The 43,589-nt window shown below is 66.7% G+C and carries 54 protein-coding genes, 1 tRNA gene, 1 pseudogene and 1 riboswitch; of the genes and pseudogenes, 26 read left to right on the top strand and 30 right to left on the bottom strand.

Translation table 11 applies throughout. The features are described from left to right. Positions 1 to 61: 61 nt before the first annotated feature. Complete coding sequence (locus BST10_RS19030) at positions 62 to 1,981, bottom strand: DUF4011 domain-containing protein (protein WP_133054450.1); 1,920 nt, start codon at positions 1,979 to 1,981, stop codon at positions 62 to 64. 107 nt (positions 1,982 to 2,088) lie between these two features. After that, entirely contained in the window at positions 2,089 to 2,556 is a 468-nt protein-coding gene (locus BST10_RS19025) for a hypothetical protein (protein ID WP_083039931.1), read from the bottom strand. A gap of 507 nt (positions 2,557 to 3,063) precedes the next feature. Between BST10_RS19025 and BST10_RS19020 the strand changes: the two genes are divergently transcribed. Next, on the top strand, positions 3,064 to 3,843 hold the full coding sequence (locus tag BST10_RS19020; protein ID WP_083039928.1) for a chymotrypsin family serine protease: 780 nt from the start codon (positions 3,064 to 3,066) through the stop codon (positions 3,841 to 3,843). Positions 3,844 to 3,846: 3 nt separating this feature from the next. Here BST10_RS19020 and BST10_RS19015 read toward each other — a convergent pair whose 3' ends face one another. Next, positions 3,847 to 5,274, bottom strand: a complete 1,428-nt coding sequence (locus BST10_RS19015) for a protein adenylyltransferase SelO (protein ID WP_083039926.1) — start codon at positions 5,272 to 5,274, stop codon at positions 3,847 to 3,849. A 737-nt stretch (positions 5,275 to 6,011) separates the two neighbouring features. After that, a riboswitch (SAM riboswitch) is annotated at positions 6,012 to 6,125 on the bottom strand. Between the two features lie 81 nt (positions 6,126 to 6,206). Then, positions 6,207 to 6,623, bottom strand: coding sequence for a hypothetical protein (locus tag BST10_RS19005; protein ID WP_083039923.1), 417 nt, complete (start codon positions 6,621 to 6,623; stop codon positions 6,207 to 6,209). Between the two features lie 312 nt (positions 6,624 to 6,935). On the opposite strand from BST10_RS19005, the gene BST10_RS19000 reads away from it, so the two are divergent. Further along, positions 6,936 to 7,298: a DoxX family protein gene (locus tag BST10_RS19000; RefSeq protein ID WP_013827530.1), complete on the top strand. Its 363-nt coding sequence runs from the start codon at positions 6,936 to 6,938 to the stop codon at positions 7,296 to 7,298. A 15-nt stretch (positions 7,299 to 7,313) separates the two neighbouring features. On the opposite strand, the gene BST10_RS18995 is transcribed toward BST10_RS19000, so the two are convergent. Then, the gene (locus BST10_RS18995) at positions 7,314 to 8,090 is read right to left on the bottom strand and encodes a thioesterase family protein (protein ID WP_083039920.1); all 777 of its coding nucleotides are present in this window, start codon (positions 8,088 to 8,090) and stop codon (positions 7,314 to 7,316) included. Positions 8,091 to 8,131: 41 nt separating this feature from the next. Between BST10_RS18995 and BST10_RS18990 the strand changes: the two genes are divergently transcribed. Beyond that, positions 8,132 to 8,971, top strand: coding sequence for a class I SAM-dependent methyltransferase (locus BST10_RS18990; protein WP_083039917.1), 840 nt, complete (start codon positions 8,132 to 8,134; stop codon positions 8,969 to 8,971). A gap of 198 nt (positions 8,972 to 9,169) precedes the next feature. On the opposite strand, the gene BST10_RS18985 is transcribed toward BST10_RS18990, so the two are convergent. Then, positions 9,170 to 9,601, bottom strand: coding sequence for a type II toxin-antitoxin system VapC family toxin (locus BST10_RS18985; RefSeq protein WP_019736075.1), 432 nt, complete (start codon positions 9,599 to 9,601; stop codon positions 9,170 to 9,172). After that, positions 9,598 to 9,849 carry a ribbon-helix-helix domain-containing protein gene (locus BST10_RS18980; protein ID WP_019736076.1) on the bottom strand — a complete coding sequence of 84 codons (252 nt, stop codon included), beginning with the start codon at positions 9,847 to 9,849 and terminating at the stop codon, positions 9,598 to 9,600. The genes BST10_RS18985 and BST10_RS18980 overlap by 4 nt, the downstream gene beginning before the upstream one ends. Before the next feature lie 139 nt (positions 9,850 to 9,988). On the opposite strand from BST10_RS18980, the gene BST10_RS18975 reads away from it, so the two are divergent. From BST10_RS18975 to BST10_RS18935, 9 genes are all read left to right on the top strand, one after another. Further along, a complete protein-coding gene (locus tag BST10_RS18975) occupies positions 9,989 to 10,765 on the top strand; it encodes an acyl-CoA thioesterase (protein WP_170306911.1) in 777 nt (258 codons plus the stop codon). Between the two features lie 495 nt (positions 10,766 to 11,260). Next, positions 11,261 to 11,614 carry a hypothetical protein gene (locus BST10_RS18970; RefSeq protein ID WP_083039905.1) on the top strand — a complete coding sequence of 118 codons (354 nt, stop codon included), beginning with the start codon at positions 11,261 to 11,263 and terminating at the stop codon, positions 11,612 to 11,614. Beyond that, the gene (locus tag BST10_RS18965) at positions 11,611 to 11,913 is read left to right on the top strand and encodes a hypothetical protein (protein ID WP_083039902.1); all 303 of its coding nucleotides are present in this window, start codon (positions 11,611 to 11,613) and stop codon (positions 11,911 to 11,913) included. Before BST10_RS18970 ends, BST10_RS18965 begins: the two co-directional genes overlap by 4 nt. A 130-nt stretch (positions 11,914 to 12,043) precedes the next feature. Then, positions 12,044 to 13,324 carry a DUF4226 domain-containing protein gene (locus BST10_RS18960; RefSeq protein WP_083039910.1) on the top strand — a complete coding sequence of 427 codons (1,281 nt, stop codon included), beginning with the start codon at positions 12,044 to 12,046 and terminating at the stop codon, positions 13,322 to 13,324. Between the two features lie 19 nt (positions 13,325 to 13,343). Then, positions 13,344 to 13,697, top strand: coding sequence for a hypothetical protein (locus tag BST10_RS18955; RefSeq protein WP_083039905.1), 354 nt, complete (start codon positions 13,344 to 13,346; stop codon positions 13,695 to 13,697). Next, positions 13,694 to 13,996 (top strand): hypothetical protein, encoded by a 303-nt coding sequence (locus BST10_RS18950; protein WP_083039902.1) that lies wholly within the window; start codon positions 13,694 to 13,696, stop codon positions 13,994 to 13,996. The genes BST10_RS18955 and BST10_RS18950 overlap by 4 nt, the downstream gene beginning before the upstream one ends. A 130-nt stretch (positions 13,997 to 14,126) precedes the next feature. Then, positions 14,127 to 14,762 (top strand): DUF4226 domain-containing protein, encoded by a 636-nt coding sequence (locus tag BST10_RS18945; protein ID WP_083039898.1) that lies wholly within the window; start codon positions 14,127 to 14,129, stop codon positions 14,760 to 14,762. Positions 14,763 to 14,797: 35 nt separating this feature from the next. After that, a complete protein-coding gene (locus BST10_RS18940; RefSeq protein ID WP_019736080.1) occupies positions 14,798 to 15,091 on the top strand; it encodes a hypothetical protein in 294 nt (97 codons plus the stop codon). Between the two features lie 13 nt (positions 15,092 to 15,104). Further along, a complete protein-coding gene (locus tag BST10_RS18935; RefSeq protein ID WP_083039894.1) occupies positions 15,105 to 15,452 on the top strand; it encodes a hypothetical protein in 348 nt (115 codons plus the stop codon). Here BST10_RS18935 and BST10_RS18930 read toward each other — a convergent pair whose 3' ends face one another. Together BST10_RS18930 and BST10_RS18925 are read right to left on the bottom strand one after the other, a co-directional pair. Then, positions 15,453 to 16,232 (bottom strand): hypothetical protein, encoded by a 780-nt coding sequence (locus BST10_RS18930; RefSeq protein WP_083039891.1) that lies wholly within the window; start codon positions 16,230 to 16,232, stop codon positions 15,453 to 15,455. It abuts the gene before it with no gap. Between the two features lie 107 nt (positions 16,233 to 16,339). Continuing rightward, complete coding sequence (locus tag BST10_RS18925) at positions 16,340 to 16,543, bottom strand: hypothetical protein (protein ID WP_083039888.1); 204 nt, start codon at positions 16,541 to 16,543, stop codon at positions 16,340 to 16,342. A gap of 57 nt (positions 16,544 to 16,600) precedes the next feature. Between BST10_RS18925 and BST10_RS18920 the strand changes: the two genes are divergently transcribed. From BST10_RS18920 to BST10_RS18905, 4 genes are all read left to right on the top strand, one after another. Further along, on the top strand, positions 16,601 to 17,266 hold the full coding sequence (locus BST10_RS18920; protein ID WP_083039886.1) for an ankyrin repeat domain-containing protein: 666 nt from the start codon (positions 16,601 to 16,603) through the stop codon (positions 17,264 to 17,266). A 21-nt stretch (positions 17,267 to 17,287) separates the two neighbouring features. Continuing rightward, positions 17,288 to 18,163, top strand: a complete 876-nt coding sequence (locus BST10_RS18915) for an oxidoreductase (protein ID WP_083039884.1) — start codon at positions 17,288 to 17,290, stop codon at positions 18,161 to 18,163. 355 nt (positions 18,164 to 18,518) lie between these two features. Continuing rightward, a complete protein-coding gene (locus BST10_RS18910; RefSeq protein ID WP_083039942.1) occupies positions 18,519 to 20,885 on the top strand; it encodes a lysylphosphatidylglycerol synthase transmembrane domain-containing protein in 2,367 nt (788 codons plus the stop codon). Between the two features lie 4 nt (positions 20,886 to 20,889). Continuing rightward, positions 20,890 to 22,056 (top strand): FAD-binding domain, encoded by a 1,167-nt coding sequence (locus BST10_RS18905; protein ID WP_083039880.1) that lies wholly within the window; start codon positions 20,890 to 20,892, stop codon positions 22,054 to 22,056. A gap of 6 nt (positions 22,057 to 22,062) precedes the next feature. Here the strand turns inward: BST10_RS18905 and vapC are convergent, their stop codons facing one another. The 6 genes from vapC to BST10_RS18875 are packed head-to-tail and all read right to left on the bottom strand — an operon-like array spanning position 22,063 to position 26,144. Next, positions 22,063 to 22,467 carry a type II toxin-antitoxin system VapC family toxin gene (gene vapC / locus BST10_RS18900; protein ID WP_083039877.1) on the bottom strand — a complete coding sequence of 135 codons (405 nt, stop codon included), beginning with the start codon at positions 22,465 to 22,467 and terminating at the stop codon, positions 22,063 to 22,065. Next, on the bottom strand, positions 22,464 to 22,676 hold the full coding sequence (locus BST10_RS18895) for a type II toxin-antitoxin system VapB family antitoxin (protein ID WP_013827510.1): 213 nt from the start codon (positions 22,674 to 22,676) through the stop codon (positions 22,464 to 22,466). Before BST10_RS18895 ends, vapC begins: the two co-directional genes overlap by 4 nt. 23 nt (positions 22,677 to 22,699) lie before the next feature. Beyond that, entirely contained in the window at positions 22,700 to 23,779 is a 1,080-nt protein-coding gene (locus tag BST10_RS18890; protein ID WP_083039874.1) for a galactokinase, read from the bottom strand. Continuing rightward, a complete protein-coding gene (gene galT, locus BST10_RS18885; RefSeq protein ID WP_083039871.1) occupies positions 23,776 to 24,861 on the bottom strand; it encodes a galactose-1-phosphate uridylyltransferase in 1,086 nt (361 codons plus the stop codon). The genes BST10_RS18890 and galT overlap by 4 nt, the downstream gene beginning before the upstream one ends. After that, the gene (locus BST10_RS18880) at positions 24,858 to 25,334 is read right to left on the bottom strand and encodes a DUF309 domain-containing protein (protein WP_083039868.1); all 477 of its coding nucleotides are present in this window, start codon (positions 25,332 to 25,334) and stop codon (positions 24,858 to 24,860) included. The genes galT and BST10_RS18880 overlap by 4 nt, the downstream gene beginning before the upstream one ends. Before the next feature lie 21 nt (positions 25,335 to 25,355). Further along, complete coding sequence (locus BST10_RS18875; protein WP_083039865.1) at positions 25,356 to 26,144, bottom strand: class I SAM-dependent methyltransferase; 789 nt, start codon at positions 26,142 to 26,144, stop codon at positions 25,356 to 25,358. Between the two features lie 127 nt (positions 26,145 to 26,271). On the opposite strand from BST10_RS18875, the gene BST10_RS18870 reads away from it, so the two are divergent. From BST10_RS18870 to BST10_RS18860, 4 genes are all read left to right on the top strand, one after another. Then, entirely contained in the window at positions 26,272 to 27,795 is a 1,524-nt protein-coding gene (locus BST10_RS18870) for a serine/threonine-protein kinase (RefSeq protein WP_083039862.1), read from the top strand. A 45-nt stretch (positions 27,796 to 27,840) separates the two neighbouring features. Continuing rightward, complete coding sequence (locus BST10_RS18865; RefSeq protein WP_041316968.1) at positions 27,841 to 28,272, top strand: pyridoxamine 5'-phosphate oxidase family protein; 432 nt, start codon at positions 27,841 to 27,843, stop codon at positions 28,270 to 28,272. Positions 28,273 to 28,743: 471 nt separating this feature from the next. Next, positions 28,744 to 28,914 (top strand): hypothetical protein, encoded by a 171-nt coding sequence (locus BST10_RS23410; protein WP_163762284.1) that lies wholly within the window; start codon positions 28,744 to 28,746, stop codon positions 28,912 to 28,914. 37 nt (positions 28,915 to 28,951) lie between these two features. After that, positions 28,952 to 29,704: an EcsC family protein gene (locus BST10_RS18860; protein ID WP_232062544.1), complete on the top strand. Its 753-nt coding sequence runs from the start codon at positions 28,952 to 28,954 to the stop codon at positions 29,702 to 29,704. Positions 29,705 to 29,921: 217 nt separating this feature from the next. Here the strand turns inward: BST10_RS18860 and BST10_RS23405 are convergent. After that, positions 29,922 to 30,030 (bottom strand) — tRNA-OTHER (locus BST10_RS23405). Between the two features lie 99 nt (positions 30,031 to 30,129). Between BST10_RS23405 and BST10_RS18855 the strand changes: the two genes are divergently transcribed. From BST10_RS18855 to BST10_RS24215, 6 genes are all read left to right on the top strand, one after another. Next, positions 30,130 to 31,107 carry a hypothetical protein gene (locus tag BST10_RS18855; RefSeq protein ID WP_083039860.1) on the top strand — a complete coding sequence of 326 codons (978 nt, stop codon included), beginning with the start codon at positions 30,130 to 30,132 and terminating at the stop codon, positions 31,105 to 31,107. 15 nt (positions 31,108 to 31,122) lie between these two features. Continuing rightward, positions 31,123 to 31,755, top strand: a complete 633-nt coding sequence (locus BST10_RS24220; RefSeq protein WP_133054449.1) for a DUF732 domain-containing protein — start codon at positions 31,123 to 31,125, stop codon at positions 31,753 to 31,755. A 317-nt stretch (positions 31,756 to 32,072) separates the two neighbouring features. Continuing rightward, entirely contained in the window at positions 32,073 to 32,747 is a 675-nt protein-coding gene (locus tag BST10_RS18845; protein WP_133054448.1) for a hypothetical protein, read from the top strand. Next, positions 32,713 to 33,843 (top strand): XRE family transcriptional regulator, encoded by a 1,131-nt coding sequence (locus BST10_RS18840; protein ID WP_163762283.1) that lies wholly within the window; start codon positions 32,713 to 32,715, stop codon positions 33,841 to 33,843. The genes BST10_RS18845 and BST10_RS18840 overlap by 35 nt, the downstream gene beginning before the upstream one ends. Before the next feature lie 284 nt (positions 33,844 to 34,127). Next, positions 34,128 to 35,138 carry an LAPAL motif-containing putative phage structural protein gene (locus BST10_RS18830; RefSeq protein ID WP_083039937.1) on the top strand — a complete coding sequence of 337 codons (1,011 nt, stop codon included), beginning with the start codon at positions 34,128 to 34,130 and terminating at the stop codon, positions 35,136 to 35,138. A gap of 31 nt (positions 35,139 to 35,169) precedes the next feature. Further along, on the top strand, positions 35,170 to 35,301 hold the full coding sequence (locus BST10_RS24215; RefSeq protein WP_264079736.1) for a hypothetical protein: 132 nt from the start codon (positions 35,170 to 35,172) through the stop codon (positions 35,299 to 35,301). Here the strand turns inward: BST10_RS24215 and BST10_RS24365 are convergent. The 14 genes and pseudogenes from BST10_RS24365 to BST10_RS18760 form a co-directional block, all read right to left on the bottom strand. After that, positions 35,264 to 35,458 carry a DUF7427 family protein gene (locus tag BST10_RS24365; RefSeq protein WP_423226888.1) on the bottom strand — a complete coding sequence of 65 codons (195 nt, stop codon included), beginning with the start codon at positions 35,456 to 35,458 and terminating at the stop codon, positions 35,264 to 35,266. The two genes, BST10_RS24215 and BST10_RS24365, sit on opposite strands and share 38 nt — an antisense overlap. A 43-nt stretch (positions 35,459 to 35,501) precedes the next feature. Next, positions 35,502 to 36,044 carry a hypothetical protein gene (locus tag BST10_RS18820; protein WP_083039845.1) on the bottom strand — a complete coding sequence of 181 codons (543 nt, stop codon included), beginning with the start codon at positions 36,042 to 36,044 and terminating at the stop codon, positions 35,502 to 35,504. After that, a complete protein-coding gene (locus BST10_RS18815; RefSeq protein ID WP_083039843.1) occupies positions 36,037 to 36,459 on the bottom strand; it encodes a hypothetical protein in 423 nt (140 codons plus the stop codon). The genes BST10_RS18820 and BST10_RS18815 overlap by 8 nt, the downstream gene beginning before the upstream one ends. 3 nt (positions 36,460 to 36,462) lie before the next feature. Further along, entirely contained in the window at positions 36,463 to 36,771 is a 309-nt protein-coding gene (locus tag BST10_RS18810; protein WP_083039840.1) for a hypothetical protein, read from the bottom strand. Positions 36,772 to 36,836: 65 nt separating this feature from the next. Further along, complete coding sequence (locus tag BST10_RS23400) at positions 36,837 to 37,904, bottom strand: peptidoglycan-binding domain-containing protein (protein ID WP_083039838.1); 1,068 nt, start codon at positions 37,902 to 37,904, stop codon at positions 36,837 to 36,839. Further along, positions 37,904 to 38,611 (bottom strand): M15 family metallopeptidase, encoded by a 708-nt coding sequence (locus tag BST10_RS18800; protein WP_083039836.1) that lies wholly within the window; start codon positions 38,609 to 38,611, stop codon positions 37,904 to 37,906. Before BST10_RS18800 ends, BST10_RS23400 begins: the two co-directional genes overlap by 1 nt. Further along, positions 38,608 to 38,940: pseudogene (locus tag BST10_RS18795) on the bottom strand (C40 family peptidase); the annotation flags it as partial. The pseudogene BST10_RS18795 and the gene BST10_RS18800, both read right to left, overlap by 4 nt. Positions 38,941 to 39,116: 176 nt before the next feature. Then, positions 39,117 to 39,734, bottom strand: coding sequence for a hypothetical protein (locus BST10_RS18790; protein ID WP_083039832.1), 618 nt, complete (start codon positions 39,732 to 39,734; stop codon positions 39,117 to 39,119). A gap of 1 nt (position 39,735) precedes the next feature. Continuing rightward, positions 39,736 to 40,776, bottom strand: a complete 1,041-nt coding sequence (locus BST10_RS18785) for a hypothetical protein (protein WP_083039830.1) — start codon at positions 40,774 to 40,776, stop codon at positions 39,736 to 39,738. A 2-nt stretch (positions 40,777 to 40,778) separates the two neighbouring features. Further along, positions 40,779 to 41,483 (bottom strand): hypothetical protein, encoded by a 705-nt coding sequence (locus BST10_RS23575; protein ID WP_205277360.1) that lies wholly within the window; start codon positions 41,481 to 41,483, stop codon positions 40,779 to 40,781. A 14-nt stretch (positions 41,484 to 41,497) separates the two neighbouring features. After that, positions 41,498 to 41,785 carry a hypothetical protein gene (locus BST10_RS18775; RefSeq protein ID WP_133054447.1) on the bottom strand — a complete coding sequence of 96 codons (288 nt, stop codon included), beginning with the start codon at positions 41,783 to 41,785 and terminating at the stop codon, positions 41,498 to 41,500. Continuing rightward, positions 41,778 to 42,161 (bottom strand): LtfC-like domain-containing protein, encoded by a 384-nt coding sequence (locus BST10_RS18770; protein ID WP_083039824.1) that lies wholly within the window; start codon positions 42,159 to 42,161, stop codon positions 41,778 to 41,780. The genes BST10_RS18775 and BST10_RS18770 overlap by 8 nt, the downstream gene beginning before the upstream one ends. A 184-nt stretch (positions 42,162 to 42,345) precedes the next feature. After that, positions 42,346 to 43,029, bottom strand: a complete 684-nt coding sequence (locus BST10_RS18765) for a hypothetical protein (protein WP_083039822.1) — start codon at positions 43,027 to 43,029, stop codon at positions 42,346 to 42,348. Then, positions 43,026 to 43,589 (bottom strand): glycine-rich domain-containing protein (locus BST10_RS18760; RefSeq protein ID WP_479724661.1); only part of this gene is annotated, 564 nt, incomplete at its 5' end. The genes BST10_RS18760 and BST10_RS18765, both read right to left, overlap by 4 nt.

Raw genomic sequence — 43,589 nt, 5'->3', positions numbered from 1 at the left:
TACCTACGCGGAGAACCTTCTGACATGACTCCATCCTTCACAAGAAGTGGAGCCTCCGGACTCACCGGGGGGATTCAGTCCATGCAACGCCCCCGACCTTGACCACGGCCTCCTCCGCAACCCGCAAATGCGCAAGCTGACGCCCTAGATCGGCCCGCAGTGAATCCAGCGGCACCGTGCTTTCGGCGGTGAGCCACTGATCCATCACCCCGGCGGGGCGCGGGCCATGCTGGTGCTGGATAAGAGCCAGCAGCTGCGGCGCATCAGACGGTTTGGTGAGACAAAAAGCATCGACCAGCTCGGTGTTGAGCGCAACCGTGCTGCGCAACTCCTCAAGCGCGGACTTTGCGTGGTACAGGCGCACTTCCAAAGACTGGTCGTCAATGACTTCACGCCAAAGGAAGGAGTTTCCCTGCACCGCAGGCCGCCACGCGCGTACCAGTTTAGAGAGCGTTTCCTGGATTCCGACATAGTCAGCCTCTGACAAGCCAGTCGGATCTGTTTCGGGTACCGGCGCGATCGGCGCTGCAGCCAAATTCGCACACAACCCCAAAACCTTGTGTAGCGGCATGTTAAGCGGTTTGCGAACCTCATTCATCGCGGTCGCATATTGGTTGAGTTGGTCGCGACGGTCCCTCACGCCCAGCCGAGTGGCACCCGGCATCGCAACAGGAGGTTTCACGACGTTGTCGAGTGTGTTGAGTAGCTCGGTTGCCACTTCTTTGCGGTTCGCCTTGTGCGAGTGCAGTTCCAACAAGTATGAGCCGAGTCCAACCGAGGCAAGACGATTTCGCACGACCTCAAGGGCCGCCATCTTTTCCGATACGAATAGCACGGTTTTGCCCGCATGCAGGAGTGCGCCAATCATGTTCGCGATCGTCTGCGACTTGCCCGTGCCTGGTGGACCATCCATGACGAACGTCTTGCCTGCGAGAGCTGCAGCCACTGCCGCCCGCTGGGAAGAATCTGCGTCAAGTACGAGAGGCGTGAGTTCAGGAGGAGCAGCCCGGTCAATATCGGCGTCCTCAAGCCGATCAAACTGAAATGCTGCCGATTGCTGCGACGGATCGGATGTTGCCAGGGCTCGTACGATGGGGTGCTCGAGAATCCTGGCTTCGTTATCCAGAAGATCCCTGAACATGGCCTCCTTCGTGAAGGAGAATGTCGATAGGTATGTGGTCTCGCGTAGCGTCCATCCGGTGAAAGCGTCATGGTTTGCGAGCACAGACCGTATCGCGGTAAGCGTCTCTGAAACCGACAGGTTATCGATTTCCTCGATGGCGGGCAGGTCAATCCCGAATTCTTTCAACCGAAGCGCCAGCGCTGGATTCAGTACGGCGTCATCTTCACCGACCGTAATGAGTGGCGTTGACTTTGGCCCATTAGGAAGCAACTTCACCGGGACAAGGAGCAGCGGAGACACCATCTCCGTACCGTCTACGTCGCACCAATCTAGGATCCCGAACGCAAGGTAAAGTACCGACAGGCCTCTATCAATGAATTCCGCTGAAGCCTTTCGCATCAGGTTTCTGACCACCGCGGCGACTTCAGCATCTGGTCGAGGCGAATGGTAGAACTCGCCAGATGGTGAAGCCAAGGACTCCGGGGCAAGATCACCACGTATTGACTGCGCTTTCCCCGTTTGCAAGAGGTTGAGAGCTTGGTCTGGAGGTGGTGCGTCAATTAGCAGCGACGAGGTCTTCGAGGCACGAAACTTGATCAGCGCACTTTGTCGGGTGAGACCCACAAGTCCGTCGCGCCATGACTTGAGGGCGGCTGAGACCTCGCCTTGCCGTGCCAGCGCGGAGGGGACAGTCGCCAAGCCGCCGCCCTGCGTCGTCGGGGAAATCGAGTTAGTGGTTGCGTCGAGATCGATTGGCTGCGGAGCTTCGTCCAAGAGTTGGGAATCTGCGAACTCGAACCTGGCGTGCCTGCCATTGGACACATGGTTCGCCTGCGTGTCGTGATCCGAATCGGTCACCGTGAACTCCTTGAGGACAGATCTCACCGACGATATCGGTGGCGCTATCGACGAGCTTAGATCCGGTCACTGACACTTTCGCCCGGAGTCACGGAAAACAAGACGCGTCACGCCACCCGCGGCAGATCCCGCTCCGCGCTGTGCTCCCGCGGCGCCGTCCCACGCGCCACCGGCCGCCACCCGACATACGTCAGATACAGCCCCAGCAGCGCGAACGCCACGTACACGACCCGCCACAGGTTCACCGCGCCCATCCAGTCGGCCGGAACCGACAGGACCGTCGCCGGAAACGCCACCAGCAAGAACCCCTTCACCGCAGTCAGCCAGCCCAGCGCGGACACGCTGAACGCCGCCACCCCGCGCCAGTACGGGTGCAAGGCGATCACCACCAGGCCGGCCAGCAAGGTGAACGCGCCCGCCACCCACGACCAGAGCCAATCGTCGCCGACCTCGGCGAGGCGCGTCCACAGCTCCGAGCCCTGCACGGCAGCAGTCAAGCAGAGAACGGCCAAGAACGGGCCGACCACCCGGGCGAACATCCGAGTGGTGTTTTGGGATTGAATCGAGGTACTCATCGTTTCGTCCTTCCCGAGCGTCCCCCTTAACCGCCATTGTCCTCCCTAAATCGCGGTTGTGCCGCGATCCCGCGCGCCGCTGAACAGCCACCGCAAGCCCATCGAGCATGTCGGTACCGCCCGGGACATCTACCAGCTTCACATGCGCGCGGCAGCCCAGATCGCCTCCGGGATCTTCGCCAGCGTCATCCGCAAAGACCTCCTGGCCAAACCGACGTGGATGTTCTTGACATGTCCCGGCGGCTTGTCCGTCGATTCCGACGGGTTACCTGGACGGCCCGCCGGGAGCGCGCGAGTCTCCCAGCGCGGCGACGGTCTATACGTTTTCCCTACAAATGAAAGGGGCCCCTTGCGGGGCTCTTGACGGCTAACCTACCCCGGCCATGCGACCGATTCAGCTAGCAGTGTTCAGCATACCCGGTTCGATGCGTCCAGACACGTATATGCACGAATAGGCGGCCTGAGTACAGTCGGTGCATCAACCACCATCCCGGGAGCACACCTGACATGGCCGCCTCCCGCAAACGTCCCCTCAGCGCCCTGATCACCCGAGTGACCATCGCGGTCGTCGTCGCAGCGATCTTGGTGGCCACCATCTGGGCCAGTCGTGCCCACCCGGTGCGCAACCCCATCCCGATACCGGCGGCCAAAACGATCGGACCCGGCATCGGCATCAACGTCACCCCCACCGACGGCTCCGACAACATCAGCTGCACAACAGGATTTCTGGTGCACACCAAGGACAACCGGCCGGCGCTGCTATCCGCCGGGCACTGCAACAAGCCCGGCGGGCCCGCCGCGGTGGCGATTCGTCACGGCGGGCTCTACAAATATCCGGTCGTCGGCACCTTCACCGAAACCATCTACGACGGCAACGACTGGAACGACTTCGACATCGGACTGATCGACCTGGACCGTCCCGGCAAGATCCCGTTGACCTCCGAGATCGACGGGCATCCGGTGGTCGGCCTGGCCGAGCGCGTCGAAATCGGGGAAACCGTCTGCCATTTCGGGATCCGCAGCGGCGGCGCGATGTGCGGGCCGGTGGTCGCCGGCGAGGAGAACAAGATCCGGTTCGCTGCGACCGCCAAGTGCGGCGACTCCGGCGGGCCGGTCTACCGAATCCGGCCCGACGGCGCGATCGAGGCGGTCGGGATCTTCACCGCGGTGTCCAACGGCGACTACTCCGAGCCGACCTGCGACGGACCGCACATCTACTCCGTCGCGCAGCTGATCAAGCCGTGGCTGAACGCGTGGGAGCTGACGCTGGTGACCGCGGAACCGTAGTGCTCACGTCCCGCAGAACGTCCGGTAGTCGCCGAATTCCGGCGGTGCTGGGGCGGCGTAGTCGGCCAGGCCGTTGCGCTCGTCGTACGGCTCGGCCAGCACCTCCAGCAGCTTGCGCACCGGCACGAGATCATCGCGCATCGCGGCGGTCAATGCCTGTTCCACCAGGTGATTGCGCGGAATGTAGACCGGGTTGACCCGATCCATCGTGTCGACGTCAGGTTGCAGGGCCTGCCAGCGTGCCAGCCAGTCATCGAAGACCGGTGGCAGCGCAGCGGTGTCGCCGCGGCCTGCCCGCGCCAGGTTCCGGAAGAACGAGGTGTAGTCGACGGCGTTGTCTTTCATCAGTGCCAGCGTCTGATCGATCAGCGCGGCCGCTTCCACGCTGCCGGTCAGCCCGAATTTGGCCAGCATCCCGGCCGACCAGTGCCCGTGATAGCGCGGCATGAACCCTTCCAGGGTCTCCACCGCCGTCGACAGTGCCAGCTCCTCGGTGGCGGCCAGCAGCGGCAGCAGCGTCTCGGCGAAGCGGGCCAGGTTCCACTGCGCGACCAGTGGCTGGTTGCCGTAGGCGTAGCGCCCGGCGTAGTCGATGGAGCTGAACACGGTCGCCGGGTCGTAGGCGTCCATGAACGCGCACGGCCCGTAGTCGATGGTCTCCCCGGAGATCGTCATGTTGTCGGTGTTCATCACCCCGTGGATGAAACCGACCAGCATCCACTGCGCCACCAGCGACGCCTGGGCCTCGACCACGGCTTCAAACAGTGCCAGGTAAGGGTTTTCGGCCTGCGCTACCTGCGGGTGATGCCGGGCGATGGCGTGCTCGGCCAGCCGGCGCAGCAGCCCCAGATCACCGGTGGCACGGGCCTGCTGGGCGACGAGCTGGAAGCTGCCCACCCGCAGGTGGCTGGCGGCAATGCGGGTAAGGACCGCCCCGGGCAGCTGCGTTTCACGTTGCACTTGGGCCCCGGTGGCGACGACAGCCAGTGAGCGGGTGGTGGGAATACCCAGGGCGTGCATGGCTTCGCTGATCAGGTACTCGCGCAGCATCGGGCCGACGACGGCCAGCCCGTCGCCGCCGCGGGCGAACGGGGTGCGCCCGGAGCCTTTGAGATGGATGTCGCGGCGGTGATCGCCGGCCAGCTCGCCGAGCAGCAGGGCGCGCCCGTCGCCGAGCAGGGGGACGTAGTTGCCGAACTGGTGTCCGGCATAGGCCTGGGCGACCGGGGTGGCGCCGTCGGGAACGCTGGTGCCGGTCAACAGCTTCAGGCCGTCCGGGCTGCGTAGCCAGTCGGGGTCGAGGCCGAGTTCTGCAGCCAGCTTTTCGTTGAGTACCAGCAGCTTCGGGTCGGCCGGGGTGGCGGCCTGCCAGGGTTGCGCGAGCTCGGGGAACTCGCGGGCGAAGTCGGCGGTCAGGAGCGGGGGTGCCACTCCGCCAGCCTACGGGGAGATCGGTCGCCGTCCAGGTTCGTGCCACATCCACCACTTCCGTACCTGCGCCGTCAGGGTGTGTGAGGTATGGATCGGATAGCCGTGGCGATATCGCGACGTGGGCTACCCGCGCTGCGCTGCGCCGAGCTGATGGTAGTTCGCGGGGTCGATCTTTCAGGAAGCACCGACACGGTCGGTTCACCGGCGGGCTCGCGCGCCAGTGCTTGCTTTCGCCGCCCCTCGCCTGCGGCTACCTGCTGCAAGATCTCGCGCCGCCGCTGCTCTTGCGCCGCACGGATTTTGTCGGCACGCGCTGACGCAATCGATCTGTTCCAATCCCGTTGCGGCTGAGGTTCGCCGATCCAGCCCCGCTCGGCGGTCATTGGGCCTCACTCGGATTCGCAGGCCACAGCCTGGCGCGTAGTTGTCGACGCCTCTCCGCTCGCACCTCAACCTGCCGCTGCGCAGCAGCTACCCCGAGATGCAGGTATTGGTGCTGAATCTTGTGCATCTCTTTTGCCGCAACCAGGGTCAGGTACGGGTTCCCGTACTTGCGCCTGGCGTAGGCCAGCAACTCGGCATCGCTGAGGCGGCCGAGCCGGTCACGGTACGCAGGCCGGACATACTTCACGTCCGCCTCGCTTTCGACAGGTGACTCCGAACTCGGCCACCAACTTTCGCAACAGATCCCAGTCCAGTTCGGACATATCGCCTTCCCGGCGGTGCCGCACCCGGGCATCCACCCCTTGCGCGCTGATCGCGCGCCGGCTCTTCCCCTGGGGCACCGTGCGGTGGTGGCGCGGTTGCCGGGACGACGGGCCAGGTACCCGAACGGCCGTCCACTCGTGAGCTGTGTCGAGCATAGCGGAGCACACCGACGTCGGCGATCCTGCGGCGGTGGCGTCGGTCAGGAGTGAACTGACCGATCCAGGTCAACGGGACTTCCCGACCACCGCCGCCCGTATCCCATGCAGCATGTCATTCGTCGCGACAACGTGTAAGCGCGTCCCGATCACCAATGCCCGATACACACTCCCGTGCAGCCCAGGAAAAGCCGCGTAGGACCGGGCGTGCACGCAGGTGCCACCACCCGGCGCGTCGCTCAGCTCGAAGTGCAGCCGATACCGCGAGAAGCGGTGCCGCCCCGTCAAACTCAGCCGCTGTTCCTCGACGCTCTCTGCCACGTCGAAGCCGGCCCGCGGTTGCGGGCCGAGCAGTGCGACAAGGGGGTTGCGCTCGGCGCCGCGCAGCAGGGACTCCACGTACCACCGCAATCCATGCCACACGGCCCGCCGCGGCGCATCCACCCGTACCGTGTGCTCGTCGATGTAGGGCAGGTTGTCGGTCATCTCAGTCACCCCCGCTTCTTTCCATATAGTGTGCCGAATTCAGCGGATGCCAGACAGCAGGCCTGCTCGGCCACCGCGGCCCGGGCGTGGCGGGAAAAGATACGGAAATCGCGGGCCAGCGCGAGCTGCGGGCCCGCGCCATACGCGTGTCCGCGCGCCGCGGCGATGCTGGGACAACCCAACCGGGCTCTGGTAGTCGCTCATGCCTTGTAGACGATCCCGCGGCACCGAATGTGACACCGCCGGATCGTCACACACGGCAGGCTCCGTCCGTCCTACGTAGAGACACCTCATACGGGAAGGACCGAAACCATGAACACTGCACTGTGGGCCGCCCAACTGACCTTGGCCGCGGTATTCGCCGCGTCGGGGGCCGCCAAACTGACCATGGCGCGCGATCGCTTGATCGCCACCGGCCAGACCGGGGTGGCGATGTTTCCGATGCCGGTGGTGCGCTTCACCGCGGCGATGGAGCTGCTGGCGGCGGTCGGACTCGTGGCGCCGGGGCTGACCGGGATCGGGACGGTGTTGACGCCGCTGGCCGCGCTGGGGTTGTGCGTGGTGATGATCGGCGCCGCCTGGGCACATTCGCGGCTGCATGAGCCGTGGAGCGTTCTGGTCAACGCGACGATGTTCGGGTTGGCGGCCTTCGTCATCGTCGGCCACCTGCTCTGATCAGTGCCGGAAAGCTCAGACCACCAGCGTCTGCGTCGCCAGGCCCGCCGGCCCGGCGGGATCGAAGACCGTCGTCTGGGTGAACGCCCCCTGCCCGGGCGTGACCAGGGTGCGCGAGTCCATTCCGACCCAGTGCCCCACCGGATCTCGGTGCAACACCACGGTGAAGTCGCAGTTGATCGCCGGGTGCTCGGCCGGTGGTGCGCAGGCGCTGATCCCGCTGCCGGAATCCCCCACTGTCAGCACCCGCTGCCAGGGCGTCATCGCCTCGCCGGCGACCAGCGCCACGTGCGGGCGCGCCCAGGCCCGGGCCGGGCCGTACCCGGCGAAACCGCCGTCCAGAAAACACCAGTCGATCGCCGACAGGTATCCGCCGGCATGCCATCCGTCGGGAAAGGTGAACGTCTGCGCGGTGGGCTCGGCCCCGCCCGGTGCGGGATCGGGGGCATCGGCCGGAAAGTCCGCCGAGGCCGCCGCGATCCGCCAGGCCCGCCCGATCAGCACCGTGCGCCCGTCGGCCTGGGCGGTCGCTTGCAGCAGCTGCACCCGTTTGCCGGTGCGGATCTCCTCCACCGCGATGCGCAGCGGTGCCACCGGCACCGGAGTCAGGATGTCGATACTGACTCGCCCCAGCCGGTGCCCGTCGCGGGGCTGGTAGCGCTCCATCTCGCGGGCCAGCAGCGCCGACGGCGGCCCGCCGTGCTGGCTCGCGGCGCTCCACGGCCCGCCGGTCAGCGGTGAGCTGTCGAACTGTCCGGGGCCGGTCTGGGTATAAAACGCCTCGCCATCCACGGCTATCAGGCTAAACCGCCCCGCACCCTACGCTGAGGTCCATGGCCAATGAGGAACAGCAGCAGTCCTGGGCGACTCAAGGGGTGGACTGGGTCGATCACGCGGCGATCTTCGAAGCGGCGCTGGCGCCGTTCGCTGACGCGGTGCTCCAGGCCGCCGATATCGGATCCGACGCCCGGGTGCTCGACATCGGTTGTGGCTCAGGCACGTTGCTGCAGCGGGCGGCGGGGATCGGGGCGGTGCCCGTGGGGGTCGATATCTCGCAGCCGATGGTGGTTGCGGCGCGGCGGCGGGTACCGGAGGCCACCGTGGTGCTCGGGGACGCCCAGATCATGGATCTGGGCGGGCCGGTCTTCGACCGGGTCATCTCGCGGTTCGGGGTGATGTTCTTCGACGACCCGGTGGCGGCGTTCATCAATATCCGCCGCGCGGCCGCTCCGGGCGCCCGGCTGGCGTTCGTGTGCTGGCGTGAGGGCGACAATCCGATGTTCTCCGTCGGCGTCGACATGCTGGCTGCGCAGCTCGAATCACCGCCCGCCGCGGCCGATCCCACCGAGCCGGGCCCGCTGGCCTTCGGCAACGCCGAGCGGGTGCGGACCATCCTGGCCGACGCCGGCTGGGCCGACGTCGAGCTGGCGGCGTTCGACGGGGTTTGTGACTTCAGCATCGACGGCAGCGACGGCGTCGAGGAACGCCTGACGATGATCCTGTCCAACCGCACCGGGCAGCAGGCCCGCACCGAACTGCCCGCCCGGCTCGGCGAGGACGGCTGGGCCGCCGTCGTCGACAACCTGCGCGACGAGCTGCGCCGGCACCGCGTCGACGGGGTTCTGAAGTTCCCCGGGCACACCTGGGTGGTGACCGCGACCAATCCGGGCTGAGCAGCTCGACCTCAGCGTGAACCGCGCGTCAGGTCCCCGCAGAACGTCCGGTAGTCGCCGAATTCCGGCGGCGGAGCGGCGTAGTCGGCCAGGCCGCCGCGTTCCCGATACGGCTCGGCGAGCACCTCCACGGCAAGAGCCGTGCTACACCCAGGGACGAGTCACTCCATCGATCAAAATCGGAGAAACCCGGCGAGATCAATTGTCGCCGAGCAGGCCGGCGACGCCCGCGGTGTCGGGCACTACATGGGTGATGTCGGGGAGGTCGCTGAACGCACCGTCCGCCGAGACCAGTACCGCCCCGGCAGATTTGGCGACCGCAGCCAGCACGGAATCAAAGGCACCAACACTCGGGGTCGTCTCGAACATCGTCAATCCTCGCTCGAGGTGGTCGCCAGCGACAGTCAGCAGGGGCGCGAGCAGCTCGGCGTAGCTGCGCCCTAGCGTTGCGGCATCGTTGCGGCCACGTCGGCGGGCACGAATATGGACGAACTCCTGGATCACTTCGGGGGTAGTGGTCGCTTCAATGCGGTCGGCGGCAACCGCCGCGATCAAGTCACGGCACGGCTCCCGGAACCGGTGGTCGGCGCCCTTGGCATAGACGAGCACCGTGGTGTCCAGCACGATCATCCGCGGCGTCCGCGCAGTTCGTCCAATTCCTGCTTGAGTTCGGCGGGGTCGGGAACCGGCATGTCAGGAGCGTCGAGAAGGCGCTGACCGGCGGATTTGCGGCGGTCGACGGGACCTGCGAGGCCGCGATCGATGGCTTCGCGCACCACGCTGGCCACCGAGACGCCACGCTCCCGCGCCGCCGCGGTCAGTCGGCGATGGCGTTCATCGTCGAGCAGGATCTGCAGTCGATGCTCCAAAGGAGACATGCACATACATTAGCATGCACATGCTAACCGTTCCTCGCGGTAGACGACGGGCGGTGCCCGCAGGCTCGCGATAGCGTGACCGATATCGTTCCGTCCCATCGGAAGGACCGCCGTGACCCCGCACCCCTTCGACCGCGCCATGCGCCTGGACCACGTCGACACCGGCGTCGTGCGCGGTGCCACCGAACCGGCGTGGGCCAACATGGTCGGCCCGTTCGGCGGGATCACCGCGGCGGTGTTGCTGCGCGCCGTCGAATCCCACCCCGACCGCATCGGTGACCCGCTGGCGCTGACGCTCAACTACGCTGCGCCGATTGCCGACGGCGAATTCGACATCGCGCTGCGCGCTGCGCGCACCAACCGCAGCAACCAGCACTGGGTCATGGAGCTACGCCAGGGCGATGAGGTCATGACCACCGCCACCGCGGTGTTCGGCCGGCACCGCGACACCTGGGCCGACATCGAAGCCCGTCCACCGAAAACCGCTGCGCCCGAGGATCTCCCGCGCGGTGACTTCATCGAGGCGATCGTGTGGGCCAAGCGCTACGACATGCGCTTCACCGAAGGGCCGATTCCCGACGAGGGGGTGCCCAGCGGATCGTCGACCACCACGTTGTGGGCGCGCGACGTTGATCAACGCCCGCTGGACTTCGCCGCGCTGGCCGCGATCTCCGACATCTTCTACCCGCGGGTGTTCCTGCGCCGCGGCGGCTTCATCCCGGCCGGCACCATCTCGCTGACCACCTATTTCCACGCCGACGCCGCGCAACTCGACACCGTGGGCGGCGATTTCGTGCTGGGCAGCGCCCACGCCAACGGCTTCTCCCGCGGCTACTTCGACCAAAGCGCGCACCTGTGGTCCCGCGACGGTGTGCTGCTGACCAGCAGCCATCAGCTGGTGTATTTCAAGGACTGAGCGTCGCCGGGTGAATACCGCGATCGGCACGGTTGAACTAGCGTCCCCGGGTATGCCCGAGGAACTCGGTGCCCATGCCGATGCCGCGCGAGATCGCGAGGCCGCCTTGGCCGCGACCCCGTCTCGGCCAGCGATTGGACGACTGGGGGCCGCCTTGGATGCACACACCTACGACCCACGGCACCCGAACGGATTACCCGTCTTTGGAGGTCTACCAAGACCTACCCGGCGGCAGCACCCGCAGCGTTCTGATCGACCCGGCTCAAGCCGGAAGCACCAACGGGCCCCTGTTCAACCTTCCGTTCCACCACGAGGTCGGCATCGGAGGCAAGGCGTTCGCGCCCTTCGACCACGGCGGGAACTGGAATCCACGATTCGACGTCCGATCTCCCCTGCCTGCCACGGATTTCGGACCCACCGTGGCACCACCAGCAGTACCTTCACCGTCGGGCAGACCCGGCGGTGTCCCCGCCTGATCATCAAAAGGAGCCATGCATGCCCAGTGCAATTCTGGCCCGTGTCCGCGATGGCGACCCCGCCTTCTGGCGCACCGCCACCCGGTCAGCACCGCTGGTCGTCCAAGCCGTCCTCGCGGCGCTAATCGGCATCGGCTGGCTGTGGCTGAGTGGCAGCCCACTCTCCTATGGCACAACGTTTCGCTGGCTGGCCACGGCAGCTTTCATCGTGCCGACCGTCGCAGCTCTGGTGATCGGGGCGGTGTTGTTGCGCGCGGAGTCACCGTATCGACGCGGTGTCGGTCTGGCTGTCTGCGGATCTGCCGTAGTGACCTTCATCAGCGGATTGTTCTACGTGCTGATTTTCCTGCCGTGGTTCGAGGGCGGCGCATGACCAGCCCGGACACCGAAGTCCGCTACGGCCCGCACAGTTTCATCGCCGCGTTGGCGACCATTGCGATCGTCGAGACCGCGACCTGGATATGGTTTCCGTACTGGATCGCGGACTTGTACGTTTTCGGCATCGCTACCGCCATCGTGGTGCCGACCGGCTTCTTCATGTCCCAGAGCGGTGGCATCAAAACTGCACAGGTCGGCCGCGGCATGCTGATCGGCTATCTCGCCACCCCGCTGACCATCGCACTGGCCGTCATCCCGCCGGTGGTGATCATCCAGCTACTGCGTCTGGCCTGAAGTCCCCGGCGCGCCGCGGATCATCGTATTGTCCGGTGAGCAGCTTCGACGCCGTGCCGGGATTCCATGGCCGGCCGCTGTCAGCCGGGTGAATACCGCGATCGGCACGGTTGAACTAGCGTCGGAAAACATGCCCGAGGAACTCGGTGCCCACGCCGATGCCGCGCGAGAGCGCGAGGCCGCGCTGGCCACCCGGCTGCACACCACGACACAACTGGACCGGGCGTTCGTCGCGACGCTGCGCGGTGCGGCGCAGGTGGCGCTGCGCGGGCGCCGACGACTCGACGGCATCGAGGCCGAGATCCGCGAGGCACTGGCCAATCAGCAAGCCCTGGCGCTGGATACCCCCGCCGGCGCCCGCCAGTTTCAACAGTTCCTGACCGTCAAGACCCGCGACATCCACCGCGTGATCGCCGACACCGTGGCCGACAGCCACGCCCGTGCGGCGGCGGTGCGGTCCCTGGGCGGCGGCTACACCGTCAAGGGGCCGCGCGCGCCAGGCGTCAAGGCCTTCGATCACACCTTCAAGCGGTCGCCCGCCTCAGCCGACGAACGTCGTCTCAATCAGATCGACGCCTTCAAGCAGGTCTTCGGCCGCGCCCCGGTCTCGGCCTCCGATTGGACGACGGCTGCCGCCCTCGATCCGACCACCTACGACCCGAAGTTCCAGGGCGTGGACTCCGAGATCCGCGTGGCAAGGATCGATCCGGTACCCGGGCAGGGGGTGGTGCGCGCGTCGCAGTGGATTGAGCAGCCGTGGGTCAACCGCTTGGGCTCACATGACGCCGGCAACGACCGGGGCCCGAACCCGCGGTTCGATCCCGAGGACACCAAGGTCACCACCTACATCGACTACGACAACGGGATCGTGGTGATGCGGCAGAACCCCTCCGCCGAACTCAACATCGACGGCGCTCCGGTACGCGTGGAAGTCGGTGTCCCCCAGGGCAGCGTCACGCAAGCCCCGGATGGATCGGTGCGGATCAAGTACGACGCCGCGAACCCACTCGCACCGGGCGTCTCCGCCGATCCGCGCGGCCCGCTAGGCAGCCACCGATTGAGCGTGAACGGCGACCTGGTTTTCACCCCCGGTCCAGATGGCGTGCATGTCGACGGCACCCGAACGGATTACCCGTCTTTGGAGGTCTACCAAGACCTACCCGGCGGCAGCACCCGCACCGTTCTGATCGACCCGGCTCAAGCCGGAAGCACCAACGGGCCCCTGTTCAACCTTCCGTTCCACCACGAGGTCGGCATCGGAGGCAAGGCGTTCGCGCCCTTCGACCACGGCGGGAACTGGAATCCACGATTCGACGTCCGATCTCCCCTGCCTGCCACGGATTTCGGACCCACCGTGGCACCACCAGCAGTACCTTCACCGTCGGGCAGACCCGGCGGTGTCCCCGCCTGATCATCAAAAGGAGCCATGCATGCCCAGTGCAATTCTGGCCCGTGTCCGCGATGGCGACCCCGCCTTCTGGCGCACCGCCACCCGGTCAGCACCGCTGGTCGTCCAAGCCGTCCTCGCGGCGCTAATCGGCATCGGCTGGCTGTGGCTGAGTGGCAGCCCACTCTCCTATGGCACAACGTTTCGCTGGCTGGCCACGGCAGCTTTCATCGTGCCGACCGTCGCAGCTCTGGTGATCGGGGCGGTGTTGTTGCGCGCGGAGTCACCGTATCGACGCGGTGTCGGTCTGGCTGTCTGCGGATCTGCCGTAGTGACCTTCATCAGCGGATTGTTCTACGTGCTGATTTTCCTGCCGTGGTTCGAGGGCGGCGCATGACCAGCCCGGACACCGAAGTCCGCTACGGCCCGCACAGTTTCATCGCCGCGTTGGCGACCATTGCGATCGTCGAGACCGCGACCTGGATATGGTTTCCGTACTGGATCGCGGACTTGTACGTTTTCGGCATCGCTACCGCCATCGTGGTGCCGACCGGCTTCTTCATGTCCCAGAGCGGTGGCATCAAAACTGCACAGGTCGGCCGCGGCATGCTGATCGGCTATCTCGCCACCCCGCTGACCATCGCACTGGCCGTCATCCCGCCGGTGGTGATCATCCAGCTACTGCGTCTGGCCTGAAGTCCCCGGCGCGCCGCGGATCATCGTATTGTCCGGTGAGCAGCTTCGACGCCGTGCCGGGATTCCATGGCCGGCCGCTGTCAGCCGGGTGAATACCGCGATCGGCACGGTTGAACTAGCGTCGGAAAACATGCCCGAGGAACTCGGTGCCCACGCCGATGCCGCGCGAGAGCGCGAGGCCGCGCTGGCCACCCGGCTGCACACCACGACACAACTGGACCGGGCGTTCGTCGCGACGCTGCGCGGTGCGGCGCAGGTGGCGCTGCGCGGGCGCCGACGACTCGACGGCATCGAGGCCGAGATCCGCGAGGCACTGGCCAATCAGCAAGCCCTGGCGTTGGACACCCCCGCCGGGCAGGGGGTGGTGCGTGCGTCGCAATGGATTGAGCAGCCGTGGGTCAACCGCTTGGGCTCACATGACGCCGGCAACGACCGGGGCCCCAACCCGAACTTCGATCCCGAGGACACCAAGGTCACCACCTACATCGACTATGACAACGGCATCGTGGTGATGCGCCAGAATCCGTCCGTCGAGCTCAACGACAGCGGTGGCCCCGGGAGGGTGAAAGTCGGTGTCCCGCAGGGCAGTATTGCGCAGGCGCCGGACGGCTCGGTACGCATCAAGTACGACGCCGGCAACCTGCCGGGCCATCACGAGGTCGGTGTCGGCAGCTCCGCGTTCGCCCCGTTCGGCGACGCCGCCACCGATTTCGGACCGGTGTACGCGCCGCCGTCGGTCTCCTCGACATCCGGACAACTCGGCTGAGCCTCGAGCCGCTCCCGAAGGGATAACTTCTACCCATGACCGCCCCGACCCCGACAGACCGCTACGGCCCGCGGAGCTTGGTCGCCGCGCTGGCGACCATCGTGATCGTCGAGACCGCCACCTGGGTGTGGCTGCCGTTGTGGATCGCCAACCTGTTCTTCTTCGCAATCGCCACGGCCGTTGTGGTGCCGATAGGGCTGTTCATGAGCCAGCTGCCCGATGAGATCGGGCAGGCCGGCCGGGGGATCCTTGCGGGCTACCTCGCGACACCGTTGACGATCGCGATCACGCTCATCCCGGCCGGCTTGATCTACTTGCTACTGCACTGAAAGGCACTCAGGCATGCCCAACACGGTGTTCAGTCGAATCCGGGTGCAGGACAGCGATGTTTGGCGGATCGCCACCCGATCATCACCGGTCGTCGTGCAGCCGATCTTGGCGGTCTGGTTCGGTATCGGTTGGCTGCTGGGACAAACTCCGGCCGTCGACCACATCGGGGTTCCCATCCTGATAGCGGTCGCGGCCCTACTGACGACCGTGGCCTCGTTGCTGATCGGCGCGACATTGCTGGGCACCGACTCGCCTCGTCGCCGCGGTATGGGCTTGGCGATCGGCGGGTGCGGCCTGGCCGTCTTGATCAGTGGATTGGTCTACGCCCTGATCTTCGTGCCGATCGTGTATCCCGGATGATCACCCGGCGACGGCATCTGGCCTGAAGTCACCGGGCCGCCTCGGGTCGTCGTACTTGCCGGCCAGCAGCTTCGACACCGTACCGGGCTTCCACTCCCGGCCGGTCGGGGTACGCTGCCCCGCGGAGTTGAGCACCCGCGCGGTGGCCGCCTGGGTGACACCGCAGCCGTGCACCAGCCAGCCCGCATACCGCTTGACCTGACGCTTGCGCTCCGGCCACGGCACCGCCGGCGACGGCAGCATCGGCGGCACCGGGTGCATGTTCGCCCGGCCCCCGTCGGTCGTGCGCCGCACCGACTGTCGGCCGTCGGCCTTGACCAGCGCCATCTCGATCTCCCGCCCGAGGCTCTTGGCACCCTCGGCGGCCAGCGCCGCCTGATCCAGGCTGTCGACGGCTTGAACCTCGCGCCGCAGCGCGAAGTCGATCTCGTTCATGCCGCCGTCGGTCGGCGCCGGGTACAGCCCCCGGGTCAACCGCACGTTCAGGCCGTGACGCTGCAACACCAGGCTCAGCCGCCGCAGGTGCTGTTCCCGAATGAAGTCCGGGCCTGGGAACGGCACCCAGACGTCCATCCGCCCGGCGATCGCGCGACCCAGCGCGGCGACCACGGCGTCGATTTCGGTCAGGTCATCGGTGCCGCCGGCCTCGCCCTCCTCGAAACCGAACGCCTCGACGATGATGCAGTGCTGTTTGGCGGCGTCCCTGGCCAGCTCGGCGCGGTGGGCCGTGGTGTCGTTGTCCCCGAGCAGGACAACGCGGTCGACTGCCGACTGCGACATTGCTGACCTCCCGATATCTCAAGCCCCCGTGGGGAAGTGCTGGTGAAAAGAATCTATCGGCGACCACCGACAAGTTCTGGCGGCCGGCTACCCGGGGGTGTAGCCGCTCACTCTTCCCGGTCCCCGGCGTTCCACTCGCGGGCAACGGCACGCAACTCGGTGCGTACCGCGGAGCGGCGCCGTTCCGGGCGGTGATGCTTGTCGACCAGCTGGATCAGGTGCACGCCGACGTCCTCGGCAGTCTGCGCCCACCCATCCCAGCGGGCGACGACGGCATCCAGCGACGTCAGGCTATCGACGGGTACCGACAACTCTCGTCTGCCGATCGATCGACAGTTATTGTCGGACCCCTTGGCTAATTTCGAGTCATGGACGAACCACCTTTAGATTGGCCCGGCGTGTTGGAACTCTCGCTGCTTCCGGAGGAAGCCATCACCGCCGGGCACCGGCTGGCCGATGCGGCCGAGGCCGGTGACTGGCCGGCACTGTTCGATCTGCTGGACGCCATCCCCGCGCTCAGCGTCAACCAGTGGCGGCCCGGCACCGCGGCCTGGCTCACCCCGCTGCACCAGGCCGCTCGGCACGGCGCACCGACCGAAGTCGTTGCCGCACTGCTGGAGCGCGGTGCGCTGCGCGGCCTGCGCGACGCCCGGGGCTGGACGGCGCGCGACGTGGCCGAGGATGCCGGGGGCTCAGCGGCACTGCTCGCCCAGCTCACCCCGCCGCGGTCGCCGCTGACCGCCGAGCTGATCCGCACCCTCGACGCCAACCTGGAGTGGGCGATCGACGGCACCATCCGCACCGCGGGCCTGCTGGACGGCTACACCGACCAGGACCTGCGCCGGGCGCTGCGCTATCCGCCGGTCGCGGTGCTGCACGAAGCGCCCGCCGCCGCGCTGCACTGTGCGATCCCCGGCCTGCCCGGCGGTGTCCAGGTGACGCTGCGGTGCGGCTACCTGGAGACGGTGGCCGCCGGGCAGACGCGGGTGATCACCCAGCGGGGTGCGGTGCTGACCACCGAAGGCATCGCCTGACCGTCGCGTAGCGTGACGGCCATGGCTTTCACACTCGCGGACACCCCGGATCAGCACGGCCGCACCTTTGTAGTCACCGGTGCCAACGGCGGCCTGGGTGAGGTCGTCACCCGCACCCTGGCCGCCAACGGCGCCACCGTGGTGATGGCCTGCCGCAACACCGCCAAGGCCCAGCAGATCGCCGACGGCATCGACGGCGACGTGACGGTGGCGGCACTGGATCTGGGCAGCCTGGAGTCGGTACGCGACTTCGCCGCCCAGCAGGGCGGCTTCGACGTGCTGGTCAACAACGCCGGGATCATGAACATCCCGCTGAAACGGACGGCCGACGGGTTCGAGATGCAGTTCGGCGTCAATCACCTCGGGCACTTCGCGCTGACCGGCCTGCTGCTGGACCGCATCGGCGACCGGGTGGTGACGGTATCGAGCATCGCGCACAAGCAGACCCCGAAGTTCTGGATCGACGACCTCAACTACGAGAACCGGTTCTACCAGCGCAACCTGGCCTATGCGCAGTCCAAGCTGGCCAACCTGATGTTCGCCCGCGAGCTGCTGCGCCGACTGCGCGCGGCCGGCTCGCCGCTGCGCTCCTACGCGGTACACCCCGGCGTGTCGGCCACCGAGTTGTTCGACAACGACAAGACGCTGCCCGGCTTGGTCACCAAGTACGGTCTGGCGGTGCTGGGCCAGCGCCCCGAGCGGGCCGCCGAGTCGATCGTGTTCGCCGCCACCGTCGCCGACGCCGACCCGGACGCCTACTGGGGGCCGACGAAGCTCAACCAGTCGCGCGGCCCGATGGGGCCATGCCCGTCGAACAAGCTGTCGCAGGACCAGCAGCTGTGGCGGCGGCTGTGGGAGGAGTCGGAGAAGATGACCGGGGTCAGCTACCCGGTGTGACCCGGCGCGCCCCGCTGGGACCCGTCGCCGCCGGGGGCACAGCACATCGTCGCCTCAACAGCAACAGCCGTCACGGCGCCGGGGGTATGTGAGTGTTGCCCGCCTTCGAGCGACAGCTGGCGTCGGGTCGGGCAACGCGGTGCCGACGCCGGTGCTCACGAGTCGACATAATCTCTGTTGTCGCTCAGAGGTGGGCACACCTCATGCCACTTCCCCACGGTGACGGGAGTGACGCACGGGACTCCGCTCCGATCACCTGGCGGCGAGGCGGCAGACAAATTAGCCCTCCACCCCAGCTCACCGGTTAAGTTGTGGCGAGCCGCAATCTGCGGCACCAGACGGACCGAAAGTGATCATGCGAGTTGAGGGGCGCGACGTCGCCGTCACCGGCAACCTGCTGCAGCCGCTGACCCGACGCACCAACGACATTCTGCGTCTGGTGCTGGCGGCCTTGTTCCTCGCGACGGTCATCACCAGCTCGCTGGTCACCCGCTACGAATGGGTGACGCTGGAACGCTCGGTGTCCCAGATCATCGGGGTGCTCTCCCCCACCCACGCCAACCAGGTCTATCTGGCCTACGGCATCGCCATCGTGGCGTTGCCGTTTGCCATCCTGATCGGCCTGGTCGTCTCCCGGCAGTGGAAACTGCTGGCGGCCTATGCGATCGCCGGGCTGCTCGCGGTGGCGTCGCTGTCGATTCGCAGCACCGGCCTGGCCGCGCCCAGTTGGCACTTCGACCTGTCCGAACGGCTGGCGACCACGCTGGCCCAGTTCCTCGACGACCCACGCTGGATCGCCATGCTCGCCGCGATGCTCACCGTCTCCGGGCCGTGGCTGCCGGCGCGCTGGCGGCGCTGGTGGTGGGCGCTGCTGCTGGCGTTCGTGCCGATCCACCTGGTGGTCAGCGCCATCGTGCCGGCCCGCTCGCTGCTCGGCCTGGCCGTCGGTTGGTTTGTCGGGGCGCTGGTGATCCTGATCGTCGGCACTCCCGCACTCGAGGTCCCGCTGGACGGCGCGGTGCGCAGCCTGGCCCGCCGCGGCTGCACCGTCACCGAACTGACGGTCCTCCGCCCGGCCGGCCGCGGCCCGCTGGTGCTCTCCACCGCCGGCAAGCACCCGGCGCTGATCGAGTTGTACGGCCCCAACCAGCGCAGCGGCGGCGCGGTGCGCCAACTGTGGCGCAAGTTCCGGCTGCGCACCACCGAGACCGCGCCACTGCACGCCTCGCTGCATCGCGCCGTCGAGCACCGTGCACTGATGGCGATCGCCATCGGCGAGACCGGCGTCGCCAACGCCGACATCGTCGCGCTGGCCGCCCTCGACCGCGGCTGGACGCTCTATGCGCACACCCCGCCGCGCGGCACTCCGCTGGCCGACTGCACCACCCAGACCCCGGTGGGCAAAGCCTGGGAGTCGCTGCGCCGGCTGCATGATCAACAGATCTCCCACGGCGACCTGCGCAGCAAGGAGATGACGGTCGAGCACGGCACCGTACTGTTCGGCGGTTTCGGCAACGCCGAGTACGGCGCCACCGACGCCCAGCTGCAATCCGATATCGCCCAGCTGCTGGTGACCACGTCGTCGCTGTACGACGCGGCCGCGGCGGTAGGCGCCGCGATCGAGCATTTCGGCCGCACCGCGGTGCTGGCCGCCTCACGGCGCCTCACCAAATCGGCGGTGCCGGCCCGGCTCCGCAAGGCGGTTCCCGACGCCGGCGCGGTGATGGCCGCCGCCCGCGAAGAGGTCAAGCGCCAGACCAATACTCAGGAGATCCAAACCAAGACGATCACCCGCTTGACCCGCAGCCAGCTGATCCAGCTGGTGCTGCTGGTCGGGCTGGTCTACGTCGCCTACCCGTTCATCAGCCAGGTCCCGACGTTCTTCTCCCAACTGCGGAACGCGAACTGGTCGTGGGCGCTCGTCGGGCTGATCGTGTCGTCGCTGACCTACGTCGGCGCGGCGGGCGCGCTGTGGGCGTGTACCAACGGCTCGGTCCGATTCCGCGATCTGGCGATCATGCAGGTGGCCAACACGTTTGCCGCGACCACCACCCCGGCCGGGGTGGGCGGGCTGGCGTTGAGCACCCGGTTCCTGGTCAAGGGCGGGCTGAGTACGCTGCGCGCCACCGCCGCGGTGGCGTTGCAGCAGTCGGTGCAGGTGATCGTGCACGTGATCCTGCTGGTCGTCTTCACCACCGCCGCCGGCGCCCGCGCCGACCTGTCCCACTTCGTGCCCAGCGCCACCATGCTGTACCTGATCGCCGGTGTGGCACTGGGCCTGGCCGGCACCTTCCTGCTGGTGCCCAACCTGCGCCGGTGGTTGACGACGGCGCTGCGCCCGCGCCTCAGCGAGGTCAGCAGTGACCTGATGGAGCTGGCCCGCGAACCCAAGCGGCTGGCGTTGATCGTGCTGGGCGCCGCCGGCACCACTCTCGGTGCGGCACTGGCCTTGTGGGCCAGCGTGGAAGCCTTCGGCGGCAACACCTCGTTCGTAACCGTCACGGTGGTGACCATGGTCGGCGGCACCCTGGCCTCGGCGGCGCCGACACCCGGCGGGGTGGGCGCGGTGGAAGCCGCCCTGATCGGTGGGCTGGCCGCGTTCGGGGTGCCCGCCGCGCTGGCCGTCCCATCGGTGCTGCTCTACCGGGTGCTGACCTGCTGGCTGCCGGTGTTCGTGGGCTGGCCGGTGATGCGCTGGCTGACGGCCAACGAGATGATCTGAGCGCATGCGGGTCGCGATAAGCGGTGCGGGCGTCGCAGGAACGGCGCTGGCGTACTGGCTGCACCGCACCGGGCACACCCCGACCGTGATCGAGCAGGCGCCGGCGTTTCGCGCCGGCGGCTACATGATCGACTTCTGGGGCGTCGGCTACACCGTCGCCCAGCGCATGGGCATCGAGGCGCAGCTGCTCGACCAGGGCTACCAGATCGAGTCCGTGCGATCGGTGGCCGCGGACGGGCGCACCGTGGCGGCGCTGGACGCCAACGCCTTTCGCGATCTGCTTGGCGACGGCTTCACCAGCCTGCCCCGCGGCGACCTGGCCGCTACCATTCACGCCACCATCGCCGATCACGTCGAGATGATCTACGACGAAAGCATCACCGCCGTCGACGAATACGACGACGGCGTCCGGGTGTCCTTCACCCACGCCGCTCCACGCGAGTTCGACCTGCTGATCGGCGCCGACGGCCTGCACTCCAATGTGCGCCGGCTGGTGTTCGGCCCGGACGCCGAGTTCGAGCACTACCTGGGCTGCAAAGTAGCCGCCGCCGTCGTCGACGGCTACCGTCCCCGTGACGAACTGGCGTACGTGAGCTACGCGGTGCCGGGCCGGCAGGTGTCCCGCGTCGCGCTGCGCGACAACCGGACCCTGGCGCTGTTCGTATTCCGGGACCCGTCGCCCGGGCTCCCCGCTGATCCGAAAGCCGTACTGCACCAACGGTTCGCCGATGCCGGCTGGGAGTGTCCGCAGCTGCTGTCCGCGGTCGACGCCGTCGATGAGCTGTACTTCGACGTGGTCAGCCAGGTCCGGATGCCGTGCTGGACGCGGGGACGGGTGCTGTTGGCCGGCGATGCCGCCGGGTGCATCTCACTGCTCGGCGGTGAGGGCACCGGCCTGGCGATCACCGAGGCCTACGTCCTGGCCGGTGAGTTGCACCGGGCCGGCGGCGATCACCGGCGCGCGTTCGCCGCCTACGAGGATCGGATGCGGCCGTTCATCGAGGCCAAACAGGCCGGCGCGACGGAGTTTCTCGGGTTCTTCGCCACCCGAACGCGTTTCGGGCTGTGGTTTCGCAACCTGGCGATCCGGGCGATGAACCTGCGGCTGCTCACGCGGCTGCTCGCCGGTTCGGTGCGCGACGACTTCGACCTGCCCGACTATCCGATCTGATCCCGGTCAGCGCAGCGATGTGGTCATCAGGCCGGTTATCCCCTCGATGACCTCGAAGTCGGCGTCGCGGTGCACGACCCGGGCATGATGGCGCAGCGCGACCGCGGCGATAAGGCAGTCGTTGATGCTGCGAATCGTCTGGCCGGTGCTTCTGGCAGCACGGTAGATGCCCGCGGCCGACCGAAAATCGGTGGCCGTCTCGACCCCCAGCGAAGACAACCCGGTGACCAGCCGCTCAAGCATTCGGTAGGTCTGCTCGTTGCTTGCGCCAGCCAAGATCTCCATCGCGATCGGCTCGCAGGTCACTACTTGATCGGGTTCTTCGGAGAGCAGCCGCCGCACTTCCAGCGCTGCCGCCGACCCGGTTGCCCGGAAGTATTCGATCCATACCGAGGTGTCGACCAGAATCATCCGAGTTCGCCGGGTTGTTCGCTGCGCAACTCATCGAGGTCACCCGCCCACCCGATGCCCTCGAGGCCCAGCAGAAACTCCCGGGTCAAGGGCGCGCCGACGAGACGGCGTAACGCGAGGTCAACAGCCGCCTTCTTGGTGGTCACGCCGAAGCGACGCATCACCTCAGCGGTGAGTTCGTCATCGATTTCGATATTGGTGCGTGCCATACACCAACAATACACCTTCTTCGCTATCCGGCCCCAGCAGCGGCATAGACCCGGCTGACTTCCGGCTCGCCGTAACCGGCGGCCAGCGCCGCGGACCGCACCGCGTCGCCGACCTTCAGTGTGAGTTCGGTCGGCACCAACGCGATCACGCAGCCGCCGAATCCGCCGCCGGTCATCCGGGCGCCCAGCGCGCCGGCGGCGACCGCGGCATCGGCGATCAGGTCAAGGTGGGCGGTGGTGATCTGGAAGTCGTCGCGCATCGAAACGTGCGATGCGGTGAACAACTTCCCGGCGGCGGCGAAGTCCAACTCCGACACGGCCGCAACGAAATCCAGCACGCGTTCGTTCTCGGTCAGCACATGCCGGGCCCGGCGCGCATCGACCGGGTCGCCGACGGCGTCGAGCACCGAGACGCCGCGGTGCTGTACCTCCCGCAGCGACGACACCCCCAGCGCCGCGGCGGCCCGCTCGCAGGACGCCCGGCGGGCGGCGTACTCCCCGTCGACGTGGCCGTGGCGCTGCCCGGAGTCGAACAGCAGCAGCGTCACCCCGGAGGCATCCGGGTCGAACGGCACCGGGTGCACCGCGAGGTCACGGAAATCGATGAGCACCGCGGTGGAGACCTCCCCGGACAGGGACGCCAGCTGATCGAGCAATCCCGTTGGGGCACCGACGTAGTCGTTCTCGGCGCGTTGCCCGATGCGGGCCGCCGCGACCCGGTCGAGGCTCACCCCGGCCGCCGTCGTCAGCGCGCCGAGCACCGCGCACTCCAGCGCCGCCGACGACGACAGGCCCGAACCGATCGGCACGTCGCTGCTGATGGTCATGGTGCCGCCGGGCACCGCGACACCACTGTCACGCAGCGCCCAGATCACCCCGGCCACATACGCGGCCCAGCCGGTCACCCCGCCGGGGACGGTGTCCAGCGGGATGCGCACCGAGGCGTCGGCGTGATCCGACAGCACGGTCAGTGTGTCGATCTCCGCCGGGGTGAATGTGACGCTGGTGCGTTGCGGCAGCGCGATCGGCAGCGCGAAACCGCCGTTGTAGTCGGTGTGTTCACCGATCAGGTTGACCCGGCCCGGCGCGGAATAGCTGATCACAGCGCCCGCAGCCGCTCGGCGACGGACTCCGGGGTGACGTCGGCGATGAAGGCGTCCATCGCCGATTCGGATGCCGCCAGATACTTCAGCTTGGTGGCGCTGCGCCGGATCGACATCAGCTCGACGTGGAAGTAGCCGTCGGCCTGCACTCCCGCGGCGCGGTACTGGTGCAGCGCGGCCATATAGGGCAGCGGGGTGTCGTAGATACGGTCGAAGCGGCCCAACAGATCCCGGTAGATCCTCGCGAAGTCGTCCAGCTCGGCATCGGTCAGCTCGGTCAGGTTGTGCAGCCGCCGATTCGGATACAGATGCACCTCCACCGGCCAGCGCGCCGCGAACGGCACGAACGCGGTGAAATGCTCACTGGATGCCACGATGCGGGTACCGTCGGCTCGCTCGGCGGCCAGCAGGTCGGCGAACAGGTTGCCACCGTGGGCGATTCGGTGCTCGCGGGCCTGGGCGAGCATCGCGGCGGTGCGCGGGGTCAGATACGGGTAGCCGTAGATCTGGCCGTGCGGGTGGCCCAGCGTCACCCCGATTTCTTCGCCGCGGTTCTCGAAGCAGAACACCTGCTCGATGCCGGGGCGGTTCAGCAGGTCGGCGGTGCGATGCCGCCAGGCCTGCACCACCAGCAGGGCCTGCGCCGGTTTCAGGTCGGCGAACGACCCGGTGTGATCGGCCGAGAAGCAGATCACCTCGCAGCGGCCATGACCGGGTGCGGCGACGAACTCGGCCCCGTCGGGAGACGGCGTGGCAACCGCAGCTCCGGTCCCGGCCAGGCCCGGGAAGCGGTTCTCGAACACCACCACGTCGTAGTCGGGTGCGGGCACCTCACTGGTCAGCCCGCTCGGGCCCGGGCACAGCGGGCACGCCTCGGCGGGCGGGTGATAGGTGCGGTCCTGGCGCTGCGCGGCGATGATCACCCACTGGCCGGTGGTGCGGTCGAACCTCAGATCAGAAGGTTGGGGGTCGCGCGGCGGCAGCGGCCGGCGGTCGGGCACCGGCGACGGGGTGTGGCCCGGCAGCGCGAAGAACAACAGGTCGCGGCCGTCGGCCAGCGACCACCCGGTCGGGGCGCTCACGCGACCAGCCGAGGACGCAACCGCTGCGGGGCGATCTCGACGCCGGCCGCCAGGTCGTCGGCCAGCCCGGCGGCGAAGCTGCGCAGCCCGGCGAGGTCGATCCCGTACGGCACCGGGACGGGTACGGTCGCCAGCCGGTCGGCGCCGCGGCGCAGCAGGCTCACCGCGCCGATGACGTTGCCGCGCTGCACGTGGGTGACACCGACCGCCAGCTGCGCCAAGCCCTGCCACAGATCGCGTTCGGCGTCGGGCCGGTGTTTCCAGGCGGCTTCGAGCACCTCGTGGGCGTTGAACGCCAGCCCGTCGTCGAGCAACAACTGCGCGTAGGCCAGCGTCTGCGCCGGCGGCAGGTCGAGATCGTCGGGCACGCCCTCCACGCCGCCCTTGCTGCCGCGCGGCAGCGGCCGTCCCAGCCGGTCTCGCGGGCGGGCGTTGCGGGGCCGGCCCGACTCGTCGCGGTCGCGGGTAGTCACCCGTCCATCATGGCAAGTGCGTTACGCGGCCGGTTTGGCGGCGATCACCTCGATGGCGGCCATGTTGTCGCGGTGGCGGCGGAACGTCGCGCGCATGTTGAGCACCCGGGCCCGCGCGTCGGAGTCACGTAGCACGTTGAACACGAACCGCAGCGCCCCGAACAGGCCCTCGTCGGCGATCAGCCGGTGCGGCTCCAGCAGCGCCATCGGCGCATAAGAGATCTTCTCCACCTCGAACCCGGCTTCGGTGAGCAGCTCGGACCATTCCGCGGCGGTCAACGGGCGGGCGTTGACTTTGATGGAACGGGCCAGGGCGGTGCGGACCTCCTCCTTGACGGCCTCGGGCACGTCGGCGGGCTGCAGCATCATCTCGTGGATGGCGTAGCGGCCGCCGGGCCGCAGCACCCGGAAGGCCTCGCGCATGATCTCGGACTTGTGCGCGTTGGTCTGCATGGTCAGCATCGCCTCACCGATTACGACGTCGGCACTGTCGGCGGCCAGCCCGGTCTGCGACGCCTCACCGGTCACCACCCTGCCGTTGTCGCCGACCACCGACCGGACCACACCGGCGGCGTGGTCGTCGGCTTCGACTCCGGTGTAGGTGCCGGGGGAGTGCTCCAGGATGTCGCGTGCGGTGCGGCCCATGCCGGGAGCGAGTTCGACGACGTCGGCACCGGCCAGCTTCGCGTCGGCCAGCATCCGGTGGGTCAGCCCGAGCCCGCCGGGCCGCAGCACCCGTTTGCCGAGCCGGGCGAAGAGCCAGTGGCCGGGCAGGTCAGCGGTTTTGCGATCGGGCATCGGAAGAGTCATGCGACGAAGGTTAGCCTTACCAGCCCTGCATCCGCTAGTAGACTTTAGACCCTAATTTTCCTTTAATTCCTGGGGCAGGCGGATCTGGCCGGCACTCGGTGTCGGTCCCCGGCGCTACGGTCACGCCATGCTCACCGCAGGCTCGACGTTCGCCGGTTACCGCATCGTGCGGCAGCTCGGCTCGGGCGGCATGGGCGAGGTCTACCTGGCCGAACACCCGCGGTTGCCGCGCCGCGACGCGCTGAAGGTGCTGCCCGGCCAGGTCTCGGCCGACCCGAATTTCCGGGAGCGGTTCAACCGGGAAGCCGACCTGGCGGCGTCGCTGTGGCATCCGCACATCGTCGGCGTGCACGACCGCGGCGAGCACGACGGGCAGCTGTGGATCGCGATGGACTACGTCGACGGACCCGACGCCGACGCGCTGTTGCAGCACCACCCGGGCGGGCTGCCCCGCGAGCAGGTGGTCGAGATCGTCACGGCCGTCGCGCAGGCGCTCGATTACGCTCATCGGCGCGGTCTGCTGCACCGCGACGTCAAGCCGGCGAATATCCTGCTGACCAGGCCGGGCGAGTCGGGCGATCGAATCATCTTGGCGGACTTCGGGATCGGGCTGCGCGTCGACGAGGTCAGCGGCCTGACCGCCACCAACATGGCGGTCGGCACACTGCGCTACGCCGCTCCCGAACAGTTGCGCGGTGAGGCGATCGATCACCGGGCCGATCAGTACGCGCTGGCCGCCACCGCCTATCACCTGCTGACCGGCAAGCCGCCGGTGCACCCCGACCCGGCCCGCCTCGACGCGGCGCTGTCCCGGGCGCTGACCGAGAACCCGGCCGAACGGTACGCCAGCTGCGAAGAGTTCGCCGCCGCGCTGCACACGGCCGCACCCGCCCCGCGGCCGTTCTCACCACCGAAGCCCCGGCGCCGGTTCTCCAAGGGCTGGGGACTGTCCGCCGCGGCGTTGCTGGCGCTGTACCTGCTCGGCAACACCTCGCACCCGGAACCGGCGGCGCCGGCCGCCGCCCCGGCCCCACCCACGACCACCACGTCGACGACGACCGTGACCGCGCCGCCTCCCCCACCGATCGTCGAACCGCCGACCACCACGGCGCCGCCGCCCAGCACCCCGGCCACCACCGCGACGCGCGCGGCGGCGCTGCTGGACTCGATGTGCAGTCATGCCCAGCTCAACACCACCGCGACGTCGACGTCGGGCACGGTGTTGCGCTGCGTCAGCGGCCTCGCCGGCTACTCCTGGCAGGCCGATCCCGGTGTCACCCGGGTCGATTCGGCGATCGTCGGCCAGATCGGCTGGAGCGACTGCCTGGCCCGCTACCCGCGCGCCGACTGCGTGGCCGCAGCGGCCCAGATCGCCGGATCCCCCGAGCGAACCGGGCCGGTGTTCCCTCCCGGCACCTACACCATCCCCGACTACATGCCCTACGGCACCTACGGCGCCGGCCTCGGCCCGGGCGGGTCGTGCAGCTACACCGTCTTCGACCGGCACGGTCAGGTCGTCGACACGGGATCGCGGCTGATCACGCTGGGCACACCCACGGTCGAAATCGACCCGCGCGCCGAGGACGGCATGTTCGTCAGCTACGGCTGCACCCCGTGGGCCCGGACCAAACCGCTGCCCGGCGACTGGTGATCCGGACGCCGGAATAGCCCGGCAGCTGTGGCCGTTCGAGCCGACATGCCCAAACCCTTCACCGAAACCGAACGTCAGCAATTCCTCGCCGACAAGCACGTCGCCGTGCTGTCCGTCGCCGCCGACAACGGCCGGCCCCCGGCCAGCGTCCCGATCTGGTACGACTACACCCCCGGCGGCGACATCGTGGTCAACACCGGCGCCGGCAACCGCAAAGCCCGGCTCATCGAGCAGGCCGGCGCGGTGACGCTGGTGGTGCAGCGCGAAGAGCTGCCCTACCAGTACGTGATCGTCGAAGGCACCGTCACCGAGACCACCACACCGGCGCCACGGGAACCCCGGGAGGCGATCGCGATCCGCTACCTCGGCGAGGAAGGCGGGCGCGCATTCGCCGCGAACATGGACGGCGCTTCCAGCGTGCTGTTCACCATCCGGCCCGACCGCTGGTTCAGCGCGGATTTCTCGGGGGACCTGTAAACACGTCAAGCCCCAACAATGGTGGCTTAAGTCTGGTGGCAGGTGCAGGATTCGAACCTGTGTGTGCTTGCGCCGGCGGATTTGGCCCTTGCAATCAACTGGTCAGCGAAGCTTCTGCCCCACGTTCGGTACCGCGCTATGCGGTGTCAATGGCCATGGATAACCGAATAGACGTCACCGGATTGTGAGGGAAGGATCTGACGTTCGTGGCCGTCGACGCGACGGGCCCACCGTGACGTCGAACCCTCAACGTCTTTGTCCCAGAGATGACCTCACGTACCTGGTCGACTTCGGAATCGCCCGGGTCGCCGGGGAAACCGGACTGACCAATACCGCCACACTGGGGCATGGCCGTACACGGCCCCAGAACGGTTCCGAGCCGAGATAGCCGATGCCCGCGTCGATATTTTTATGCGCTGACCGGACAACAGCCCTTCCTTGGCGAGAGCCTGGAACAGGTCACGGCGTGCCATGTCCGAACCGCCCCGACGACCGTCGGCAATCCAGGACAGCATTCACGCAGCGATGGACGACGTCATCGCCACCGGCCTGGCCAAGGAACTCGACGAGCCTTACACCACCACCAACAAGAATCGACTACCGGCCAAAAGTGGCGGCGAAGTAGTCGGTGACCGCCAGTAGTGTTACCCCGGGAGACGGCTGCGGAGCCGTCTTTTCGATGACTGAGACGGCCTTCGACCAGGCAGTGAGGAAGATTATGGACCCCGGCGCTCATGTCCCTACCGGTAGCGATGGATCTGAGGACGGGGGCGACCAGGGCGCAACACCGCTGTTCCCCGATGCCGATTCGAGTCGGGCATTAAAGTTCGCCAACAAGATTCTCGCCATCGGTGTTGATGGACTCGGGCCATACAAGTCGGCTACCCAGATTGCAGAGGAGGCCCTCACCACCCACGGCGACACCGAGGCCGCGATCAAGCGCTTGATCGCAATTCACCGTCGTTGGGTCGGGTCTTCGGGGTTTGCTACGGGGATGGGTGGCTTGGCGACCCTTCCGGTTGCAGTAACGACTGACGTCACGGTCTTCTACATGTTGTGCGCACGTATGTCAGCGGCAATTGCGATCCTCCGAGGTTACGACGTCCAGTCGGAGGAGGTGCGCAGCGCGGTCCTGATCTCACTGCTTGGCGCCAACGCCAGCGCCGTGGTGGGTCGGGTAGGCGTGGAGGTCGGCAAAAAGACGACCCTAGCTGGCCTGCGGCGGCTTCCGGGCCGTGTCCTGATCAACATCAACAAGAAAGTGGGGTATCGCCTACTCACGAAGTTCGGCACCAGGGGATCGATCAACCTCATCAAGGGGATTCCCCTCGTCGGGGGCGGGGTCGGCGCAGGAGTGAATGTCGTCGCGATCAACCAGATCGCCAGGTACTCCAAGACGACATTCATCCCCGTAGACCGACTCGGATCCTAACCCGGCTGGGACCTTGCATCGAACGCCACCGGATGCGTGGACGGCGCGGTGCTGGTGGCCCAGATCCAGCTGGGCCACGAACGTAGGTGCGGCCGCCAAGGCTGTGCCCGACGATCTGGACGCCGTAGCGACCGCTTTCGATTCTGCTGCGGACTCACCGCGGACAACAAACACCCGGAAACCAATCAGGCCCCCTCGGGAGGGGGCCTGACCTGGGTGGCAGGTGCAGGATTCGAACCTGCGTAGGCTTGCGCCGACGGATTTACAGTCCGCTAAATGGTGTGTCTTGCTATCTCTCGATGTCGCACCACCCAGCGATGACCTGCGGATATGCTCTCAGCATGTCTCGTGGCAAATCAGCTTGTGCCGCGTGAGTTGTGACAACTTCGTGACAATTTCCGGGTCTTACCGGGAGAGGGGCAGCAATGGCCGACGACGACGTCGCCACTCGGGAAGCGCCCGCCGACGCGTCGCCGCCCATCACCGACCTCGGGCCCGCCCCGGGGAGTTCTGCGGCGCGCTTCTGGTACATCGTGATGAACATCGGCCTCGGAAGCGGCTACTTCGCCAAGATCCCCACCAAGAAGGCGCTGGCCGACGCGGGTTTGGCGACCATGACCAGCGCCGAACGCTTCTGGTACGCGCTCATGTGCGCCAGTTTCGGGGCTGGCTATTTCCTCAAGATCCCGGCAGCCAAAGCGCTGAGCGAATCGGGCCCGGCTGCGCCGCCGCTACCCGTTACGCCAACTGTTCTCTCGTCCCGGAAGCCGGGACGTATCGCGCCCATCCTTACCGTCGCTGCAATTGTCGTGGCCTGCATCGCTGCAGCGACCGCCATCTGGTCGTTCGTCGCCGGCCGCGGCGAGCCGGCCGAATCCGCTCCCGTCGCGGACGCTCCGCCGATCTGGCATCTCGATGGCATCTATCGCATTGACGTCGACTTTCCGAACGGGGTGTTACGCACCAAGGACGGCAATCTGATCAACATGGCAACGCTCGGCGGCGACGCACAGACTGTGTATTCAGCTCGAAACACCACATGCAACGAAGTCGGGAACTGTTCATCCATCAGCATTGCCGTCGACGCCCAAGAGCATCTGCCTGCTCGCGACGAATCCGGGAACATTATCCGAACGGCATACCGCTGGACCGGAACTCGATGGGTTAGCGACAACGAAGGCCCAAACGGCGGCACGATTCATTCCAGTCCTTGCGATGAGAGCGGCACAGCCTCCGACAGTTCGGAGGTTTGGGCCGAGATGATTCCGCTAGCGGACGGAACCCTCACTGGAACGTTTCATGAGCGTGTGATGACCGATGGCTGCGGAATTTTCGGCGATGAGCGGTCGTCACCCATGACGATGATCCGGGTCGGCGACGTCCCGTCCGGAATCTTCGACTAGTTGCAGGAGGTCAGCATGCCTGATGAAGAGACGGCCGTCGCGGCCGGTGAGGCGCTGCACACTGCCGAGCTGGACCCGGCCGCCACCGTCGCCGGCCGCCCGCTGGCCTACAGCGACCACACCAGCAGCATGCCGGTCGTCGACTACCAGCCCCCCAGATCCCGCGCGTGGTGGCGGGTCGCCGCCCTGGTCGCCGCCATCCTGACCGTAACCGGCAGTGCCGCCGCGGCGATCTTGCTGCTCGACCGGACTCCGGTGGCGCAGCAAGCGCCGCCCTCACCGGTCCCGCCGGCGCCCGCAACCGTGCGGCCGGCACCCAGCCCGACCGCCGAGGCGCTACCGATCCCACCGGCACCCGTCCCGCCGCCGACGGTCACCGTCACCGCCACACCCGGCCCCGCACCAGCCGCGACACCAGAATCACTACCGCCCGACGCACAATTCATCCAGCTGCTCGCTCGTGATGGCGTATCCAATAGCCATCCGAGCGGTGCAATCGCCACTGCGAAGAATGTCTGCCTCAGTATCGAGAATGGGTCATCCGCCGATGATTTCGTGCTATCGATGAACGCGGCAGGGATGCCGTACCGCGAGGCCGTAGCGTTCGTGCGGGCTGCGCGGTCGGTGTATTGCCCCAACGCGGGGTGAGCTGACCCCTGGAACGACAAATGCCGCCCCTCGACGTGGTGTCGAGGGGCGGTGTCGTCGCTGGGGTGGTGAGGTGCCCTCGGCAAGGCGAATGCCGAGGGACCCTCACCACGGAGCGTAACCCGGGAGGGCGTGGTGATGTGTGCAGCTGTTCAGAGGGTGCGCACCGCGGCGGGCCCGGCCAGCAGATTGCAGTCGGCGGCCACCGGCGGGCCCGGCGATCGACACGCGGAGCCGCCTGACCTCGTTATGTTCCGGTTTCATGCAAAAATATGAGGGCGCCGAGAGCAACTGCAGGAACACGAAGAGGAAACAATGTGACCACCAGCCCAGAGGCCAGCACGGCCACAATCATTATCAACACGGGTGATGCTGCCGATTACCTCAAACGTATGGACATCGACATCGCCGACGTGCGACAGGCCATCGAGGCCGGCGAGATCGCCGCGGGCAACAAGACCACGCATCATCCTGTGATCGCTGCCGGCATGAGCCGCTGGATCGACACCGTGGGCGTACTGCGGGGGCGCCTCGCGCGCGGTCCCTGGGTTAGCTCTGATCCTCGCAACAGGCCGGTGTCCAATCACCGTGAACTACCCTACGGGCTGTCAACGGTCGGTGCGACCGAGCCGACTGGGATCGCCGACCATCCGAGCGGGCCGCGCGCAGCGCGACGCAAAGGGATCGGAACGGCCGAAGCCGTCAACTTGACCATCCCATGGATTACGGTCGAGACCCTTCGCCAGCAGGAACCAGTGGTCGACATTGGCGGGCCACCTAGTGGTAACTGGTTCTTGCTGTACTACCGCGACACCGACGGGGTGCGCGCGGAAATCTCCCTGCCGCGCGGGTTCGAGGGTGGGCAGTTCACTGGCTGGATCGTGCGTGTGATACTTCCCGAGTGGCAATCGCCGGACGGCGTCAAAACTCGTAAGCCGCTCGATGTGGGGGGTCAAGATGTCGACTTCCAAGTCTCCGAAGTCGCCAGCTGAGTCATTCCTGAACCCTGAAAGGATCCAGATTGCGCGGATGCGCCGAGGGTTGACGAAAGTCGAACTGGCGCAGCGTCTCGCCGTCACTCCACGGACTATTACGAAGTACGAGACGAACGGAGCCCCCGCCATTGCCGCAGCGGATATCGCGGCGGCAGTCGAGTTCCCCGTGTCGTACTTCCAGCGAGATTCCGCGCCGACGTTATGCGCCAACGAGGTGCGGTTCAGGTCGGCGCGGCGGGCGACTGCCCGGCAGCGCGACTCCGCCGTTGCCGCTGGCGTCGCAGGGGTTGAGATTGACCACTGGATCTCACAAAGATTCGATCGCCCACAGCTCGACCTCCCCACATTCGACGGACTGGGGCCGCGCACTGCGGCATCGACGCTTCGTGCGATGTGGGGACTTGGCACCAGGCCGTTGCCGAACCTGGTGCAGCTCGCTGAGTCGCGGGGCGTGCGTGTGTACACCCTGCCGCCATTTGCGGACGTCGTGGACGCTTACTCGATCTGGCGTGACGACGTGCCGTACGTGTTTCTTGCGCGCCGAAAGACACCGGAACACATCAGGTTCGACGTAGCGCACGAAATTGGCCATTTGGTTCTGCATTCGAATGAGCCTGGAGAGACAACGGCGCAAGAGCGGGAAGCCGACGCGTTCGCGTCAGAATTCTTGATGCCTGAGGACAGTCTCGACGAGTACGTACGGTTCAACGCAACCGTCCCCGAGCTACTACAGATCCGAGAGTACTTCAAGGTCTCGGCGATGGCGCTGACGTACGCTGCGCACCGAGCAGGAAGAATGAGTGATTGGACATACCGACAAGCTTGTATCACTCTGTCGCAGAACGGTTTTCGATCGAGCGAGCCGGGCGGGATGACAAATTACGAGATGTCCCGGGTATTCCCATCGGTATTTAGCAGCCCATCGGCAAGCGCCACTGCGATCGCACGTGATCTAGGAATCCCCGTCAGCGATGTGCATGCGCTGACCTTCGGTGCCGAACTTCGCCTGGCTCCGGTGACCGCAGTCACTACCGAAACGTCCGTGATGCACTCTCTTGGGCGGGGGCCTCGGCGGCACCTCCGCGTCGTCTAATCAGCCGGTCGGCCGCGGCGCTTCGACTGAGCGTCGGCATTTTTGTGAGCAGCGCGGACCGGCGGGCCCGGCCAGGACGGTGCCGGCGGCCAGCTGGTGACCGGCCGGGCAGCGTTGCGGTGGGCGGATCATCCACCGGCCATCCGTGAGCGGAACCACATCACCGATGGTGCTCATGCGGTCGGACATACTCAGCCAGGACACAAGCGGTCGCGAGTGCACTGGATCACGGTTTGACCAACGTACGTCAAGGGCATCGTGCTGTGGCAATACACTCACGCACCATGAACGGATCTGGCCAGTCGGATCGACCAAACAAGGTCATCGTCGACTCCCTGACGCTTCGTTTCACCGGCGAGAACGGCGACGGCGCCGATCTGCATGAGCTACGAGCCGCGCACGTCGCTGATGTACTGCTGGGGCTCGTCGGCCTTACCAGCGACTTCGACAAGGCCGGCGTCTTCCATGACGAGGGTCCTGCTGACTCTGAGGTTCTGGTGCGACCAGCGCAGGACGGCTCGTTCCTCATTGAGGTCGTGCGGGTGGCGACCGAGAACTGGGATGTGGTCGCGAATGCCGTCACGAATGCCGTTACGGACAACTGGGAGAACGCGCAAGCCACCGCGTCGGCCCTCGGCGCTCCGACTATCGCGGCCGTCGTCTGGTGGGCAACCAAATCGCTGCGCGCCGATGTGAAGGACTTCTCCTACCTCGACAACGGGAGGGTGAAGATCAACTGGCAGGACGACACGGTAGATGAGGTACCGCTCGCGGCGTGGAAGGAACTGCAGAAGCGTGGCCGTCGCCGCAAGAGTCAGTTGCGCCAGATCATGGCCCCGCTGGCGGATTCACGTGTGACCAAGGTCGATGTGAGCGCGCCCGTCGACACACAACAGCCCGAATTGCCCATCACGAAGGATGCCGCACCTCGAGTGTTCGCCCTTGATCGTGCCGATTACGCCGCCGCCCGGCCAGAGGACGAGATCAAGGAGACATCCGAGATCTTCGAGGTTGAGGCCCAGATGTCGGCTATCGACTTCGATAATCCCGCCAGATGGCGGGTGAAAACGTCGGATGAAACCCGTACCGTCACGGTTGAGGATCAAAAGTTCCTCGGTCACGTCGCACAGGGACTAGCCATCAGCCAACAAGACATCTTCTGGCTTAAGATCCGCAGTGACGCGACCACGAAAAACGGCAGTACGCGTACCAAGTGGACTGTGGTAAGCGTCGAGAGGCACAGGAGGGCGGCCGGTGATAACGAATCACAGGAGCACAGCCCGCCGTCGGCTTGATGTTCCCAGCCTGCTTCTAGCGTTGGTTGGTTTGATCTTTGGCGCGATCTCCTACTGGCTGATCACGACGGCGGGCGTCAACGCGCTGGTCATCGTTCCGTCGATTGTCGCCGCCACGATCGGCATCACGCACCTGATAAAGCGGGAAGCACCGCGCGGATAGACCTTTTCGGCCGCGTCAACCAGTGCGGCGGGTCCGCGACCGGCGGAACAACACCCAGCAGGTGCGCGGCCAGATGGGCGACCACTACCCGCGTCAGCCACGGCCGCCGTTGGTGGTAGCGGCCAGCCGCAGCCGACAGGGTTTCGGCGCCGAGCATATCCCAGGCGAGTACACCGCCCGCGAGCGTCAGCCAGGCCCGGTCAGCGGGGCTCATCAGGCTTCGTCCGTGCTGCTCGCCAACGTCGTTCGAACTCCAGGAACGGCACGTGCTCGGGCACCGTCGCCTCGATGCGTTCGGGATCCGCGCCGGCTTTCCAGGCGAGGTCGGCGCGGCGGTGCCATTCGGTGTCGGCCAGCACGTAGGCGTCGATCATCTCCATGCGGTCCGCGCGGCGGCGGGCGATCGCCGCGAGCTCACGCACCTGGCGCTGAAGGTCGATGGTGTAGGCGTCGTCGTTGCGGAGTTTCCGCAGCCACGCGTTGTCGCGTTTCTCCTCGGCAAGCTCAGCCGTCAGCGTCGCAACCCGCTCGGTCAGCTCGGCGACGTTGGCGGCCCGGGCAACCCGTTGCTCACGCAGGGCCGTCCAGCGCCGGCCGAGAGGCCCAAGCGCTTTGGCGACCGGCGCGAACTGCTCGGCGAGCATCCGCAACCCGCTGTAGATGGACAGTCCGAACGCCACCGGCAACAACAGGCTGTTGGGCAGGTTGAGATTGTCGGCGAGGTGCGGCAGCGGGTCATCCACGTGCGGCGTCCCAGCGTCGCCACGCCACCACGGTCAGCTCGGCGTGAAGAACAGCTTGGACGCACAGGAATGCGGCGCCGGTGCGCAGTTCGTCGCCGGCGATGTTGCCCAGGCCGGTGATGATTTCACCGAGGCCGAAGGCGCAGAAGATGCCGGCCAGCAGGGCGTGGCCGAGGATGGTGACGGGCCAGCGGTGCACGAGGTAGCCGACGACGGCGAGCGTGACCCCGGTGATGAGCAGTGCTCCCCAGTGGCCGATGGGCAGGGCGGATTCTGCCGCGGACAGGTCGGGGGCTTGCTGGGGTAGCAGGAGGTAGTCGGCGCCGCGTAGCAGGGCGGCGGTGAGTGATCCGGCGGCGAGGATCATCACCAGGCGTTCGGTAATGACCGCGTAGGGCAGCCAGCGCGACACCATGGGTCAGCCCTGCTGGTCGGTGTCGGGCTTGGCGTGCCGGCCGGTCGATCGTAGGGACGCCAGGGCTTGGGCGGTTGTGGTTGGGCTTCCGGGTGCGATGTCGCGGATGCCGGCGCCGCCGATCAGGCCGAGTAGGACGATGAGGCCGGACAGGATGGCGGTGGACAGGGTGCCGTACCAGGGGGCGTCGTGGAGGCTTCCGGCTTGGGCGTTGGCGAGGACGCTGCTTGCGGTGACCGCGGCCGCGCTAACGGAGATGGCGAAGGATCGCTTCCAGAAAGTCAGGGTGTACAGCTCGGATTCGGTGCTCATCGTTGAGGGTTTCCTTTCGAGTGGAGGCGAATGTCCTGGTCAGCGAAGGCGAGCGGCGGCGCCGGTCAGGCCGCGGCGGCGGCCGGCGCGGCGCGGCTGGCCCAGTCCCGGACGTGCTGCACGGCCAGACCCAGGTACGTCTGCCCGGGCCACACCTCGCGCAGGTGGTACTCGATGTGCGGCCGGGTGCCGTCGATGACGAACCGGCCGGCGCGGCCGATGGCGTCGAAGCCGGCCAGCGGATCCTGGAAGAACTGGTCGATGATGACCGGCACCTTCTCGGCGATGGACTGCGCGGTGGCCAGCGGGTCGGTGAGCTGGACGGCGGTGACGATGTCGTAGGCGGTGGACATGATGGCGCCGGTGTTGTTGTCGGGCACCGAGGTGTACATGTCGTCGGGGTCGGCGAGCCAGCAGTGCCGCCAGTCGCCGGTGTCGCCGTAGCGCCAGGAGCCGATGCCGCGACCTGGGCAGGCGAGGCCACCGTAGTAGGCGCCGCCGACGGGGCGGGTGGGGTCACCGAAGCTGAACGAGCAGAGGTAGTTGTTCGGGTAGTTGGTCTGTAGCCATTGCCGCAGCCGGGCGGCGACCACTGCGCCGGCGCTGTAGCCGCCGATGACGACTTTGCGGTTGGGGTTGTCGCGGTGCCGGGACAGGAACTCTGCCTTGCCCGCCTCGAATGCGGCGTCGACTGCGCGGTTCATGGACAGGCCCGCACCGATGGGGGCGGTGCCGACGGGGATGCCGCCCATGGTGGCCGACCAGTCAGGATTGATTTCCTCGACCAGATCGGCAGCGCCTTGACAGACGCGGGACACGTAGTCTTCGCCGATGATGCCGCCCGTGCCGCGGTAGACGAGGGCAAGGTGGCGCTCGGCAGGCTTGGGCCGGATGGGGGTGGGTGGCTTGTAGTTGCCGTCGGCCCGGTATCCGGCTTTGTCGGCGGTGGCCTGGTCGAACTCCCCGGTCTCGGGCAGGCCGAGGCGGCGCTGCATTTCGTTGACGGCGGCCACTTCGTCGTTGCCGTAGTAGCCGTCGATGGGTGGGGCGTAGGCGGCGTACATGGCGTCGAACCAGTTCTGCCACGCGACGATTTCGGGGCCGTTGTCGCCGAGGCGGTAGGGCAGGCTCATCAGGCACCGACCTTGCGCATCAGCGCGGCGAGTCCGGCGCGCAGTGTCCGGCGCTTGCCGTCGTCGTTGTGGCCGAGGTCGCCGTCCTTGCCCCAGAGGTCGAAGCCGGGCCCGACCTGGTCGCGGATGTAGCGGACCCCGTCGAGCAGTTCGCGTTGTTCAGCGTCGTTGAGTGCCATGAGGGGGCCTTTCTCTGGTGTCGTGGCGGGCGGTGTTGGTGCGGGCTTGTAGATGCCGAGGTAGCCGTCGAGCAGCTTCTTGGCGAAGGCCTCATTGCGGGGATCGCCCTCCCGCCAGGCCATCTGGTAGTGCATCTCGTCGGCACGGGACCAGTCGGCTCCCCAGAACACAGAGCCCTCGAACAGTGCGAGTCCGGCGCGGACGCGGCCCTTCAAGGTGGCTGACATGACCCGCGAGCCCCACGGGTACTTGGGGGCGTTCACGTCGACGGCGGTGCCCGCGAGGTGATTGCTGTTGGCGACGTCGTTGGTGGCCGACCAGCCCCAGACGGGTGACAGGATTTCCTCGACGTTGCGGTCGTACCAGTACAACCAGGCGCCAAGGATGGTCAGCGGTGCACCCTTGCGCAGGGGTGCAGTGTTCGTCAGGTAGAGCTCGGGGATGCGGACGATGTCGCAGGCGTCGCGGTTGACCATGCGCCATCCGTTTTCGCTAACGCTATAGCCGTAGACGGTTCGATAGCTCACAGGTATCTCCTTGCTCGGCTGTATGGCCCTGCTGCGTCGATGGGCACTTCGGCGACGGGGCGGCCAGCAGTGGATGCGTGGATGACTTGGCCTGCGCCGCTGTAGATGCCGACGTGGCTGGCGTTCGGGTAGTAGACGATGATGTCGCCGGGGTGCAGGTCGTTGCGGTTGACGGGTTGTCCTGCGACTGCTTGCTCTTGGCTCGTCCGCGGCACCCACACGCCGATTTGCGCGAAGCTCCACACGACGAGTCCTGAGCAGTCGAATCGGTCGGGTCCGGTTGCGCCCCATGCGTAGGGGTGTCCGATCGCTGTCCGTGCTGCTGCCACAACATCCCCGTCAGCCCGTGCGACCGGTGCCACGGTGAGCCAGATGGCGGTGAGGATTGCCGTGGTTCGGCGCATGGGTTACCAGTCGGCGAGTGCGCAGTCACCGCAGCGGACGGCCGCAAGCAAAAGGCCCGCCATCATGGCGAGCCCGAGGATCAGTAGTGCGAGTGCGGGTTTCATGTGTCCGCGTAGAAGTAGAAGTGAGCGATGCCGCCGCCGCCCTTGCCGGGAGTGAAGAACCCGCCGTACGCTGGAGTGGCGGGCGTCGGGATTGTTCCAGTGAAGGTTTGCGGGGTGGTGATGGTGGTGGCGAACCATTGACCGCACTTGCCGCCACGCAGGCTGTTGAGCACGGCGTCGCCGCCGCCGCCCGCTCCCGGCTGCTGGCCATCCCCGGCTGTCTGTCCGCCACCGGTTGCTGGCGCGCCTCCTGCGGCACCCGGATAGATTTGGCCGTTGTAATGCTTGTCGGGCATGTCCTCACCCGCCCCCGTGGTCGCCGCATACGTGCCAGTGGTGGGCGCGGTGGCACTGCCTACACCAGTGCATGTCGTCGCGGCGGTAGGCATGGGGTCCCACTGTCCTTGGCCGGGGCCTCCGCAACTGGCGAGCACCACGTCACATTTCGTCGCCCCCGACACCCACGGCACCGAGTACGGACCCGGCACATCAACCGTGACCAGTGTCGGAGTGAACGCCCCCCACACCTGCTTATCCCCGAAGAACACCGCCTTCAGCGCCTTGCCGTTCCGCTGCCCACCAACCAGGCTCTTACCATCCCGAATGATCGGCATGTCAGTCCTCAAACACCAGATAAGTGCGGTCAGCCTCGGGCGTCGTTGCCCCCCACTCCGTTTCGCTCAGAAGCACGAACCGGGGATTCACCATGACATCGGGAGTCTCCGACCGCCTCGTCAAATACCAGCCCGACATGGGGCCAGCACCAACGTCGACATCTTCGATGTAGCGGAAGGTGCCCAAGGTCTCCGGAGTAAGAGTCTGGGCATTCACGACCTGTGTGAACAGATTGAAATAGTCCACCGTCACCGCGAAATCGACGCTGAAGACCTGCACCATGTCACCATGGTCAGCCGACGGCGGCAAAGTCACCGTCAGGCCATCCACCATCGGAACCACGAAATCGCCCACCGCAGCGGAGTAGTTCGCAGCAATAGGCACCGGATTCTCTGACGCGCCACCGCCGCCACTGGGGGTGACCCATGATGGCGATGTTCCGTTCGTGCCCAGCACCTTGCCCGCATTGCCGGTCTGGGATGGCAGGGCGGGTGGGATGGTCGGCTTGTCGTCCAGGTCGTCGTAAGAGCCCGAGGTCGCAACATCGGCCAAACCCGTGATCGTGGCTGCCGACTGAGTACCCGTGTGGGAGGACCGCGCCCGCAACTGCGCATCCGTCGCGTTCTTCGTCGCCTCCTCGGCAACGCCAGTCAGCTTCGCGTGATCGGCATTGAGCTGCGCGCCTGTGACCGTCGTATCCAGGTCGGTCAGCGCCGTCACCGGAGCAGGAATAGACGGCTTGTCATCCAAGTCGTTGTAGCTGCCCGAAGTTGCGACCGCTGGCAGGGACTCCGTGAACTCCACAAACGCATTCCCTAACCACTGCACGCCTTCCAACGCATTCGTGGCCGCGGTCCCCTGAGTCGCGGTGGCATAGTCGGTCGCGTCGGTGGCCGCGGCTGTGCCCAGGGTCGGCTTATCGTCCAGATCATCGTAGGAGCCGGAGGTAGCAACATCAGCCAAATCGGCCTTGTCAACCTTCGCCTTCAACTCAGCGCCAATCGCGGTTACAACCGCCGCGATCTTGTCTGCCAGAGACATGGCTACGCCAGCGCCGAAGTCAGAATTGATACGAAGTCAGTCGTCGGATCACCAATCTCCGCACGCGAATACACACTCAGATTGGCCTGCCCCTGCGCCTGCTGCGGACCCGACAAAGACTGCGCAGCATCGACCCGCAACCGGTTACCCAACGCGGTCGAAATGGTGGTAGCGAAGTTCTCATCGTTCCCCAGGGCATCAGCGAGCTCCTGAAGCGTGTCCAACGCACCCGGCGCACCATTGACCAGCGCATCCACAGCATCACTGATCTCCGAAGCCACCTCAGCCTGCGAGAACACATCCAGGGCTGTCCGCTGCGCCGCAACACTCGCCGCCGTCAGCAAGGCGCGACCCGCCGAGGTTGAATCGGAGATGTTCGCCGCCGACGGCTGGTAATCGCCAGCCTTAGCCGTCGAGCTGGTCGTGCCCAAAGCCAGGTTCGATGTGCCGGCGCCGATCGCCGTGCGGGCAGCGGCAGCATCCACCGCACGGATCAGCGCCTTACCGACCGTCGTAGCGTCCGAGATCGAGTCCGCGTCGATCGACCCACCCGATCCAACCGCGAGCATCACCTCGTTGATCGCAGCAACAAGGTTCGACTTCTCGGTGGTGGTCAGGTTGGCCAGTGTGCCGATCTTGGCCCGTTCGACCTTGATGGCGGTGCCGGTGGCAGTGGCAAGGTCGGAGACCTGAGTAACAAGGGACATGCGTGTTTCCTCCTTTAGACGAGAGCGTTATCAAGCAGCAGGGTCAGGGTTACCGGCGGGGTGATATCCATCCACGACGGATCAGCACCATCAGTCGACAACACGTTTCCGGCCTGCCCCGACTGCGGCGGCAACACCGGATTGGTGGTCAGGTAATCGGTTACGGCCCCCGCAATCACTTGCGGATCCGGCGGCGGGCTCGGCAGAACGGGCGCGACCTGAACCTCCACAACCGGAGCAGGCGTGATCGACACATCCACCGGCGCAGGCACATCAACCTCGAACACCACGGGATCAGACACGAGGCACACCCCCGTCGGCGCGCTCAAACGATCCCACCATCAGCGGAGTTTCCAGCGACAGCGGCGATCCGGGCAATGAACGCACAGCCTGCCAAGCGGCACCCTCTTTGACCTGATTGCCGACCTCAGACTCAATGCGCACCACCGCATCCGAACCGGTCACCGTCGCTACAACCTTCTGCTCTTTGCCGCCCGGCAAGCCCACGTACACCCAGACGTCGCAATTCCAGTCGGCGGGCTGGCTGGTGTCAGGGTCGATAGCGCGGATCGTGAACATGCAGTCGGCGTTGCGGGTGAGCGACACCACATACCGGGTCTTGTCGTCTTCGTCGTCGCGTGCACCAGCCGGCCGCGGCACAATGTAAATGATCGCCATCAGCTCTCCTCATGGATAATCGGGGCATCTGACTCCGGACACCGCATGCCGGCGACCCGATCACCCCCCGAGCGAGACCCCCCGCAACTGGTGCGGCCCGGACGGCGGAAGTTGCCGCCGGCCGATCCACCATCCTCAGCCTCGCCCACAAACCGCGCAGGCCCGTACTGAACTTCTACCTCGCTCATGGCTCCACCCCCACTGATATCTCGACCCACTCGCCCGAATAGTTCTGCGAGAACGCAATATCCAGCCCATTGGTATCGACCGTCAGCAGCTTGAAACGCCCATCCGGTGACGACAGTTCAGTGACCGGCCCGGCATCAGAATTGATTACCGGCAAAGGGTTTTGGCCGACAATTCCACTGATCAGCATCCCGCCCTGCGGGTACTTTGACAGGTCAGAGAAGTCGGTGCGCCCGGTTCCTCGCTGCCAGTAGAAGCCCTCCACGTCCGACGCCCCACTGAAGCCAACAGCGCCAGCATGGATTTGCGAGAACGTATCGCCCGGCTGCGCCGTCACGGTAGCGATGGCGGTGTGCATCCCCTGCGGCACGTTGTAGGCGGTGAAGTAGGCGATAAAGCCGTGGGTTTCAGCCGAATTGATGCCCCGGTATGCCTGGTACTGGATGCCGGGGACACCAGACAGCGACCAGCTGTAGGAGCCGGAGAACACCCCCCTGCATGCCAGGAAGTACACCAGGTGTTCTCTGTCGGCCAGCACCTCATGATCGAACGTGACGGTGTTAGTGCCGCTTGCCGAACCCACGGACGCGCTGGACCGCTGCACTTTCAGTGTGTCGGCCCACCACCCGACCGCCTGCACCGGATCATCCGGCGTCACGTCTTGCACCCATGGATTGGTCATGACACCGCCAATATCCACACTTGCCCGCGGGCACCGTTGGTCTGCTTGTTGGTCAGGAAGTTTCGGACGCCAGCGCCCGCCCCGCCGGGGATGGCGCCGTTGGACCCCTCTGAGACGTTGCCGCCGCCGGTCGCCACATAGCCTTCGCCAATAGCCCTTGAGCGGGGTGACGGGCCGGGGCCGGTCAGATCCTGTCCGATGTAGAAGCCCTGCGGAGGGGGTGCGCCGGCCCCGCCGGCGGCGGTCAGTGCCGCGGTGTTCGGGCCGGCGCGAACGACACGGCTGTCCTGCCCGCCGCTTCCGCCCGCATACAGGGTGGCGGCCACCCCGCCGTTTCCGACGAAGATGTTGACGACTTGGGCGGGTATCGAAGCGCTGGCCCACTCTCCTGGACTGCCCGGCAGGTTGACCGCCGAGTTGCCACCCGAGCTGGAGCCGCCGCCCCCAACTCCCACCAGGTACAGGGTCGTCGCCCACAGCGGCGGAACCCATCCCAGAAAGTCTGCGGTGAAAGTGAACAGCTCCGCCTTCTGCTGGGGCGGTGGAGGCGGGGGTGGCGG

This window comes from Mycolicibacter algericus DSM 45454, assembly GCF_002086455.1.
In the GTDB taxonomy this organism is placed as follows: domain Bacteria; phylum Actinomycetota; class Actinomycetes; order Mycobacteriales; family Mycobacteriaceae; genus Mycobacterium; species Mycobacterium algericum.
This window is presented reverse-complemented; position numbering and strand designations above follow the sequence as displayed.

Coding starts and splice junctions, on each gene's coding strand:
- BST10_RS19025 (WP_083039931.1), bottom strand. CDS start 2,556: ATGAGTACCTCGATTCAATCCCAAAACACCACTCGGATGTTCGCCCGG.
- BST10_RS19020 (WP_083039928.1), top strand. CDS start 3,064: ATGGCCGCCTCCCGCAAACGTCCCCTCAGCGCCCTGATCACCCGAGTG.
- BST10_RS19005 (WP_083039923.1), bottom strand. CDS start 6,623: ATGACCGACAACCTGCCCTACATCGACGAGCACACGGTACGGGTGGAT.
- BST10_RS19000 (WP_013827530.1), top strand. CDS start 6,936: ATGAACACTGCACTGTGGGCCGCCCAACTGACCTTGGCCGCGGTATTC.
- BST10_RS18990 (WP_083039917.1), top strand. CDS start 8,132: ATGGCCAATGAGGAACAGCAGCAGTCCTGGGCGACTCAAGGGGTGGAC.
- BST10_RS18985 (WP_019736075.1), bottom strand. CDS start 9,601: ATGATCGTGCTGGACACCACGGTGCTCGTCTATGCCAAGGGCGCCGAC.
- BST10_RS18980 (WP_019736076.1), bottom strand. CDS start 9,849: ATGTCTCCTTTGGAGCATCGACTGCAGATCCTGCTCGACGATGAACGC.
- BST10_RS18975 (WP_170306911.1), top strand. CDS start 9,989: ATGCGCCTGGACCACGTCGACACCGGCGTCGTGCGCGGTGCCACCGAA.
- BST10_RS18970 (WP_083039905.1), top strand. CDS start 11,261: ATGCCCAGTGCAATTCTGGCCCGTGTCCGCGATGGCGACCCCGCCTTC.
- BST10_RS18965 (WP_083039902.1), top strand. CDS start 11,611: ATGACCAGCCCGGACACCGAAGTCCGCTACGGCCCGCACAGTTTCATC.
- BST10_RS18960 (WP_083039910.1), top strand. CDS start 12,044: ATGCCCGAGGAACTCGGTGCCCACGCCGATGCCGCGCGAGAGCGCGAG.
- BST10_RS18955 (WP_083039905.1), top strand. CDS start 13,344: ATGCCCAGTGCAATTCTGGCCCGTGTCCGCGATGGCGACCCCGCCTTC.
- BST10_RS18950 (WP_083039902.1), top strand. CDS start 13,694: ATGACCAGCCCGGACACCGAAGTCCGCTACGGCCCGCACAGTTTCATC.
- BST10_RS18945 (WP_083039898.1), top strand. CDS start 14,127: ATGCCCGAGGAACTCGGTGCCCACGCCGATGCCGCGCGAGAGCGCGAG.
- BST10_RS18940 (WP_019736080.1), top strand. CDS start 14,798: ATGACCGCCCCGACCCCGACAGACCGCTACGGCCCGCGGAGCTTGGTC.
- BST10_RS18935 (WP_083039894.1), top strand. CDS start 15,105: ATGCCCAACACGGTGTTCAGTCGAATCCGGGTGCAGGACAGCGATGTT.
- BST10_RS18930 (WP_083039891.1), bottom strand. CDS start 16,232: ATGTCGCAGTCGGCAGTCGACCGCGTTGTCCTGCTCGGGGACAACGAC.
- BST10_RS18920 (WP_083039886.1), top strand. CDS start 16,601: ATGGACGAACCACCTTTAGATTGGCCCGGCGTGTTGGAACTCTCGCTG.
- BST10_RS18915 (WP_083039884.1), top strand. CDS start 17,288: ATGGCTTTCACACTCGCGGACACCCCGGATCAGCACGGCCGCACCTTT.
- BST10_RS18910 (WP_083039942.1), top strand. CDS start 18,519: ATGCGAGTTGAGGGGCGCGACGTCGCCGTCACCGGCAACCTGCTGCAG.
- BST10_RS18905 (WP_083039880.1), top strand. CDS start 20,890: ATGCGGGTCGCGATAAGCGGTGCGGGCGTCGCAGGAACGGCGCTGGCG.
- vapC (WP_083039877.1), bottom strand. CDS start 22,467: ATGATTCTGGTCGACACCTCGGTATGGATCGAATACTTCCGGGCAACC.
- BST10_RS18895 (WP_013827510.1), bottom strand. CDS start 22,676: ATGGCACGCACCAATATCGAAATCGATGACGAACTCACCGCTGAGGTG.
- BST10_RS18875 (WP_083039865.1), bottom strand. CDS start 26,144: ATGACTCTTCCGATGCCCGATCGCAAAACCGCTGACCTGCCCGGCCAC.
- BST10_RS18870 (WP_083039862.1), top strand. CDS start 26,272: ATGCTCACCGCAGGCTCGACGTTCGCCGGTTACCGCATCGTGCGGCAG.
- BST10_RS18865 (WP_041316968.1), top strand. CDS start 27,841: ATGCCCAAACCCTTCACCGAAACCGAACGTCAGCAATTCCTCGCCGAC.
- BST10_RS23410 (WP_163762284.1), top strand. CDS start 28,744: ATGTCCGAACCGCCCCGACGACCGTCGGCAATCCAGGACAGCATTCAC.
- BST10_RS18860 (WP_232062544.1), top strand. CDS start 28,952: ATGACTGAGACGGCCTTCGACCAGGCAGTGAGGAAGATTATGGACCCC.
- BST10_RS18855 (WP_083039860.1), top strand. CDS start 30,130: ATGGCCGACGACGACGTCGCCACTCGGGAAGCGCCCGCCGACGCGTCG.
- BST10_RS24220 (WP_133054449.1), top strand. CDS start 31,123: ATGCCTGATGAAGAGACGGCCGTCGCGGCCGGTGAGGCGCTGCACACT.
- BST10_RS18840 (WP_163762283.1), top strand. CDS start 32,713: ATGTCGACTTCCAAGTCTCCGAAGTCGCCAGCTGAGTCATTCCTGAAC.
- BST10_RS18830 (WP_083039937.1), top strand. CDS start 34,128: ATGAACGGATCTGGCCAGTCGGATCGACCAAACAAGGTCATCGTCGAC.
- BST10_RS24365 (WP_423226888.1), bottom strand. CDS start 35,458: ATGCTCGGCGCCGAAACCCTGTCGGCTGCGGCTGGCCGCTACCACCAA.
- BST10_RS18815 (WP_083039843.1), bottom strand. CDS start 36,459: ATGGTGTCGCGCTGGCTGCCCTACGCGGTCATTACCGAACGCCTGGTG.
- BST10_RS18810 (WP_083039840.1), bottom strand. CDS start 36,771: ATGAGCACCGAATCCGAGCTGTACACCCTGACTTTCTGGAAGCGATCC.
- BST10_RS23400 (WP_083039838.1), bottom strand. CDS start 37,904: ATGAGCCTGCCCTACCGCCTCGGCGACAACGGCCCCGAAATCGTCGCG.
- BST10_RS18790 (WP_083039832.1), bottom strand. CDS start 39,734: ATGCCGATCATTCGGGATGGTAAGAGCCTGGTTGGTGGGCAGCGGAAC.
- BST10_RS18785 (WP_083039830.1), bottom strand. CDS start 40,776: ATGTCTCTGGCAGACAAGATCGCGGCGGTTGTAACCGCGATTGGCGCT.
- BST10_RS23575 (WP_205277360.1), bottom strand. CDS start 41,483: ATGTCCCTTGTTACTCAGGTCTCCGACCTTGCCACTGCCACCGGCACC.
- BST10_RS18770 (WP_083039824.1), bottom strand. CDS start 42,161: ATGGCGATCATTTACATTGTGCCGCGGCCGGCTGGTGCACGCGACGAC.
- BST10_RS18765 (WP_083039822.1), bottom strand. CDS start 43,029: ATGACCAATCCATGGGTGCAAGACGTGACGCCGGATGATCCGGTGCAG.